Source organism: Actinoplanes campanulatus (genome assembly GCF_014647795.1).
In the GTDB taxonomy this organism is placed as follows: domain Bacteria; phylum Actinomycetota; class Actinomycetes; order Mycobacteriales; family Micromonosporaceae; genus Actinoplanes; species Actinoplanes campanulatus.
On record NZ_BMPW01000006.1, the window covers coordinates 1 to 56,350 of the forward strand.

General features: G+C 71.8%; 52 protein-coding genes, 1 tRNA gene and 1 riboswitch (1 of these 54 cut by a window edge). Of the genes, 33 read left to right on the forward strand and 20 right to left on the reverse strand.

The window, feature by feature from the left end:
- Positions 1-223: 223 nt before the first annotated feature.
- Complete coding sequence (locus IEZ13_RS12770; RefSeq protein ID WP_183222377.1) at positions 224-1,102, reverse strand: A/G-specific adenine glycosylase; 879 nt, start codon at positions 1,100-1,102, stop codon at positions 224-226.
- Between the two features lie 20 nt (positions 1,103-1,122).
- Between IEZ13_RS12770 and IEZ13_RS12775 the strand changes: the two genes are divergently transcribed.
- The 4 genes from IEZ13_RS12775 to IEZ13_RS12790 all read left to right on the forward strand — a co-directional run bounded on the left by IEZ13_RS12775 (position 1,123) and on the right by IEZ13_RS12790 (position 3,464).
- Positions 1,123-1,632: a glycine cleavage system transcriptional repressor gene (locus IEZ13_RS12775; protein ID WP_183222378.1), complete on the forward strand. Its 510-nt coding sequence runs from the start codon at positions 1,123-1,125 to the stop codon at positions 1,630-1,632.
- Complete coding sequence (locus tag IEZ13_RS12780) at positions 1,629-2,126, forward strand: peptide deformylase (RefSeq protein WP_183222379.1); 498 nt, start codon at positions 1,629-1,631, stop codon at positions 2,124-2,126. The genes IEZ13_RS12775 and IEZ13_RS12780 overlap by 4 nt, the downstream gene beginning before the upstream one ends.
- An 82-nt stretch (positions 2,127-2,208) precedes the next feature.
- Complete coding sequence (locus IEZ13_RS12785) at positions 2,209-2,949, forward strand: adhesin (RefSeq protein ID WP_183222380.1); 741 nt, start codon at positions 2,209-2,211, stop codon at positions 2,947-2,949.
- A gap of 5 nt (positions 2,950-2,954) precedes the next feature.
- Complete coding sequence (locus IEZ13_RS12790) at positions 2,955-3,464, forward strand: 2'-5' RNA ligase family protein (protein WP_183222381.1); 510 nt, start codon at positions 2,955-2,957, stop codon at positions 3,462-3,464.
- Positions 3,465-3,619: 155 nt separating this feature from the next.
- Here IEZ13_RS12790 and disA read toward each other — a convergent pair whose 3' ends face one another.
- The 4 genes from disA to IEZ13_RS12810 form a co-directional block, all read right to left on the reverse strand.
- Entirely contained in the window at positions 3,620-4,801 is a 1,182-nt protein-coding gene (gene disA, locus IEZ13_RS12795; RefSeq protein ID WP_183222382.1) for a DNA integrity scanning diadenylate cyclase DisA, read from the reverse strand.
- Between the two features lie 83 nt (positions 4,802-4,884).
- Positions 4,885-6,300 carry a DNA repair protein RadA gene (gene radA, locus IEZ13_RS12800; protein WP_183222383.1) on the reverse strand — a complete coding sequence of 472 codons (1,416 nt, stop codon included), beginning with the start codon at positions 6,298-6,300 and terminating at the stop codon, positions 4,885-4,887.
- A 35-nt stretch (positions 6,301-6,335) separates the two neighbouring features.
- The gene (locus IEZ13_RS12805; RefSeq protein WP_183222384.1) at positions 6,336-7,001 is read right to left on the reverse strand and encodes a hypothetical protein; all 666 of its coding nucleotides are present in this window, start codon (positions 6,999-7,001) and stop codon (positions 6,336-6,338) included.
- 92 nt (positions 7,002-7,093) lie between these two features.
- Entirely contained in the window at positions 7,094-7,921 is an 828-nt protein-coding gene (locus IEZ13_RS12810; RefSeq protein WP_183222385.1) for a UbiA family prenyltransferase, read from the reverse strand.
- A gap of 48 nt (positions 7,922-7,969) precedes the next feature.
- Here IEZ13_RS12810 and IEZ13_RS12815 point away from each other — a divergent pair, with 48 nt between their 5' ends.
- The 4 genes from IEZ13_RS12815 to IEZ13_RS12830 are packed head-to-tail and all read left to right on the forward strand — an operon-like array spanning position 7,970 to position 11,373.
- A complete protein-coding gene (locus IEZ13_RS12815; RefSeq protein WP_183222386.1) occupies positions 7,970-8,677 on the forward strand; it encodes a methyltransferase domain-containing protein in 708 nt (235 codons plus the stop codon).
- The gene (locus tag IEZ13_RS12820; RefSeq protein WP_183222387.1) at positions 8,667-9,821 is read left to right on the forward strand and encodes an acyl-CoA dehydrogenase family protein; all 1,155 of its coding nucleotides are present in this window, start codon (positions 8,667-8,669) and stop codon (positions 9,819-9,821) included. Before IEZ13_RS12815 ends, IEZ13_RS12820 begins: the two co-directional genes overlap by 11 nt.
- 11 nt (positions 9,822-9,832) lie before the next feature.
- On the forward strand, positions 9,833-10,924 hold the full coding sequence (locus IEZ13_RS12825) for a type III polyketide synthase (RefSeq protein WP_229794652.1): 1,092 nt from the start codon (positions 9,833-9,835) through the stop codon (positions 10,922-10,924).
- Positions 10,921-11,373 (forward strand): DUF6023 family protein, encoded by a 453-nt coding sequence (locus IEZ13_RS12830; protein ID WP_183222388.1) that lies wholly within the window; start codon positions 10,921-10,923, stop codon positions 11,371-11,373. Before IEZ13_RS12825 ends, IEZ13_RS12830 begins: the two co-directional genes overlap by 4 nt.
- Before the next feature lie 59 nt (positions 11,374-11,432).
- Here IEZ13_RS12830 and IEZ13_RS12835 read toward each other — a convergent pair whose 3' ends face one another.
- Positions 11,433-12,215, reverse strand: coding sequence for a hypothetical protein (locus IEZ13_RS12835; RefSeq protein WP_183222389.1), 783 nt, complete (start codon positions 12,213-12,215; stop codon positions 11,433-11,435).
- Positions 12,216-12,565: 350 nt separating this feature from the next.
- Between IEZ13_RS12835 and IEZ13_RS12840 the strand changes: the two genes are divergently transcribed.
- From IEZ13_RS12840 to IEZ13_RS12865, 6 genes are read left to right on the forward strand one after another with little or no spacing between them, the layout of a single operon-like run.
- Positions 12,566-13,051, forward strand: coding sequence for a CarD family transcriptional regulator (locus IEZ13_RS12840; RefSeq protein WP_183222390.1), 486 nt, complete (start codon positions 12,566-12,568; stop codon positions 13,049-13,051).
- A gap of 42 nt (positions 13,052-13,093) precedes the next feature.
- Positions 13,094-13,795 carry a 2-C-methyl-D-erythritol 4-phosphate cytidylyltransferase gene (gene ispD, locus IEZ13_RS12845; protein ID WP_183222743.1) on the forward strand — a complete coding sequence of 234 codons (702 nt, stop codon included), beginning with the start codon at positions 13,094-13,096 and terminating at the stop codon, positions 13,793-13,795.
- A gap of 9 nt (positions 13,796-13,804) precedes the next feature.
- Positions 13,805-14,293 carry a 2-C-methyl-D-erythritol 2,4-cyclodiphosphate synthase gene (gene ispF / locus IEZ13_RS12850; RefSeq protein ID WP_183222391.1) on the forward strand — a complete coding sequence of 163 codons (489 nt, stop codon included), beginning with the start codon at positions 13,805-13,807 and terminating at the stop codon, positions 14,291-14,293.
- 30 nt (positions 14,294-14,323) lie between these two features.
- Positions 14,324-15,418: a tetratricopeptide repeat protein gene (locus IEZ13_RS12855; RefSeq protein WP_183222392.1), complete on the forward strand. Its 1,095-nt coding sequence runs from the start codon at positions 14,324-14,326 to the stop codon at positions 15,416-15,418.
- Between the two features lie 39 nt (positions 15,419-15,457).
- On the forward strand, positions 15,458-16,300 hold the full coding sequence (locus IEZ13_RS12860; RefSeq protein ID WP_183222393.1) for a hypothetical protein: 843 nt from the start codon (positions 15,458-15,460) through the stop codon (positions 16,298-16,300).
- A gap of 29 nt (positions 16,301-16,329) precedes the next feature.
- On the forward strand, positions 16,330-17,481 hold the full coding sequence (locus tag IEZ13_RS12865; protein ID WP_183222394.1) for an outer membrane protein assembly factor BamB family protein: 1,152 nt from the start codon (positions 16,330-16,332) through the stop codon (positions 17,479-17,481).
- Between the two features lie 98 nt (positions 17,482-17,579).
- Here the strand turns inward: IEZ13_RS12865 and hisC are convergent, their stop codons facing one another.
- Together hisC and IEZ13_RS12875 are read right to left on the reverse strand one after the other, a co-directional pair.
- Positions 17,580-18,680, reverse strand: a complete 1,101-nt coding sequence (gene hisC / locus IEZ13_RS12870) for a histidinol-phosphate transaminase (protein ID WP_183222395.1) — start codon at positions 18,678-18,680, stop codon at positions 17,580-17,582.
- A complete protein-coding gene (locus tag IEZ13_RS12875) occupies positions 18,677-19,621 on the reverse strand; it encodes an RDD family protein (protein ID WP_183222396.1) in 945 nt (314 codons plus the stop codon). Before IEZ13_RS12875 ends, hisC begins: the two co-directional genes overlap by 4 nt.
- A gap of 222 nt (positions 19,622-19,843) precedes the next feature.
- Between IEZ13_RS12875 and IEZ13_RS12880 the strand changes: the two genes are divergently transcribed.
- The 3 genes from IEZ13_RS12880 (at position 19,844) to IEZ13_RS12890 (ending at position 23,415) form a co-directional block, all read left to right on the forward strand.
- Positions 19,844-20,338 carry an Lrp/AsnC family transcriptional regulator gene (locus IEZ13_RS12880; protein ID WP_183222397.1) on the forward strand — a complete coding sequence of 165 codons (495 nt, stop codon included), beginning with the start codon at positions 19,844-19,846 and terminating at the stop codon, positions 20,336-20,338.
- 57 nt (positions 20,339-20,395) lie between these two features.
- Positions 20,396-21,688: a PQQ-binding-like beta-propeller repeat protein gene (locus IEZ13_RS12885; protein ID WP_183222398.1), complete on the forward strand. Its 1,293-nt coding sequence runs from the start codon at positions 20,396-20,398 to the stop codon at positions 21,686-21,688.
- 62 nt (positions 21,689-21,750) lie between these two features.
- Complete coding sequence (locus IEZ13_RS12890) at positions 21,751-23,415, forward strand: fumarate hydratase (protein ID WP_183222399.1); 1,665 nt, start codon at positions 21,751-21,753, stop codon at positions 23,413-23,415.
- Positions 23,416-23,430: 15 nt separating this feature from the next.
- On the opposite strand, the gene IEZ13_RS12895 is transcribed toward IEZ13_RS12890, so the two are convergent.
- Positions 23,431-23,955, reverse strand: coding sequence for a hypothetical protein (locus IEZ13_RS12895; RefSeq protein ID WP_183222400.1), 525 nt, complete (start codon positions 23,953-23,955; stop codon positions 23,431-23,433).
- 150 nt (positions 23,956-24,105) lie between these two features.
- Here IEZ13_RS12895 and IEZ13_RS12900 point away from each other — a divergent pair, with 150 nt between their 5' ends.
- Genes IEZ13_RS12900 through rlmB form a run of 3 tightly spaced genes read left to right on the forward strand, consistent with a single transcriptional unit; the run spans position 24,106 to position 28,069 of the window.
- Complete coding sequence (locus tag IEZ13_RS12900; RefSeq protein WP_183222401.1) at positions 24,106-25,503, forward strand: class II fumarate hydratase; 1,398 nt, start codon at positions 24,106-24,108, stop codon at positions 25,501-25,503.
- Positions 25,504-25,526: 23 nt separating this feature from the next.
- Positions 25,527-26,942 (forward strand): cysteine--tRNA ligase, encoded by a 1,416-nt coding sequence (cysS, locus tag IEZ13_RS12905; protein ID WP_183222402.1) that lies wholly within the window; start codon positions 25,527-25,529, stop codon positions 26,940-26,942.
- Positions 26,942-28,069, forward strand: coding sequence for a 23S rRNA (guanosine(2251)-2'-O)-methyltransferase RlmB (rlmB, locus tag IEZ13_RS12910; RefSeq protein ID WP_183222403.1), 1,128 nt, complete (start codon positions 26,942-26,944; stop codon positions 28,067-28,069). Before cysS ends, rlmB begins: the two co-directional genes overlap by 1 nt.
- Before the next feature lie 6 nt (positions 28,070-28,075).
- Here the strand turns inward: rlmB and IEZ13_RS12915 are convergent, their stop codons facing one another.
- Positions 28,076-29,182, reverse strand: coding sequence for a PQQ-like beta-propeller repeat protein (locus tag IEZ13_RS12915; protein WP_183222404.1), 1,107 nt, complete (start codon positions 29,180-29,182; stop codon positions 28,076-28,078).
- 28 nt (positions 29,183-29,210) lie between these two features.
- Positions 29,211-29,284, reverse strand: a tRNA-Thr gene (locus tag IEZ13_RS12920).
- A 138-nt stretch (positions 29,285-29,422) separates the two neighbouring features.
- On the opposite strand from IEZ13_RS12920, the gene IEZ13_RS12925 reads away from it, so the two are divergent.
- Positions 29,423-30,511, forward strand: coding sequence for an ABC transporter ATP-binding protein (locus IEZ13_RS12925; protein WP_183222405.1), 1,089 nt, complete (start codon positions 29,423-29,425; stop codon positions 30,509-30,511).
- A 52-nt stretch (positions 30,512-30,563) separates the two neighbouring features.
- On the opposite strand, the gene IEZ13_RS12930 is transcribed toward IEZ13_RS12925, so the two are convergent.
- Positions 30,564-32,084: an outer membrane protein assembly factor BamB family protein gene (locus IEZ13_RS12930; protein ID WP_183222406.1), complete on the reverse strand. Its 1,521-nt coding sequence runs from the start codon at positions 32,082-32,084 to the stop codon at positions 30,564-30,566.
- Between the two features lie 102 nt (positions 32,085-32,186).
- Here IEZ13_RS12930 and IEZ13_RS12935 point away from each other — a divergent pair, with 102 nt between their 5' ends.
- On the forward strand, positions 32,187-32,606 hold the full coding sequence (locus tag IEZ13_RS12935) for a GNAT family N-acetyltransferase (RefSeq protein WP_183222407.1): 420 nt from the start codon (positions 32,187-32,189) through the stop codon (positions 32,604-32,606).
- Between the two features lie 58 nt (positions 32,607-32,664).
- Here the strand turns inward: IEZ13_RS12935 and IEZ13_RS12940 are convergent, their stop codons facing one another.
- Entirely contained in the window at positions 32,665-33,600 is a 936-nt protein-coding gene (locus IEZ13_RS12940; protein WP_183222408.1) for a hypothetical protein, read from the reverse strand.
- Between the two features lie 123 nt (positions 33,601-33,723).
- Between IEZ13_RS12940 and IEZ13_RS12945 the strand changes: the two genes are divergently transcribed.
- The gene (locus IEZ13_RS12945) at positions 33,724-35,487 is read left to right on the forward strand and encodes an NAD-binding protein (protein WP_229794653.1); all 1,764 of its coding nucleotides are present in this window, start codon (positions 33,724-33,726) and stop codon (positions 35,485-35,487) included.
- Here IEZ13_RS12945 and IEZ13_RS12950 read toward each other — a convergent pair.
- On the reverse strand, positions 35,467-36,687 hold the full coding sequence (locus tag IEZ13_RS12950) for a DUF4032 domain-containing protein (RefSeq protein ID WP_183222409.1): 1,221 nt from the start codon (positions 36,685-36,687) through the stop codon (positions 35,467-35,469). The two genes, IEZ13_RS12945 and IEZ13_RS12950, sit on opposite strands and share 21 nt — an antisense overlap.
- 423 nt (positions 36,688-37,110) lie before the next feature.
- Between IEZ13_RS12950 and IEZ13_RS12955 the strand changes: the two genes are divergently transcribed.
- The gene (locus tag IEZ13_RS12955) at positions 37,111-38,118 is read left to right on the forward strand and encodes a trypsin-like serine peptidase (protein WP_229794654.1); all 1,008 of its coding nucleotides are present in this window, start codon (positions 37,111-37,113) and stop codon (positions 38,116-38,118) included.
- A gap of 9 nt (positions 38,119-38,127) precedes the next feature.
- Positions 38,128-38,853, forward strand: coding sequence for a phosphatase PAP2 family protein (locus IEZ13_RS12960; RefSeq protein WP_183222411.1), 726 nt, complete (start codon positions 38,128-38,130; stop codon positions 38,851-38,853).
- Here IEZ13_RS12960 and nagA read toward each other — a convergent pair.
- Genes nagA through IEZ13_RS12975 form a run of 3 tightly spaced genes read right to left on the reverse strand, consistent with a single transcriptional unit; the run spans position 38,779 to position 41,716 of the window.
- Entirely contained in the window at positions 38,779-39,873 is a 1,095-nt protein-coding gene (nagA, locus tag IEZ13_RS12965) for an N-acetylglucosamine-6-phosphate deacetylase (RefSeq protein ID WP_183222412.1), read from the reverse strand. The two genes, IEZ13_RS12960 and nagA, sit on opposite strands and share 75 nt — an antisense overlap.
- A complete protein-coding gene (locus IEZ13_RS12970; protein ID WP_183222413.1) occupies positions 39,870-40,796 on the reverse strand; it encodes an ROK family protein in 927 nt (308 codons plus the stop codon). The genes nagA and IEZ13_RS12970 overlap by 4 nt, the downstream gene beginning before the upstream one ends.
- The gene (locus IEZ13_RS12975) at positions 40,793-41,716 is read right to left on the reverse strand and encodes an SIS domain-containing protein (RefSeq protein WP_183222414.1); all 924 of its coding nucleotides are present in this window, start codon (positions 41,714-41,716) and stop codon (positions 40,793-40,795) included. Before IEZ13_RS12975 ends, IEZ13_RS12970 begins: the two co-directional genes overlap by 4 nt.
- 190 nt (positions 41,717-41,906) lie before the next feature.
- On the opposite strand from IEZ13_RS12975, the gene IEZ13_RS12980 reads away from it, so the two are divergent.
- Together IEZ13_RS12980 and IEZ13_RS12985 are read left to right on the forward strand one after the other, a co-directional pair.
- The gene (locus tag IEZ13_RS12980; RefSeq protein ID WP_183222415.1) at positions 41,907-42,692 is read left to right on the forward strand and encodes a DeoR/GlpR family DNA-binding transcription regulator; all 786 of its coding nucleotides are present in this window, start codon (positions 41,907-41,909) and stop codon (positions 42,690-42,692) included.
- A gap of 140 nt (positions 42,693-42,832) precedes the next feature.
- Positions 42,833-43,096, forward strand: coding sequence for a DUF3263 domain-containing protein (locus IEZ13_RS12985; protein WP_229794655.1), 264 nt, complete (start codon positions 42,833-42,835; stop codon positions 43,094-43,096).
- Here IEZ13_RS12985 and IEZ13_RS12990 read toward each other — a convergent pair.
- Positions 43,093-45,330, reverse strand: coding sequence for an AAA family ATPase (locus IEZ13_RS12990; protein ID WP_183222417.1), 2,238 nt, complete (start codon positions 45,328-45,330; stop codon positions 43,093-43,095). The two genes, IEZ13_RS12985 and IEZ13_RS12990, sit on opposite strands and share 4 nt — an antisense overlap.
- A gap of 39 nt (positions 45,331-45,369) precedes the next feature.
- Here IEZ13_RS12990 and IEZ13_RS12995 point away from each other — a divergent pair, with 39 nt between their 5' ends.
- The 4 genes from IEZ13_RS12995 to thrC all read left to right on the forward strand — a co-directional run bounded on the left by IEZ13_RS12995 (position 45,370) and on the right by thrC (position 51,596).
- Complete coding sequence (locus tag IEZ13_RS12995; RefSeq protein ID WP_183222418.1) at positions 45,370-45,954, forward strand: hypothetical protein; 585 nt, start codon at positions 45,370-45,372, stop codon at positions 45,952-45,954.
- A gap of 58 nt (positions 45,955-46,012) precedes the next feature.
- Positions 46,013-48,757: an alpha/beta fold hydrolase gene (locus IEZ13_RS13000; RefSeq protein ID WP_183222419.1), complete on the forward strand. Its 2,745-nt coding sequence runs from the start codon at positions 46,013-46,015 to the stop codon at positions 48,755-48,757.
- A 73-nt stretch (positions 48,758-48,830) separates the two neighbouring features.
- Positions 48,831-49,700 (forward strand): ABC transporter permease, encoded by an 870-nt coding sequence (locus tag IEZ13_RS13005; RefSeq protein WP_183222420.1) that lies wholly within the window; start codon positions 48,831-48,833, stop codon positions 49,698-49,700.
- A 463-nt stretch (positions 49,701-50,163) separates the two neighbouring features.
- Positions 50,164-50,303: riboswitch (SAM riboswitch) on the forward strand.
- A 9-nt stretch (positions 50,304-50,312) separates the two neighbouring features.
- Positions 50,313-51,596 (forward strand): threonine synthase, encoded by a 1,284-nt coding sequence (gene thrC / locus IEZ13_RS13010; RefSeq protein WP_183222421.1) that lies wholly within the window; start codon positions 50,313-50,315, stop codon positions 51,594-51,596.
- A 177-nt stretch (positions 51,597-51,773) separates the two neighbouring features.
- Here thrC and IEZ13_RS13015 read toward each other — a convergent pair whose 3' ends face one another.
- Together IEZ13_RS13015 and IEZ13_RS13020 are read right to left on the reverse strand one after the other, a co-directional pair.
- Complete coding sequence (locus tag IEZ13_RS13015) at positions 51,774-52,250, reverse strand: hypothetical protein (protein ID WP_229794657.1); 477 nt, start codon at positions 52,248-52,250, stop codon at positions 51,774-51,776.
- Between the two features lie 20 nt (positions 52,251-52,270).
- A complete protein-coding gene (locus tag IEZ13_RS13020) occupies positions 52,271-52,774 on the reverse strand; it encodes a GNAT family N-acetyltransferase (protein WP_183222422.1) in 504 nt (167 codons plus the stop codon).
- A gap of 478 nt (positions 52,775-53,252) precedes the next feature.
- Here IEZ13_RS13020 and groL point away from each other — a divergent pair, with 478 nt between their 5' ends.
- Both groL and IEZ13_RS13030 read left to right on the forward strand, forming a co-directional pair.
- Complete coding sequence (gene groL / locus IEZ13_RS13025; protein ID WP_183222423.1) at positions 53,253-54,875, forward strand: chaperonin GroEL; 1,623 nt, start codon at positions 53,253-53,255, stop codon at positions 54,873-54,875.
- 136 nt (positions 54,876-55,011) lie between these two features.
- On the forward strand, positions 55,012-56,350 hold the 5' portion of the coding sequence (locus tag IEZ13_RS13030; RefSeq protein WP_183222424.1) for a glycerol-3-phosphate dehydrogenase/oxidase. The gene runs 461 nt beyond the window's last position; only the first 1,339 of its 1,800 coding nucleotides appear in the window; its start codon is at positions 55,012-55,014; its stop codon lies beyond the right edge, outside the window.

Sequence of the window (56,350 nt, forward strand, 5' to 3'; positions counted from 1 at the left end):
CGAGCAGATCCTCTTCAACGAGCTGCGCCCCGGCCAGATCGTCGTCGTGGACTGCGAGGGCGACCCGGCCAAGGTGGAGAAGTCCAAGCTGGTCTTCCGCGGCGCCGAGAAGGGCGTGACGGTGCCCGACGCGGTGCCGGCCGACCTCGGCACGGCGACCACCACCGAGGAGTAAGAGCCACAGACGGACGGCCCGGCTGCTTCAAGCGGCCGGGCCGTTCGCTTATTGAGGGGCGTCCCCGGCGAGCACGAAGTCCTCCCCGCCCAGCCGCTCGACCAGCCCGTCCTCGACCAGGCCGGCGAGCGCCCGGGCCCGCTGTACCTCGTCCTGCCAGACCATGTCGAGACGCTGCCGCGGCACCGGGCCGGTGGCGTGCCGAAGCACCTCCAGGAGCAGGCCGCGCACCTGGCGATCGGTCCCCGCGTACCGCTGCGGTTTGCGACTCGGGCCCTCCGGCAGCGGCTCGCCGCGCAGCCGCCACGCGCAGACGTCGTGGAACGGGCAGTCCACGCACTTCGGCGACCGGGCCGTGCAGACGATCGCGCCCAGCTCCATGAACGCGATGCTGGCCTGCGCGGCCCGCGCCTCGTCATCGGGGAGCAACTCCTCCATGGCGGTCAGGTCGGCGGCCGTCGTGGCGGGCCCGGCGTCCGGCTTGCCCTCGACCGCGCGGCAGACGACCCGCCGTACGTTGGTGTCGACCACCGGGTGCCGCTGGCCGTACGCGAACGTCGCCACCGCCCGCCCCGTGTAGGTCCCGACCCCCGGCAGCGCGAGCAGCTGATCGAGCGCGGACGGGACGGCGCCGCCGTGCCGCTCGACGATCGCCACGGCGCACGCGTGCAGCCGCATGGCCCGGCGCGGATAGCCGAGCCGCCCCCACATCCGGATCGCCTCCGACGGCGGGTCCTCGGCGAGCGCGGCCGGGGTGGGCCAGCGGGTCATCCAGGAGCGCCAGGCGGGTTCGACACGGACGACCGGCGTCTGTTGCAGCATCACCTCACTGACCAGGACTCCCCAGGGGGTGGTGTCCGGCTGCCGCCAGGGCAGATCACGGGCGTTTACGGCGTACCAGGCGATGGCTTCGTCGGCGAGAGTCATATCCCGTTTACTGTAGGCGGGTGTACGAACTCGCCATCACCGTCATCGGCCCGGACCGCACCGGCATCGTGGCGGACGTCTCCGAGGCTCTCGCGGAGGTCGGCGCCAACCTGACCGACTCGACGATGACCCGGCTGCGCGGCCATTTCGCGATGACCCTGATCTGCACCGGACCGACCGAGGCCGAGGCGGCGCGGGCCCTGGAGCGGGTCACCGGGGGCGGCCTGCTGGCCACCGTCCGCCGGGTGGAGCCGGAGGCCGACAGCGCGGCGGCCGGCGAGCCGTACCAGGTGAGTGTGCACGGCGCCGACCGGCTCGGCATCGTGGCCGCGGTGACCCGGGTGGTCGCGGCCGCCGGCGGCAACATCACCGACCTCACCACCCGGCTCACCGGGCCGCTCTATCTGCTGCTCGCCGAGGTGGACGTACCGGCCGGGGCGGGTGACGAACTGGCCGAGCGTCTCGCGGTGGCCGCCGCCGAGCTGGATGTGGACGTGACCCTGCGGCGGTCCGACACGGAGATCCTGTGAGATCGGTCGTCACCGCTCCGGCGAGCGTGCTCAGCACCCCCGGGGAGGTGGTCGACCCGACCGATCCGGAGGTCGTCCGGCTGGCGGAGGAGCTGGTCGAGGTGATGCGAGTGTCACCCGGTTGTGTCGGCCTGGCCGCACCGCAGATCGGCGTGAGCGCCCAGGTGTTCTGCGTGGACGTGACCGGGCATCCGAAGGCGGCCACCACCCACGGGACGTTCGTGCTCTGCAACGCGAGGATCGTCGAGGCGAGCCGGTGGCGTCCGGGCCGGGAGGGCTGCATGTCGGTGCCCGACCTGACCGGCGACGTGAAACGGGCCGGGCGGATCGTGGTCGAGGCGGTCCTGCCCGGCACCGGCGAGCCGTTCACGTTGACCACCGACGCGTTCGAGGCCAGGGCCGTACAACACGAGATCGATCACTGCGCCGGCAAGCTGTTCCTCGATCGGGTGGCCGGAGCGCACGCCGTCTACCAGCGCAAGGTCTATCTCTAACGAGCGTTGCGCGAGTTGGTGTCGCATAACCGGCGCGTCGTGCACATAGCGAAGGCTGTCCGGGTTTACCGTGAGCGGCATCATGCGTGCGACGGTTGGTCCCCTCCCACCCGCGGTCTACTGGCGGCGGCGTGTGGTCGTGCTGAGCGCGGTCCTGCTCGGCGTCATCGTGCTGTTCGTGTCCTGCTCGGGCGAGGACGATCCGGGCAAGAAGAAGACGTCCTCCCAGACGACGAGCTATCCGACCCCCGCCGCGGGGAAGGATGCGAGCGCGTTGCCGTCACCGTCGTTCGAGGAGACCGGTCCCGCTGTCGGCCCGGCCCTGCCCGACCCCAACGAGCTGCTGTCCCGGCAGCCCGACGACGGTGAGAAGCTGCCCCCGCCCGTGAACGGCGCCACCGCGACCGCCGCGCCCGGCTCCGGCTCCGGCGCCTGTGCCGACAGCGAGATGTCGGTGATCCCGGTCCCGGCGGACACCTCCCCGCAGCGCGGCACCCCGCTCAAGATCAAACTCAAGATCAAGAACATCGGTACGCGTACGTGCACCCGCGACCTCGGCGCCAGCGCACAGGAGCTCTACCTCGAACAGGGCGCCCAGAAGTACTGGTCCTCCGACCTGTGCACCACGTCGAAGGGCAACCAGGTCGAGACCCTGAACGCGGGGGCCGAGCGCGAGTACGAGGTCACCTGGAACGGCCGCTCCTCCACCCAGTGCGCCGACAACGTCGCGGCCGGCCCGATCCCCGAGACCGGCGCGTACGAGCTGCGCGGCCGCCTCGACACGCTCCGCAGCAACCCGGTCATCCTGACCATCGTCGCCTGACCTCGTTGGTAGCCGCTATCGAGCTGTACCTGGACGTCGACACGACGCGCCGGGTCCGCAACCTGTGGCGTGCCCTGGACGCCGAGGGCATCCCGTCCCTCGGCTCCCTGCACCAGAAGCACCGCCCGCACCTCTCCCTGGCCGCCGCCCACCGCATCGACCCGCACGCCGTAGCGGAGGCGCTGTCCGGCTTCCAGGTGGCCCGCCCACTCCCGCTGAGCATCGACTTCGTGGGCCAGTTCGTGGGCCGCGTCCTCTGGCTGGGCGTCACCGTGACCGAGGACCTGCTGTCCCACCACCGCGCCGTACACGACCGCCTCTCCGCGGCCGGAGTGGAGATCTGGGACCACTACCGCCCGGGCCGTTGGGTCCCGCACTGCACCATCTCGCTACGTGTCCCCAATCCGGTGATGGCCCCGGCCGTCCGCCGCTGCCTGGAATACCTCCCCCTCCAGGCGACCATCACCGGCGCCGCCGTAGCCGACCATGCCAACGACATCAGCCACCCCCTCTGAGCGCATCCCCTCGGACTGTCGATCTGCCTCAGCGCGGTTGAGACGGCACTGGCGACCAGCTGGAAAAGATCGACTATGCGCCTGGAAACGGACGCGCTCAGGTGGGGAAGGGGCGGCCACCGTGCCGTAGCGCCGGTCACGGTGGGCGCGGCGGGTCAGACGTAGCGTTCGAGGATGGAGGCCTCGGCCAACCGGGAGAGCCCCTCCCGCACCCCACGAGCCCGGGCATCGCCGACGCCCTCGACCGCCTGGAGATCCTCGACGGTGGCGCCGAGCAGACGCTGGAGGCTGCCGAAGTGGTCGACCAGCCGGTCGACGATCTGGGCGGGCAACCGCGGGACCTTGGCGAGCAGCCGGAACCCGCGCGGCGAGACGGCCACGTCGAGGGAGTCCGATGCGCCGGGGTAGCCGATCGCCTTGGCCACCGCCACCAGGTCGATCATCTCGGTGGCGCTCAGCAGGTCGAGTTCGACGAGCGCCTCGTCGAGGGTGCGGGCTTTGCGGCTGGTCGGCAGGTAGTCGCGGATGACCAGGGTGCGGTCGGCGTCGACGCCGGCCATCAGCTCGTCGAGCTGAAGGGCGAGGAGGCGGCCGTCGGTGCCCAGCTCGACCACGTAACCGGAGATCTCGTCGGCGATCCGGCGGACCATTTCGAGGCGCTGCACCACCGCCACGGCGTCACGCACCGTGACCAAGTCTTCGATCTCCAGGGCCGAGAGGGTGCCGGAGACCTCGTCGAGCCGGAGTTTGTACCTCTCCAGGGTGGCGAGGGCCTGGTTGGCGCGGGACAGGATGGCGGCCGAGTCGTCGAGGACGTGGCGCTGTCCGTTCACATACAGCCCGATGATGTGCATCGACTGGCTCACCGAGATCACCGGGAAGCCGGACTGCTTGGCGACCCGCTCGGCGGTGCGGTGCCGGGTGCCGGACTCCTCGGACGGGATCGACGGGTCGGGCATCAGGTGCACGGCGGCCCGGACGATGCGGGTGCCGTCGCTGGAGAGGACCACGGCGCCGTCCATCTTGCACAGCTCACGCAGCCGGGTGGCGGAGAACTCCACATCGAGCGAGAACCCGCCGGTGCAGATGGTCTCGACGACGGCGTCGTGTCCGAGGACGATGAGTGCCCCGGTGCGGCCGCGCAGGATGCGCTCGAGGCCGTCGCGCAGCGCCGTCCCGGGGGCCATCAGCGCGAGATTGGCCCGCAACGGATCACTTGCTCCGCCGGTCAGGCCGGCGCCCGCGGCCGGCGTCATCGCGCGATGCCCCACGCCGTTGACGCCGGGACGCGGCGTTGAACTGGCGGCGGGCTTGGAACCATCGCGGTCGAGCGGCACCCGGACATTCTACGGACTGTCATCCACGTCAACGAGGCGTGGCTCAATGAATGCTCCGTAGCGTGATGATTCATAACGCAGCGTTACTGTGCGGCCGCCGACGCTCGGGCCGCGCTCTGGAGTGCCGCCTGGAGGTTGCCGACCTCGACGATCTCCATGCCCTTGGGCGCGCCACCGGTGCCGTCCGGCCCGCAGCCGGGCGGGACGAGCGCCACCTTGAAGCCGAGCCGGGCCGCCTCGGAGAGCCGCCGGCCGACCGCGCCGACCCGGCGGATCTCGCCGGTCAGGCCGACCTCGCCGATCGCCACCAGGTGCGGGGCCATGGCCAGGTCGAGGCCACCGGAGGCGACCGCGAGGGCCATCGCCAGGTCGGCGGACGGCTCGGTCAGCCGGATGCCGCCCACAGTGGCCGCGAAGACCTCTCGGTTGTAGAGCTTGAGCTGCTTGGTGCGCCGCTCCAGCACGGCCAGCACCATGGCGAGCCGGGCGCTGTCGAGACCGGACACCGTGCGCCGGGGCGAGCCCTGCACCTCCGCCCCGATCAGGGCCTGCACCTCGGTGACCAGCGCCCGGCGCCCCTCCATGGCGACCGTCACGCAGGTGCCCGGCACCGGCTCCAGATAGCGGGTGAGGAACAGCCCGGACGGGTCGGGCAGGCTGGTGATGCCGCCCTCGTGCATCTCGAAGCAGCCCACCTCGTCGGCCGCGCCGAACCGGTTCTTCACCCCGCGGACCAGGCGCAGCGAGGAGTGCTTGTCGCCCTCGAAGTGGAGCACCACGTCGACCAGGTGCTCCAGCACCCGGGGGCCGGCGACCTGCCCGTCCTTGGTGACGTGACCGACCAGGACGGTGGCGATGCCGCGCTCCTTGGCGATCGCGACGAGCGCCGCGGTGACCGCCCGGACCTGGGTGACGCCGCCGGGCACGCCCTCGGTGCCGGGCGCCGAGACGGTCTGCACCGAGTCGAGCACGAGCAGGCCGGGCCGGACCGCGTCGAGGTGGCCGATGACCGTGCCCAGATCATTCTCCGAGGCGAGGTAGAGCTTCTCGTGCAGCGCGCCCAGCCGCTCGGCCCGCAGCCGCACCTGGCTGACCGACTCCTCACCGCTGACCACCAGCGACGGGGTGCCCGCGCCGGCCGCCCACTGCTGGGCGACGTCGAGCAGCAGGGTGGATTTCCCGACGCCGGGCTCACCGGCGAGCAGCACCACGGCGCCGGGCACCAGGCCGCCGCCGAGCACCCGGTCGAGCTCGCCGACGCCGGTGGCGACGGCGCGGGCCGGGGCGGCGCTGATCTGCGCGATGGGGCGGGCCGGCTCGGCCGGCATGCGGGAGCTGACCACCCGGCCCGAGACCGGGACGGTGACCGTGGACTCGATGACCGAGCCCCACTCACCGCACTCGGAGCAGCGGCCCACCCATTTCGGTGGCTGATGACCGCAGGCGTCGCAGACGTATGCCGTGCGGGGGGCCTTGGCGGAGGATCGGGAGGTCGTCACACCGACAAGCTAGCTCGCCGGTATGACAATCCCGGTCAGTGACTCTCGAGCTCCGGGGTGTCCTCGCCGACCACCGCCGGGCCGCGGGGCGCCGGGCTGAGCGGGGAGGCGACCGGCGCCTGGAGGACCAGCTTCTCCGAGCTGTTGCTGAACTCGAAGACCAGGTTGACCGAGGCGCCCGGGGTGAGCGCGCCCTGCAGGCCGATGACCTGGAGCGGAATCAGGTCGGTCGAGCGGAACGTCGCCGCCGACAGCGGGGCGATCTGGATCCGGGCCGGGCGGACCGTGGCGGCCAGCGCGGAGGCGCTCGGGGCGACCGACGGGCTGGCGGCGACCTCGCCCGGGGTGGTGACCGTGGCGGCGGCGCTCACGAAGCCGACCTGGTCCGCCCCGACGACCTGCGGGAGGTCCGGCGCGGCGCTGGTGATCGTGACGGTGACCGGCTCGGCGGTCTGGTTGAACAGGCTCAGGTCGAGCGGAGCGTTCTCGCCCTTCTCGTAGCCCTCGATGCCGTTGTACTCCACCTGCAGGTTGCGGATGAACACGCTGCCATCGGCGGTTTCCGTGTCGACGCCCGCGATGGGCGTGTCCAGGATGGCGGTCTCGGCGACCTGGCCGGCGGAGCAGCCACCCAGAGCCAGGGCGGCGACCGTGGCGGCACCCGCGACCAGAGCGGCGCGACGGGTTCCCAGGGGACGCATCACGATCCTCCAAATAGAGACACCAGGGTGTTCGATCAGCCTAATGGGCGGCGATCGGCGGTGTACGCCGACCCATCCATCACGTGGCCGGATCAGGTCAGCCGGCCACTGAACACCAGCAGCAGGACGTCGATCAGGGCGACCAGGATGACGGCCCGGAACAGCGCGACCGGCCGTCCGTCGGCGCGGCGCGCGGCGTACCAACCGAGGGGAAGGACCACGACGGCGGCCGCGCATGCCGCCAGGCCGGTCCACGACGGCGGCCCGGGCGGCCCGAGGACCAGGGTGAGCGTCGCGCCCAGCAGGAGCCCCGCGGCGGCCGACTGGGACCCGGCCGCGCCGATCCGGTGCGGCAGCCCGCGCACCCCGGTGGCCGCGTCGTCCGCCAGGTCCGGCAGCACGTTGGCGAAGTGCGCGCCGCCGCCGAGCAGCGCACCGGCCGCGACCAGCCAGACCGGCGGCGCCGGATGCCCGGGCCGGGCGAGCACCACGAAGGCCGGCAGCAGTCCGAAGGCGATCAGGTACGGCGCCACCGAGAACGCGGTGTTCTTCAGCGGCCAGTCGTAGAGCAGCGCGAACACCGTCGCCACCGAGATCGCCAGGAGAGCCGGAAGACCCAGATCAAAGGCCAGCAGGGGTACGGCCACAGCCGCCCCGATCCCGGCGGCGCCGACCGCCCGCGGCGACACCGCCCCGGCCGCCACCGGTTTGTCCCGCCGCCCGGCCCGCCGGTCGCGTTCCGCGTCCAGCCAATCGTTGACCCAGCCGACGGCGAGCTGGCTGGCCGCGACGGTGAGGGCGACGAGCACGAGCCGGGACCCGCGATGCCCGGCGCCGACGGCGAGCAGTGTGATGGCGAGGGTGACCGCGGCACCGGGTTCCGGATGGGCCGATCTGAGCAGTGCGAGCGCACGGGACATGGCTTGCAAGTGTGGCCTCCGCGCACGGACCGTGCCAGGCTCGATCACATGCTGTCGATGCAGCGCAATGATCCACGTCAGTACGACGACCTGGCCGGCGAGTGGTGGCGACCCGGCGGACCCTTCGAACTGCTGCACTGGCTGGCCGAGGCCCGGGCGGCACTGATCCCTCCGGCGGGAGCGCCCGGCCGGATCCTGGTGGACGCGGGCTGCGGCGGCGGCCTGCTCGCGCCGCACGTCCGCGGCAAGGGCTACCGGCACATCGGCGTCGACCTGCGCCGGACCGGGCTGGAGCGGGCCGTGCCGCGCGGGATGACCGCGGTGAACGGGGATGTGACCGCCCTGCCGCTGGCCGACCGCAGCGCCGACGTGGTGGTGGCCGGCGAGATCCTGGAGCACGTCACCGACCTGTCCGGCACGGTGGCCGAGTTGTGCCGGGTGCTGCGTCCCGGCGGTCTCGTGGTGCTGGACACGGTGAACGACACCCGCCTCAGCCGCTTCATCACGGTGACCCTGGGCGAGCGGCTCGGGATCGCCCCGGTGGGCCTGCACGATCCGGCGCTGTTCGTGCCACCCCGGCGCCTGGTGACCGAGTTCACACGGCACGGGGTGGAGCTGGAGATCCGGGGCGTCCGCCCGAGCCTGCCGGGACTGTTCCGCTGGCTGGTGCTGGGCCGGGCCGCGGGCGGGCGCATCGTCCCCAGCATTTCGGCGGCGATCCTCTATCAGGGCATCGGGAGACGACATGCTGGATGACGCACGACGGCTCGCCCCACGGTTCGCGGCCCGCGCGGCCGACAGCGACCGGGACGGGTCCTTCCCCGAACGGGACTTCGCCGAGCTGCGGGAGGCCGGCTTCTTCGGTCTGATGGTCCCGGCCCGGCTGGGCGGCGCGGGCGCGGGCTTCGCGGAGTACGCGGACATCGCCTACGAGCTGGCCCGCGGCAACGGCTCGACGGCCCTGGTCTTCAACATGCACGCCTCGGTGACCGGTGCGATCGCCGGCGTCACCGACGAACTGGCCGAGTTGCTGGGGCTGCCGGCGGAGGCGCTGGAGGCCCGGGACGGCTTTCTCAAGGCGGCCGCCGGCGGCGCCTGGTACGCCGTGGCGATGAGCGAACGCGGCGCCGGCTCCCGGCTGTCCGAGCTGTCCACCACCTACCGGCGGGTGGACGGCGGCTACCGGATCACCGGCGCCAAGACGTTCTGCTCGGGCGCCGGTCACGCGGACGCCTACCTGATCGCCGCCCGCAGCGCCGACGACCCCGCCCAGGTGTCGCAGTTCCTGGTCCCGGCGGGTGAGGGCCTCCGGGTCGAACCCACCTGGGACGCCCTCGGCATGCGCGCCACCGGTTCGCACGACCTGCACGTGGACGTGACGGTCCCGGCGCGGGCGCTGCTCGGCGGCGTGGAGGGGCTCGCCCTGGTGGCCGCCCAGCTGGCCCCGCACTGGATGGTGGCCAGTTACGCCGCGGTCTACGTGGGCGTGGCCCGGGCCGCGGTGGATGCCGCGGTCGAGCACGTCAACGCCCGCGGCCTGGGCCGGCTGCCCGCGGTCCGGGCCCGGATCGGCCGTGCCGACGCCGCGGTGTCGGCCGCGCACCTGGTGGTCCGGGAGGCGGCCCGCCGGGTCGACGAGGCGCCCGGCGAACCGGAGACGAACCGCTGGGTGTGGCGGGCCAAGCTGCTGGCCGGGACGACCGCGGCGGACGTGGCGGCGGCGATGCTGGAGGCGGCCGGCACCTCGGCGATGCGGCGCGGCCATCCGTTGGAGCGGCTCTACCGGGACGCCCGGGCGGGTTCGCTGCAACCGGCCACCAGCGACGTCTGTGCCGACTGGCTGGGCGTGGACGCGCTCGGCGGCGACCCGGACGCCGACGGCGTCGCCCCGCGCTGGTGACGGGCCGCGGGATGGACGAGCACGTGACGGGCCGCCGGATGGACGCGGTGATCAGCGGCATCGGGGTGGCGCTGCCGCCCGCGACCGCACAGGACGACATCTGGGACGGCTACTTCGCCCACCACTACACCGGCGCCCGGCACGGCCTGGCCCGGCGGATCTTCGCGAACGCCGGGGTCCGTACCCGGCAGGCCGTGGTGAGCCCGCTGCTGGAGGACGTCGCGAACTGGTCCACCGAGCGCCGGATGCGCCGCTATCAGGCCGAGGCGGTTCCGCTGGGCAAGGCCGCGGTGGACCGGGCGCTGGCCGACGCCGGGGTGGCGGCCGGTGATCTGGGGCTCTTCGCGGTCTGCTCGTGCACCGGCTACGCCACCCCCGGACTGGACATCCTGCTCGCCCGGGATCTGGGTATGTCACCCAACGTGCAAAGGCTCTTCGTGGGACACATGGGGTGTTACGCGGCGCTGCCGGGCCTCGGCACGGTGAGTGACTTCGTGGTGGCCCGCGGCCGTCCCGCGCTGCTCCTCTGTGCCGAGCTGACCAGCCTGCACCTGCAGCCGCCCGGCGCCCGCGCGGACATCCAGCAGATCGTCTCGCACGCTCTCTTCTCGGACGCCGCGGCCGCCGTGGTGGTCACCCCTCAGGATCAAAACCATCCGGGGTACGCCGTCCGCGAGCTCGCCGCGATCACCGACACCTCGACCGCCGACCACATGACATGGGAGGTCACCGATCTGGGGTTCCGGATGGGCCTGTCGCCGAAGGTGCCGGCGGTCCTCGCCGCGCACGTCCGCGGCTTGGTCGATCAGGTCCTGTCGACGCACGGCCGGAGCATCGCGGACGTGGACGGCTGGGCCGTGCACCCGGGCGGCCCGAAGATCCTCGACGTGGTCCAGGAGCGTCTGGGCCTGCCCGCCGCCGCGCTCGCCGAGTCCCGTGCCGTCCTCGCCGCCCACGGCAACTGCTCGTCACCGACCGTGCTCCTGGTCCTGAACGAGCTACGCCGTCGCCCGGTCCCGCCGCAGCGGATCGTGATGCTCGCCTTCGGTCCGGGGCTCACGCTCTACGTCACTCTTCTGGAGGGCTCTACTCTCGCAGCGTGAGCAGCGAACGGGGACGCGGCGTCGTGCTGCACGCGCTGGCGGCATTGATCTTGGTGATTGGACTGGTGTGGTGGTGGCGTGCCGCACCCGACGGCGCGGGTGACGGCCGGCTGGCGCACTGGCGGCTGACCGCCGAGCAGCTGCTGCCCGACATCGGCGAGCAGGAGGTGGCGAACACCCTGGTCCTGGAGCCGGGCACCGGCTACGACGAGATCGTCGAGGTGGAGCAGGGCGACTTCCTGGTGTCGGTGGTGTGCGCCGGGGACGACGGCGCCCGGGTGCGGGTCAGCCTCGGCGGCACCGACTCCGGCCGGGGCCTGCGCTGCTCCGGCGCCCGCACCCCGGACATCTTCAGCGTCGGTCTCACCCGGCAACTGCGCATGCACGTCACCATCGACGCATCCGGCCCGGTCGTCTTCCGTTATGCCCTTCAGCGCTCGTCCGGCTGACGGGAGCGCCGATTCATGCCGGTAGCGACCACCTCGTACCCCATCATGGGGTTTAGTCGTTAGAGGCGGGACAGGTCGGGCCGGAACGTCTCGACCGAGGCGGTCCGTGGATGAACCCGGACGATCTTGCCGAGCCGGTCGACGAGGACCACCGCGGCCGTCCCGTCCGGCGCCCCGAGCCCGAGTTGTCGCCGCAGCGTGTCGGTGGGGTCCTGCAACGCGGTGACCACCTTGCCGTCGGCCCGCGGGGTCCGCGCGGTCGGCAGCAGGTCCTGCCCGGCCGCGGGTGCGCTGGCGGACGCCCGCACCTTACTCACCGTGAGGATCGCGATGTCACTCCGAACCGCGGCGATCGTGTCCCGGACAAGTGCCGCGCAGTCGCAGCCGTCGGTGAGCATCAACACTGACGGAAGTCGCCCCCGAATCGAAACACTTTGCCCGTCGCTGTCGATGAGATCCAGCGCCGGCAGCTGGTCGGACCGGCTCTCGGTGGCGCCGGAGGTCCGCTGGGTGGCCGGCTGCCGGGGCGGCCCGGGCCATGCCGAGGCGAACAGGCTGGCGACCGTGACGAGGATGGCGAGGGCGATGATCAGGGCCGGGGTGTGGGTCAACAGACCGCTGAGGCGGCGCAGCCGGCGGACCGTGGGCCGGCCGGCGAGGCGCTGCCACCGGTTGAGCGGCGCGGCCGTGTGCAGCTCGGCGCGGACCGCCGCGACCTCGTCGGCGAGCTCGGAGAGGTCGTCCGGAATGACGATGACGCCCCACTCCTCGGGGAACTCCGGGAGACCGTCGGAGGGCCCGCCGCCGGGCGGCCTGTCGCCGTTGTCGCTCGCGCCAGCCATGACTCAACCTCCCCCCTGGCCGACCAGATCTTGCTTCGGTCGGGGAACTTCCGTCCAGCCTCCCGCACGTGGGGCCGCATCGCCAGTGGTGCGGCGATGCGGACCTTAGCGATAAGCTTGATCTCACAAAGCCATCAGGTCCGGAATTCCCGACTTGATTTACGCGGCCTCGTTGGCGGGGGTCGTAACAGTCTGGTCACTTTGCGTTACTTAGGCAGCTTCTCGCTTCGCTGTCAAGCGGTAGAAAGCCCCATCACAGGGCCTCTGAGCTGCACTAACAGTGACCGACAGGGCAAGACACGGCCGTCTGGGCGTGTTACCCTAGACACAGCGAAAGGGGTTTCGAACCTATGGTTTTCAGTGTCGGCGAGACCGTTGTTTACCCCCACCACGGGGCCGCACTCATCGAGGCAATCGAGACTAGGGTCATCAAGGGCGTTGAAAGGCAGTATCTCGTTCTGCGTGTCGCCCAGGGCGATCTGACTGTTCGGGTGCCCGCTGAGAATGCCGAAGAAGTCGGCGTGCGCGAAGTGGTTGGCGAGGAAGGCCTTGGAAAGGTCTTCGATGTCCTCCGTGCTCCGCACACCGAGGAGCCGACCAACTGGTCGCGGCGTTACAAGGCGAACCTCGAGAAGCTTGCTTCCGGTAACCCGCTGAAGGTTGCCGAGGTTGTTCGTGACCTCTGGCGCCGTGAGCGTGAGCGTGGCCTTTCCGCGGGTGAGAAGCGCATGCTCGCCAAGGCTCGCGACATTCTGGTCGGCGAGGTGGCCCTCGCTGAGAAGAGCAGCAAGGATGAGGCTGAGGTCCTGCTCGACAAGGTCCTCACCGAGGCCTGATCCGTCCAACGCATCCCTCACACCTTGACCGACGACCGCGACGTGACCGCGCAGCTCAATGCTCGCGGTGACGTCGCGGTCGTCGTTCCGGCCGCGGGCGCCGGTGTGCGCCTCGGCCCGGGTGCCCCCAAGGCCCTGCGCCTGCTCGAGGGGGAGCCCCTCCTGGTCCACGCGATCCGCCGGACGGCCGCCGCGCCGTCGGTCCGCATGATCGTCGTGGCCGCTCCGCCGGCCGAGGTCGAGGCCGTGCACGATCTGCTCGCTCCGGTGGCCCCGGTCATCGTGGTGGCGGGCGGCGCCGAGCGGCAGGACTCCGTCGCCGCCGCGCTCGCGGTCGTTCCCGATGACGTCGGCATCGTCCTGGTGCACGACGCGGCCCGCTGCCTTGCGCCCGCCGAGCTGTTCGAACGGGTCGCCGCCGCGGTGCGGGACGGGGCCGACGCCGTGATCCCCGCGCTTCCGGTGGTGGACACGATCAAGGAGGTCGCGGCCGACGGCACGGTCCTCGGGACGGTCGACCGGTCGGTGCTGCGGGCCGTGCAGACCCCCCAGGGCTTCCGCGCCGGCACGCTGCGTGCCGCCCATGCCGCGGCCGCCGACTCGCACACCGACGACGCCGGTGCGGTGGAGAAGCTCGGGCGGCCGGTGCTGTGCGTTCCCGGCTCGGACTTCGCTTTGAAGATCACCCGGCCCATCGACCTGGCCCTCGCCACCCACCTGCTTAAGCTCTCCGAGCCTGCTTAAGCTCTCGGAGTGATCATTCCGCGGGTCGGCATCGGTACCGACGTCCACGCCTTCGACCCCGAGCGGCCCTGCTGGGTGGCCGGGCTGCACTGGCCCGGCGAGACCGGGCTGGCCGGGCACTCCGACGCCGACGTGGCGGCCCACGCCGCCTGTGACGCGCTGCTGTCCGCGGCCGGGCTCGGTGACCTGGGCAGCAACTTCGGCACGAGCCGGCCGGAGTGGGCGGGCGCGGCCGGGATCACCCTGCTCGGCGAGACGGCCCGGCGGGTCCGGGCGGCCGGTTTCGAGATCGGGAACGTGTCGATCCAGGTGGTCGGGAACCATCCCAGGATCGGGAAGCGCCGGGCCGAGGCGGAGAAGGTGCTCTCCGAGGCGGCCGGAGCACCGGTCACGGTGGCCGGCACCACCACCGACGGGCTCGGGCTCACCGGGCGCGGCGAGGGCCTGGCCGGGATCGCCGTCGCGATGGTCTACCCCGGGTCACCCCGACTCGACTGATTCCCAGGTGGACGGCCTACGCTCGGCAGCGTGCCCGCCCCCTTGGAGCCCGACACCACCCCTGAGGAGCACCGCGAGCGTGCCCTCCTGCTGGCCGATCTCGGCCGCTACGACGAGGCCGCCGACGAGATCGCGGCCGGTCTGACCGCCGCGCCGCTGGAGGCCGGCCTCCTCGCCACCCTGGCCCGCATCCACCTGGCCGCCGATCAGCCCGCCGAGGCGCTGGCCGCCGCCGAGCGTGCCGCCGCCGCTGAGCCGGGGGACCTGGCCGTCCTCGTGGTCCGGTCGATGGCGCTCACCGACAGCCGGCGGTTCGCGGACGCCGCCGGAGTCGCCGCCGAGATCCTGACCGGGTGGCCGGACGACGCGTACGCGCAGCGCACCGGGGCCGCCCTGCTCAGCGAGTCACGCAACGGCCAGGAGGCGCTGAACGCCGCGTGGAACGGCGTCCGGATCGCACCCACCGACGCCGAGGCGCACCTGGTGCTGGCCGTGGTCGCCGCCCGGTTGCGGTTGTTCGACCTGGCGCAGCGGGCGTACGGGGAGGCGCTGGAACTGGACCCGGTGATCGGTGACGCGGGCCGGGACACCGGGATCGTCCGATTCGAGCGCCGCCGCTGGGCCCGCGCCATCGAGGACCTGGCGGAGGAGGCGTCGCTGGGCGTGCCGCCCGACGGGGACGTCCCGGCTCCCGGAGCGAGCCCGTCCCTGCCGGTCGTGGTGCCCGCCCACCCGGTTCTCGACGTGTCCGGGGAGACCGCGGACGCGGTGGGCGAGACGGCCCGGTACGGCTCCGGCGGGACCATCGTGGCGGCCGTGCTGGCGGCCGCCATGACCCTGATCAACGTCGGGATCTCCCGGGTCTGGGCGGGGCTAATCGGCGTACTGATCTTCGGTGCCGTGGTGTTCTGGTTCCGTGGCCGGTTGCCGGAGCCGGCCGGGGTGGTGATGCGCCGCCTGCGCTCCGGGGACCGGCGTCTCGCGGCGGCCGTCTACCTGACCTTCGCGGCGCCGCTGTTCCTGCTGGGGTACGCGGTCGTCGGCGGGCCGGCGCCACTGGTCGCCGGCATGGTGGCGGGCGCCGTCGCCGAGGTCCTGGTGCTGGCTGGCCGCCGCAGACGCTGAGGCTGTCCGTTTCGGGCGGCGTCTACTAGGTTCGAATTCGTGTCGACTATGGTGCCTCCGCTCTATGCCGGGCTGGTCGATGACGCGTGCCTGCTGCCCCCCAGCCCGGTCGGCCTGGACGACGCGGTGCTCAAGCACCAGGAGCACACCACTTCGTGGTACAGCGACCTGATCGGCTCGCTGCTGATGCCGGCCTCGCTCCTCGGGACCGAGCGGGTGCCCCGGCTCACCGCCGCGCTGATCGGCGACGTGCCGGCCGCGGCCCTGCCCAACACCGTGGAGAAGCTGCGCTCCTCCGGTGTCGTGGTGAGGCATCTCGAGGCGGCGGTGGCCCGCCGGGGCGAGGACCCGCAACCCGGCCTGGCCACCCTCCGCACCTTCGCGGCCGCCGGCACCGGGCTCCCGCTGTACGCCGAGATCCCGCTGAGCTGGGGCCTGCTGGCGGCGCTGGACTCGGTGGCCGAGGCCCGGGCCGACGGTGTGCCGATCGCCCCCAAGTTCCGGGTCGGCGGGCTGGCCGCGGAGCTGTTCCCGACCCCGGTCGAGCTGGCCGCGGTGATCTGCGCCTGCCGGGACCGGGAGCTGCCGTTCAAGCTGGCCGCCGGGATGCGCCACGCCACCCGGCACACCGATCCGGAGACCGGGTTCACCCACCACGGCTTCCTGAACGTGCTGGTCGCGACGGTGATCGCGGCCGGTGGCGGTGAGGTGGCCGAGGTGGCCGAGGCGCTGGCCGCGACCCACCCGGTGCCGCTGGTCGAGCCGGCCCGCACGCACCGGGACGGGCCGCGGCCGCTGTTCGTCGGATTCGGTGCGGCGAACGTGGTCGAACCGCTCACCGAACTGGTCCGGCTCGGCCTGATCAACGGCGGGTTCGAGTGACCTCGCCCTGACCTGTAATACTTTCGCCCGTGACCCGGGTGCTGCTGCGAATCCTGGCGGCCGTGCTTCTGCTGGTCGCGAGTGCGGCTATCGGGTGGCGGGTGCTGGCCCCGGCTGAGCAGGCCGCGAGCGCCATCACGCCGTACCCTCCCGAGCCGACGCCCGCCTTCGGTGTCACCGGGCGGCTCAATCAGGCGCCGCTGATCGTGGACCGGCGGCTGCGCGTCTACGCGGCGAAACACCAGGTCCGGGCGGACGGGCCGGTCACCGCGCGGACCATGTACACCGCCCGCTGGTCGTTCCGGCGCTGGCCGGCACAGGTGAGCGCGGTGGTCGCGAGCGGCGCCACGGTGGTCACCCGATGGTCCGACGGGTGGTTGATCGCGCTCGACGCCCGTACCGGAAAGGTGTCCTGGCGGGCGGACGGCCCGGAAGCGCCCGGCTATGCCGGACACCGCACCGGGGCCGCGACGGTCTGGACCCCGCCGGGTCTGCGTCTGGCCGGCGGCGCCGTCGTGGTCACGCAGGGGCAGGATCTTTCGGGGTACGCGCTGAGCACCGGCCAGCGACTGTGGAGCATCACGGTCCCGGCCGGATGCGCCGACGGGTTCACCACCGAGGGCGGCGCGTACGTGTGCGCGACCGGCGCCTACGACGCGGTGACCGGCCGTCCCGTGAGCGGCTGGCCGGCCGGGCCCTACGAGCCGGTCGGCTGCGTCTCGTTCGTCTGCCCGGCGTTCCGGGACGGCTCCGGGCACGGCTGGCTCGCCGACGGCGCCGTCCCGCGCCGAGTGGCGGCCCTGGACGCGCCCGGATCGACGTTCGCGGCCGGGGTGGTGGTCGCCACCACGGACGGCGGGATCAGCGTGGCGTCCGTGGACGGTACGCGGCTCTGGGAGCGCCCCGGGATGGTGCGGGTGCTCGGCGGCACCCCGGCGACGGTGCTGGTGCTCACACCGTCGAACACGCTCGAAGGGCTGGACGCGCGGACCGGGGTGCTGCGCTACACCTACCCGATGGCCTACGGGACCGACGACACCCACTGGAAGCCGGGGCTGTACCAGGTCTTCGACGGCTACCTGGCGATGGAGCGGCTGAGCCCCGAGGCCCCGGAGGACCCGGAGTCGCCGATCTACTACCTCACCCTCGACACCGTCCTGGTCACCGTCCTCCCGTACTGATCGGCGCCACCCGCAAAACGCCGCCGGTGACGAGGCAAGCGATTTGCCGACGCCCGCGGGGTTTGCGGGTGGCGGGAAATCGCCTGCCTCGTCACCGGTTACAAGGCGTTTTGCCCGCCGAGCGAAGCGAGGCCATCAAGCACAGCTAGGAACTTGTCGTTCTCCTCCGGGGTGCCGATGGTCACCCGGATGCCCTCGGGGTGGAAACCGCGAACGATCACGCCGCGGTTCTCGCAGGCGGCGGTGAAGGCGGCGGTCCGGTCGCCGAGCGGCAGCCAGACGAAGTTGGCCTGGCTGTCCGGCACGTCGAGGGAGAGTTTGCGCAGCGCCTCGGTCACCCGGGATCGCTCGGTGACCACCTCGGCGCACCGGCGGCGGACCTCCGCCTCCTGATCGAGGGCGGCGAGAGCGGCCGCCTGCGCGACCAGGCTGGTGGAGAACGGGGTGACCACCTTGCGGATGGTGGCGGCGATCTCCGGCTGGGCGACCAGGTAGCCCATCCGCAGACCGGCCAGGCCCCACGCCTTGCTCATGGTGCGCAGGACCACGACGTTGGGGCGGTCCCCGTACGCCTCCAGGCCGTCCGGGACGTCCGGGTCGGTGACGAACTCCCGGTAGGCCTCGTCGAGCACCACGAGCACGTCCGACGGCACCTCACCGAGGAACCGGTCCAGCTCCGCCCTGCGCAGGCTGGTGCCGGTCGGGTTGTTCGGGTTGCAGACGAAGACGAGGCGGGTCTGGTCGGTGATCGCCTCGGCGATCGCGGTCAGGTCGTGCCCGTGCGCCGCCGTGTTCGGCACCCGGACGCTGGTGGCGCCGCCGCCGGCCGCGATGATCGGGTACGCCTCGAAGGACCGCCACGAGTAGACGATCTCGTCGCCCGGCAGGCAGGTCGCCTTCACCAGGATCTCGGCCAGCGCCACCGACCCGCAGCCGGTGACCACCCGCTCCGGGGCGACGCCGAACCGCTCGCCGATCCGGTCGCGGAGCTGGACCACGCCCATGTCCGGGTACCGGTGGACGCTTCGGGCGGCGTCGGTGATCGCCTCCACGACCCCGGGCAGCGGACCGTACGGCACCTCGTTGCTGGCCAGCTTGATCGCCTCGGCGATGCCCAGCTCCCGGGCGAGGTCGGCGACGTTGCGGCCGGGCACGTAGTCGGGCAGCGCGTCCAGGTCGGCACGGGTGAGCCGGGTCATTGCGGTCCTCCGGGGTTGTCGTCGCGGGTGGCGGCGTCGATGGTCGGTGGTGCCCCGGCCGGCACGGCGACCACGACGGTGGCCGCGGCCTTGTCGTGCCACGCCTGGCGCAGCCGGGGGTCGAAGACGGGGGAGAGCGCAGCCACGAACTGGATGACCAGGCCGATGCCGCACCACCAGAAGAGGGTCCACATGCCGAGCCGGGCCCAGCGGGTGAAGGCCCGGCCGAACCCGATCGGGCCGGTCTTCTCCACCGGGACGACCTTGATCCCCAGCAGCCGCTTGCCCAGGGTCTGCCCGGTGCTGGCGATCGACGGCGCCTCGTAGAGCAGCCACAGCAGGGTGGCGATCATGACGATGGCCACCGACAGCGTCTGCATCCGCTCCGGGGGCTGCTGGGCCACCGGGGCCGCGACGCCGGACTCGATCTGGTCCATGTAGTCGTTGAGGATCGGCCGGAAGTCCTGCCAGTACATGTACACGAAGTAGCCGTTGACCAGGATGTTGAGCAGCAGCACCGCGGCGATGTCGACGAGCCGGGCGGTGAGGCGCCGGCCGAGCCCGGCCAGCACCATGCCGTGCGGCCGCACCTCGGGCAACGGGTAGAGGTAGGGGTGCATCGGCTGCGCGCCGGCCGTCTGCTGCCAACCGGGCGGCGGCTGCATGCCGGGCGGGGGCTGCCAGCCCGGTGGCGGCGGCGGTTGCGGGCCCCAGCCGGGCGGCGGACCCGGCTGCGGGCCGGGGGCCGGGGCGGGGGTCACGACGGTGGGCTCGGCCGGCGTGACCGGGGCGGGCGGCTCCGGCTCCTCCGTGGGCGGCGGGCCGTCCGGTGGCACCGCGTCCGCCGGGATGGCCTTGCCCACCCAGCCCTCACCGTCCCAGTAGCGCTGGGTGCTGGTGTCGGCGGGATCCTTGTACCAACCCGCGGGAACGGAACTCATGCGCAAACCTTTACCACGACAGCTTGACGATTCCCTGCGGGCTGACCGGTCGGCCCGGCGCGCGGGGTCTGCTCACAGTGTCACAGGTCATCATCGGCCGGTTATCAGTGCTGTCCCAGCCGCAGCCGGTTTCTCCGCTAACGGTGTCCCAGTCCGCGAGGCTGGGCAACCGGTGTGTTCATGGCTGATCAACGTGCGCAATCGGTGCGGTAGCTTCACGCCATGGGTGAGCAGACTGTCCAGCTGGATCCGCTAGACGCGCGGCTCATCTCGCTGCTCGCGGCCGAGCCGCGGATCGGTGTGCTGGAGCTCTCCCGGCGGCTCGCGGTGGCCCGCGGCACGGTCCAGGCGCGACTGGACAAGCTGATCGCGCGGGGCGCGATCAAGGGCTTCGGGCCCGAGGTGGCACCGGCCGCGATCGGCTTCGGGGTCACCAGCTTCGTGACCTTGGAGATCATTCAGCGGTACGGGCACGACGCCGTCGCCGAGCACCTGGCCGAGATCCCCGAGGTCCTGGAGGCGCACACGATCACCGGCGGCGGGGACATCCTGTGCCGGATCGTGGCCCGCTCCAACGCCGACCTGCAACGGGTGATCGACCAGATCGTCGGCTACGCGGGCATCGGCCGGGCCCACACGATCATCGCGCTCGCCGAGCTGATCCCGTACCGGACCGTGCCGCTGGTGCGGTCGGCGACAAATGCGCGGATAACCTGACGACACGGACTTTCCGTGCTGGCGGGTTCCCGGATCGAAGGTCATTACCCTGCCCGCATGGCCTCCGGAGGCGGTTCCTGGAAGGGATACACGCTGGTCGCCGCCACGGTCGTCGTCACCGTGCTGGCCGCGACCGGCGTGTGGAACCCGTTCCCGCAGCTCTGGTCGTGGATCAGCACGAGCGGGCCGATCGCGCCCGGGGCCCGCTGGCAGCAGCAGCTGGGCGGGTCGCCGCAGAGCATCGCGATCGCCGGGGACTCGGTGATCGTCGAGTACCGGACCTCGGTGGAGGCGTACGGCCTGACGGCCGCCGTCAAGCTCTGGTCCTCGGACGCCGACTGGGCCTCGATCGCAGGCAAGGGCGCCAACGCCGTCGTGGTGACCGGCCGCCTGCTGACCAAGGGCTACCAGGTCCTCGACCCGTCCACCGGCACGGTACGGCGCTCCGACAGCAGCGCCACGGCGGTCTGGACCTACCAGGACGCGATCGTCGATCTGAGCTGTTCCGGCGGCGACGACTGCCGGCTCACCGCCTGGGACCCGCGCTCCGGTGAACAGCTCTGGACGGTCGGCACCGGAAGCATCGGGTTCGTCCTGGACGCCGCCAACCCCGACCTGCCGGACACCCGGCGGCTCTCCTCCAACCGGGTGGACGACGACGTGGCCGGGCCGCCCGTCCTGCCCGGGCTGCTCGGGCTGCCGCACGACGGGCAGATCCGGGTGATCGACACGGCGAGCGGCCGGCTCGTGCAGACCGTGCGGCCCGGCCGGCAGCAGCGGGTCGCGGTGGTCGGCGGCCGGGTCCTGACGATCACCGGCACCGCCAAGGACGGCACCTGCTATTACGACGTGGTGGCCGGGAACCCGCCGGGCGGCCAGGTGGTGTGGCGGCGGGACGGGCTGAACCTGCGGACCGCCGACAACGGGTCGGCCTGCGACCAGGAGCGCGATCCGGCCGGCGGCTACAACGTGGTGCTGGGCGTCGACCCGTACGGGCGGGAGGTGCTGATCAACGGCTACGACGGGCGCACCCTGTGGTACGGCGACAAGGAGTCGACCGTGCTCACCCTCAACGACACCTACGCCGTCATCCGCAAGGGCGATCAGGTACGCGGGTACTCGTTCGCCAAGGACAAGGCGGTCTGGCGGCTGGACGGGCGGGGTGAGGTGGGTGCGGCGCTCACTCCGTACGCCGTGATCGTCGTCTCGAAGGACAGGGTGTCCGCGCTGACCCCGTCGAACGGGGCGGTTCGTGCCGATGTGCGTACCGATGCGAAGGTCTTCGCGGTCGGCCCGGACGGGATGATCGCGGCGTCCGGACGGGACATGGCCTACCTGCCGTTCTCCTGATGCGGCGAAGCTCCGGGGAGTGGTTCGCGCGGCACGGCCTCGCTGGCCTAGGCTTGCCGCTCATGAGCAGAGGCGCCGATTTCAGCTACTCGCCGCTCCTCCCGACCGGTGCGGACATGACCGAGTACCGCCTGGTCACCGACGAGGGCGTGGATGTCGTCGAGGGTCCGGGCGGCCGACGGTTCCTGACCGTCGATCCGGCGGCGCTCACCCAGCTCACCGCGGAGGCGATGCACGACATCGCGCACTACCTGCGGCCCGCCCACCTGGCCCAGCTGCGCTCGATCATCGACGACCCGAAGGCGTCGCCGAACGACCGGTTCGTCGCGCTGGACCTGCTGCGCAACGCGAACATCGCGGCCGGCGGGGTGCTGCCGATGTGCCAGGACACCGGCACCGCGATCGTGATGGGCAAGCGCGGCCGGCACGTGCTCACCGACGGCACCGACGAGGCGGCCATCGCCCTCGGCGTCTATCAGGCGTACACCCGGCTCAACCTGCGCTACTCGCAGCTCGCCCCGATCACCATGTGGGACGAGAAGAACACCGGGACCAACCTGCCGGCCCAGATCGAGCTGTACGCCGAGGACCCGGGTGGTCAGCCGGACGCGTACAAGTTCCTGTTCATGGCCAAGGGCGGCGGCTCGGCCAACAAGTCGTACCTGTACCAGGAGACGAAGGCGCTGCTGAACCCGCAGCGGATGATGCAGTTCCTGGACGAGAAGCTGCGCCTCATCGGGACGTCGGCGTGCCCGCCGTACCACCTGGCCGTGGTCGTCGGCGGCACCAGCGCCGAGCACGCGCTGAAGACCGCGAAGCTGGCCTCCGCGAAGTACCTGGACAACCTGCCCACCTCGGGCACCATGCTGGCGCACGGCTTCCGTGACCTGGAGCTGGAGGCCGCGGTCCTGGAACTGACCCGGGACTTCGGCATCGGCGCGCAGTTCGGCGGACGGTACTTCTGCCACGACGTCCGGGTGATCCGCCTGCCCCGGCACGGCGCGTCCTGCCCGGTCGCGATCGCGGTCTCCTGCTCGGCGGACCGCCAGGCGGTCGCCAAGATCACCCCGTCCGGCGTGTGGCTGGAGCGGCTGGAGACCGACCCGGCCCGCTACCTGCCCGACGTCGACCTGGACGAGTCGCCCGTCGTCAACATCGACCTGAACCGGCCGATGGCCGAGATCCGCGCGGAACTGAGCAAGTACCCGGTGAAGACCCGGCTGTCGCTGACCGGCCCGCTGGTGGTGGCCCGGGACATCGCGCACGCCAAGATCGCCGAGCGGCTCGACGCCGGCCAGCCGATGCCGGACTACATGCGCGACCACGCGGTCTACTACGCCGGCCCGGCCAAGACCCCGGAGGGGTACGCTTCCGGCTCCTTCGGGCCGACCACTGCCGGCCGGATGGACTCCTACGTCGAGAAGTTCCAGGCGGCCGGCGGGTCGATGGTGATGCTCGCCAAGGGCAACCGGTCCAAGCAGGTCACCGACGCCTGCCAGACCCACGGCGGGTTCTACCTCGGCTCGATCGGCGGCCCGGCGGCCCGCCTCGCCCAGGACTGCATCCGTCACGTCGAGGTGCTGGAGTTCCCGGAGCTCGGCATGGAAGCGGTCTGGAAGATCGAGGTCGAGGACTTCCCGGCCTTCATCGTGGTCGACGACAAGGGCAACGACTTCTTCGCCGAGGTGACGAAGCCAAAGCCGGTCCTGGACATCGGCCGGCGCTGACGGGCCGACCGGTGGTCAGCTGATCGCGCAGTAGCCGGCCACCGGGCTCAGCCACTCGGCGATCTGGGTCTTGAGGTTCTTGTCCAGATCCTTGGTGGTCTTGATCTTCTCGATGTAGTCCCGGTTCTTCGCGCTGGTCTCGATCTTCCCGACCGACACGATGGCGGACGCCTTGAGATCCGGGTTCTTCGCGGTGGCGACCTGCTTGCGGATCTCGGTGGCCACCGCCTGCAACTCGGCGGCGGCGGTCTTCTCGGCCGCGGCGGCGCCGGCCTTGTCCTTGGCCTCCTTGTAGGCGATCATCTTGCCGATCGCCTTGCCGAAGTCGCCGAACCCCGTGGTGAAGGCCTTGTCGAGGCGGCGGCACACGACGTCGTTGTCAGCCGAGTAGTCCGGCGCCGACGCCGAGGCGGCCGGGGTGGCCTCGGTCCGTGCCGAGGTGACGGGCTGCGGGGCGCTGCTCGGCTTCGGATCGCTGCCGCAGGCGGCGCTGCCGAGCAGCATGCCACCGGTGAGCACGGCCAGGATGGCGCGTCGCATCAGAGGTTCCTCTTCGTCGGGGTCATCCAAACCCGCCCGAGGTTACGTAACGAAGACAACGACCGCCAACTCTGTGTGATCACTGAATGACGAACAGCCCGCGGTGGCCGATCTGCTGCGGCCCGCCGAGGGTCGAGAGAGGATGGTCCGGTGACGACCGACGAGAGTGGTTTCCGGACCGAGCGCGACACGATGGGCGAGGTGCGTGTCCCGGCCGCGGCCCTGTGGCGTGCGCAGACCCAGCGGGCGGTGGAGAACTTCCCGATCTCCGGCCGGGGGCTGGAGGCGTCGCACATCCGGGCGCTGGCCCGGATCAAGGGCGCCGCGGCGCGGGCCAACGCGAGCCTCGGCGTGCTGGAGAAGGACCTGGCCGAGTCGATCGCGACCGCCGCGGCGCACGTGGCCGACGGGGGCTACGACGACCAGTTCCCGGTCGACGTCTTCCAGACCGGTTCGGGCACCTCGTCCAACATGAACGCGAACGAGGTGATCGCCACCCTGGCCAGCCGTGACCTGGGCCGTCCGGTGCACCCGAACGACCACGTCAACGCCTCCCAGTCGTCCAACGACGTCTTCCCCTCGTCGATCCACCTGGCCGCGACCGAGGCGATCAGCCAGGAGCTGATCCCCGCGCTCGCGCATCTCGCGACCGCGTTGACCGCGAAATCCGCGGATTTCGCGCAGATCGTCAAGAGCGGCCGCACGCATCTCATGGACGCCACCCCGGTCACCCTGGGGCAGGAGTTCTCCGGGTACGCGCGACAGGTCACCAACGGCGTCGAGCGTCTCCAGGCCACCCTGCCCCGGCTCGGTGAGCTACCGCTCGGCGGCACCGCGGTGGGCACCGGGGTGAACACGCCGCCCGGGTTCGCGCAGGCGGTGATCCGGCTGCTCGCCGACGAGACCGGCCTGCCGCTGACCGAGACCCGCGACCACTTCGAGGCACAGGGCGCCCGGGACGCGCTGGTCGAGGCGTCCGGCCAGCTGCGCGTGGTGGCGGCCGGCCTCTACAAGATCGCCAACGACATCCGCTGGATGGGCTCCGGGCCCCGGGCCGGGCTGCGCGAGCTGCGCCTGCCCGACCTCCAGCCCGGCTCGTCGATCATGCCGGGCAAGGTGAACCCGGTGGTTCCCGAGGCGGTCCGCCAGGTCGCCGCCCAGGTGATCGGCAACGACGCGACGGTCGCCTTCGCCGGCACCCAGGGCGACTTCGAGCTCAACGTGATGCTGCCGGTGATGGCCCGCAACCTGCTGGAGTCGATCCGGCTGCTGGCCGCCGTGTCCCGCCTCTTCGCCGACCGCTGCGTGGAGGGCCTGGAGGCGAACGAGGAGATCGCCCGGGGGTACGCGGAGGGTTCGCCGTCGATCGTCACGCCGCTCAACCGGTACCTCGGCTACGACGAGGCGGCCGCGATCGCCAAGGAGGCGCTCGCCACCGGGCGGACCATCCGCGAGGTGGTGATCGGGCGCGGCCACGTCGGGGCGGGCCGGCTCACCGAGGCGCAGCTCGACGAAGCGCTCGACGTGCTCCGGATGACGCGTCCCTGACGTCCGGCCGGTACCCTTGTACGGTGACTCTGCGCTTGTATGACACCGCGACCCGATCGGTCCGGGACTTCGTCCCGTTGACGCCCGGTCAGGCGGGGATCTATCTGTGTGGTGTCACCGTGCAGTCCTCGCCCCACATCGGCCATCTGCGCTCCGCCGTCAACTACGACGTGCTGCGGCGATGGCTGCTGCACGAAGGGCTGGAGGTCACCTTCGTCCGCAACGTCACCGACGTGGACGACAAGATTCTCCAGAAGTCGCTGGAGCACGAGCGGCCGTGGTGGGCCATCGCCTACGAGAACCGGCTGCTGCTGGAGCGCGACTACCGCGCCCTCAACGTGCTGCCGCCGACGTACGAGCCGTTGGCCACCGGGCACATCACCGAGATGCACGATCTGATCGGGACACTGATCGAGCGTGGACACGCCTACCCGGGTGGTGGCGCCTGCGCCGACGTCTACTTCGACGTGCTCTCCTACCGCGAGTACGGCGCACTCTCCGGTCAGCGGCCGGACGACATGCGCGACGCCGGCGACGCCCCGGTACGCGACAAGCGCGACCACCGTGACTTCGCCCTGTGGAAGGGCGTGAAGGCGGACGAGCCGCAGGACGCGTACTGGCCGTCGCCCTGGGGCCGCGGCCGGCCCGGCTGGCACATCGAGTGCTCGGCCATGGCCCAGCGCTACCTCGGTGACGAGTTCGACATCCACGGCGGCGGTCTCGACCTCACCTTCCCGCACCACGAGAACGAGGTGGCCCAGTCCAAGGCGGCCGGTCTCGGCTTCGCCCGCTACTGGGTGCACCACGCGCTGCTCAACCTCGGTGACTCCAAGATGAGCAAGTCGCTGGGCAACGTGATCGATCTGAACTCGGTGGCCGAGGCCGGCATCCGCCCGGTCGAGCTGCGCTACTACCTGGGCAGCCCGCACTACCGCTCGCGGATCGACTACTCCGACGAGGCGCTGCGCGAGGCCGCGGTCGCCTACCGGCGGATCGAGGGCTTCGTGCAGCGCGCGGCCGAGGTGGTCGGCAACGGGCGGCCCAAGGCGGTGCCGCCGGCCTTCGCCGACGCGATGAACGACGACCTGAACACCTCGGCGGCGCTCGCCGTCGTGCACGACACCATCCGGGAGGGCAACACCGCCCTGGCCGCCGGGGACGAGCCGGCCATCCGCGGCGCGCTGACCGCGGTCCGGGCCATGCTCGGGGTGCTCGGCCTCGACCCGTTCGACGGCGCCTGGAGTGGCGGCGAGGGCGGCAACGATCTCAAGCCGGTGGTCGACTCCCTGGTCGCCCTGGCATTGGAACAGCGGGCCCAGGCCCGCACACGTAAGGACTGGGCGGCCGCCGACTCGGTGCGGGACCAGCTCAAGAACGCGGGTATTCAGGTGGAGGACACTCCGACCGGGCCGCGCTGGACGGTAGGAGAACAGCACTGATGGCCGGCAATTCGTTCAATGCGAGCAAGCGCTCCACCTCGAAGAAGGGGGCGAGCATGGGGTCCGGCGGCAAGAACCGCGCCGGGCTCAAGGGCCGGGGCAAGACCCTGCCGGCCGACGAGCGCCCCTGGCACAAGGGCTACTCGGGCACCGAGAAGCTGCCCGAGAAGACCGCCCGTAAGCAGGACAAGGAGCGCCGGGCAGCGGCCGCCGAGGGCCGGGCGCCCAAGGTCGGCGTCCCCGGCACCAAGGACACCACCTGGGGCCGCGGCGGTGGCCGGGCGACCGGGATCACCCGGACCCAGTCGTCCCGCGGCGGCGTGCGTGGCGGCGGTCCGCGGGGGCCGCGGATCGCTCCGGGGCGCCGGTCCAACCCGACCAAGGAAGGTCCCGAGCTGCTGCTCGGCCGCAACCCGGTGGTCGAGGCGCTGCGGGCCCTGGTGCCCGCCACCGCGCTGTACGTGGCGCAGGGCATCGACATCGACGAGCGGGTCACCGAGATCGTCCGGACCTCCGGCGACCGGGGCATCCCGATCCTGGAGATCAGCCGCAACGAGCTGGACCGGATGACCGGCGGCGTGCTGCACCAGGGCGTCGGGCTCCAGGTGCCGCCGTTCGCGTACGAGGACTTCGACGACCTGGTCAACGCGGCGCTGGAGCAGACCGCCCCGCTGTTGGTGGCCCTGGACGGCATCACCGACCCGCGCAACGTGGGCGCCGTGATCCGGTCGGTGGCCGCCTTCGGTGGGCACGGCGTCTTCATGACCGAGCGGCGGGCCGCCGGCATCACCGCGACCGCCTGGCGCACCAGCGCCGGGGCGGCCGCACGGGTGCCGGTGTCGCAGGTGGTCAACCTGACCCGGGCGATCAAGTCGGCCCAGAAGGCCGGTTTCACCGCCATCGGGCTGGACGCGGACGGCGAGACCGACCTCTACCAGTTGGAGGCCGCGGTCGGGCCGCTGCTCGTGGTGGTCGGCTCCGAGGGCCGCGGTCTGTCCCGCCTGGTCGGCGAGACCTGTGACCTGAGGGTGAGCATCCCGATGGCCTCCGACGTGGAGTCGCTCAACGCCAGCGTGGCGGCGGCCGTGACCCTCGCCGAGGTGAGCCGCCGCCGATCCCAGGGCTGAGTCCGGCTAGAAGTAGGCGCGCAGGCGGTTGCCATCCGTGAGGAAGAGGCGGCCGTCTGCGACGACCGGCGGGTGGCTCTCGTCGCTCGGCATGCCGCCCTTGCGCGGCTTGCCGGTCTCCGCCTCGACGATCGACAGCTTCGCGCCGATGCCGGCCGGGCTGTAGAGCAACGCGCCGGCTCGGACCGGCTGCCCGGCCGCGTCGTCCAGAGGCACCGACCAGAGCTTCCGGCCGTTGCGGGCGTCCACGCAGTAGATGCTGTGGTTCCGCGGGAAGTAGAGGTGCCGCTCGTCGGCGGTCACCGCGGACGGGTGCCAGGCCGACTCCCAGATCTTCCGGCCGTCGGCGGCGTCGACCGCGGTCAGGCCGACGTCGCTGCCGGAGACGTAGAACCGGGTGCCGGCCGGGTCGCTGCCCACGGCGTACCAGCTCTCCTTGGTCTCCCAGAGGGTCGCGCCCGTGGTGATCGAGACGGCGCGGGAACCCCCGCCCTCGGTCCGCAGCAGCAGCCGTCCGCCGGCCGAGAGCAGCCCGTCGGCCCGGGTTCCGCCGAGTTTCCACAGGCGGGCGCCGGTGGTCAGCCGGTGTGCGATGGTGGCGGCGCCGAAATCCGGCCGGGCGTCCACCACGACCACGCCCTGGTCGACGATCATGTCCTGGCTGGGGGCGCCCAGGGGAAGCTCCCAGAGCCGGGTCCCGGACGAGGCGCGATAGGCGTTCAGGAAGTTGCGCTGGCCGGTGCAGGCGTAGTTGAGAACGGCCAGGATCCCGTCCGACATGGCTATCCGCGTGACGCCCCGGCCGTGCAGGTCGGCGTGCCAGCGGCGTTTCCCGGAGGCCGGGTCGTACGCCCCGACCCCGCCCGGATCGCTGGTGTAGAGGAGACCGCCCCCGGCGAGCGGCTCCCGGCCGATCTCGCATTCCGGGTCGGCGTGCGTGGGAATGTCCCATCGACGGCGGATGTCGTCCACCGATGCCGGGGTGAGCCGGCGCTCATGCGGGTTGTAGTAGGTGGCGCCTGGGCCGTACCCGGTCTGGGACCACTCCGAAGGCGGTGTGGCCCAGGCGGCTGGGCTGGGCAGACTCAGTGCCGCAGCGAGTGCGGCAACCATGACGGAACTCATACAAGATCAACGAAAGAGCCCCCGGTCGGGATCGAACCGACGACCTCCCGTTTACAAGACGGGTGCTCTGGCCATCTGAGCTACAGGGGCGAACGGCCTCAGCATAACGTCCTGTGATGCGAACGCCATCTTGGCAGGTCGCAAGAAAACAAATACGGTGGCGCTCGCAGTTCCTTCTACTCGGATCGTCCGGCACGTTCCTGCCGGTGGAAAGGAAGTCGATTCACCATGGCTACCGTCACCTATGACAAGGCCTCCCGGATCTACCCGGGTACCGAGCGCCCCGCCGTCAACGAGCTGAACCTCGAGATCGGCGACGGAGAGTTCCTCGTTCTGGTCGGCCCCTCCGGTTGTGGCAAGTCCACCAGCCTGCGCATGCTCGCCGGCCTGGAGGACGTGGACCGCGGCCGCATCCTCATCAACGACCGGGACGTCACGCACCTCCCGCCGAAGTCCCGTGACATCGCGATGGTGTTCCAGAACTACGCGCTCTACCCGCACATGACGGTGTACGAGAACATGGCGTTCGCCCTGAAGCTGCGCAAGACCCCGAAGGCGGAGATCGACCGCGCCGTCAAGGAGGCCGCCGCGCTGCTCCAGCTCGAGGAGTACCTGTCGCGTAAGCCGAAGGCGCTCTCCGGTGGTCAGCGTCAGCGTGTCGCCATGGGCCGCGCCATCGTGCGCCAGCCGCAGGTGTTCCTCATGGACGAGCCGCTGTCGAACCTCGACGCCAAGCTCCGCGTCCAGACCCGTTCGCAGATCGCCACGCTCCAGGCCAAGCTCGGCGTCACCACCGTCTACGTCACCCACGACCAGGTCGAGGCCATGACCATGGGTCACCGGGTCGCGGTCATGCTGGACGGCGTGCTCCAGCAGGTGGACACCCCGCGGGCGCTCTACGACACCCCCGGCAACGTCTTCGTCGCCGGCTTCATGGGCTCCCCGGCCATGAACATCAAGACCGTTCCGCTGACCGAGGCCGGCGCCACCTTCGGCTCGCTGTCCATCCCGCTGACCCGCGAGCAGGTCGCCGCGGCCCAGCAGGGTGGCGAGGGCAAGGTCACCATCGGCTTCCGTCCCGAGGCCGCCGACGTGGTCGGCGAGTCGGCCGGCGCGCTGCCGATCGTGGTCGACCTGGTCGAGGACCTCGGCTCGGACGCCAACGTCTACGGTCACGCCGACCTGGCCCACGGCTCGGAGCGGTTCGTCGTCCGGACCGAGCGCCGCAACATGCCGCACATGGGTGAGACGGTCTTCATCCAGCCGCACACCAACGCGCTGCACGTCTTCAACGCCGGCTCGGGCATCCGCATCTGACGCACGGATCCACGGAGAAGGGCGGTTCCCCTCGGGGAGCCGCCCTTTCCCGTCAGTCGGTGAACCGGTAGACGACGTAATCCTCCTCGGCGGCGCAGGCGATCACCGAGGTGTTCCAGGAGCAGCTCGCCGACCGTACGTCCGCGAGCTGCCCCAATGGCACGGCGCTCTCGCCGAGCGGGATGCCCCAGACCGCCCGGTCGCTCACCGAGGTGGTCAGGGTGTCGGAGAAGCGCAGCATGTTGCCGGCGTCCAGGCGTACCGTGACGCCCTGCTCGGTCTGGCTCTTCCGGCCGGACGCGTCGATCAGGGTGGTGGTCTCGTCGCCGACCGCCAGCACCGCGTCGCCGACCGGGACCAGGGCCTCCACCTCCGGCACGTCCACCGGCTCCGACCAGCCGTCCTTGCCGAGCGCGAAGACCCGGTCCTTCGTCCGGTCGTAGCTCTCGGTCTGCACGAAGCAGAGCCGCTCACCGCACGGGGCCAGCTTGCTGAGCGAGGAGTTCGGCGGGGCGGTGTGCACGATGACCGGGTTCTCGGCGAGCCGGCCCAGGTCGTACGAGAGGATCCGCTGCGGGGCGGCGGAACCCCGTACGTACAGCCGGCCGTTGTGCGCCACGATCTCGTCGCTGGTCGACGCGACGCTGGGCAGTGGGTCGCCGACGACCTTCCCGGTGTTCAGGTCGCGGACCGTGGCCGTCTGGTCGGCGTCGATCTGGACGAACCGTTCGTCGTCGGTGAAGTCGGGGGAGAAGGGCCGCCCGGCAGTGCCCGCCGGACCGGCGAGGTCCTCGATCGTCGTGGCCGGGTGGATCGCCGACGAGTCCGGGTCGGCCTGCGTCCACTTCTCGGCACCGTCGGACAGCCCGATCCCGACGAGCCGTTTCGTCTCCCGGTCCGTCCACAGCGCGGTCTTCGAGCCGGGGTGGACCTCGTCGTACGAGCCGATCCGCTTGTCCCAGAGACGCTTGCCGTCCTCGGCGTCGAGCGCCACTACCCGGCTCGTGCTGGTCGCCGAGTCCGGACCGGAGTAGAGCAGCACCACGCCGGGCCGCGCGAGCATCGATTTCCACGTGGTGGCCTGACCGGCGCCGTCGCTCTCCCACAGCTTCGACCCGTCCGTGGTGTCGGCGGCCACCACTCGCAGCGTGCCGTCGTCGTCGGCGCTCGCGAGATAGGCCCGGTCCCCGAGCACCTCGGTGTCGGCGAACGCCGAGGTGACCGGCACGCTCGGGGTCACCCGCCGGGGTTCCGCCAGCGGGACGAAGTCGATCGGGGACACGCCCGGCCAGAGGATCACCGCGGCGGCGGTGGCGGCGGTGGCCACGACGACCGTCGCGCCACCGGCCCACAGCCAGGTGCGCCGCCGCTTCCACGCCGGTTCCTCCTCCGCGGTCGCCTCGACCGCGCCCGGGATGGTCCAGGTGCCGCCGGGGTACGGGTGTGGCGTGTAACCGCCCGGCTGTCCACCGGCGGCGATCGCGGCGGCCTCGGCGGTCGCCCACGGGTCGACCGGATCGGAGTACTCGATCTCCGGAGCCGTCGGTCGATCCTCGTCCCCCGGACCCGCCATGTCCCCGCCCTTCTCGGTCACCCCCGTCGGCCCGTCATGCTACCGAGTCGACCATCGATGACCATCCTGTCGACCTTTCGGCCGGCTGGTTATCGTGGCGGCATGCGCATCGAACGGGTCACCGCCGAGGCCGAGGTCCATCGCGCGGCCGATCTCTTCGACGCGCCGCCGATCGAGGCCGCCACCCGCCGCTTCCTCACCGACCCCACTCACCACCTGCTGCTGGCCTACGACGACGCCGACCGGCCGGTCGGCATGATCACCGGGGTCGAGACCACCCATCCGGACAAGGGCACCGAGATGCTCGTCTACGAGCTCGGGGTGGCGCCGGTGGCCCGCCTCCAGGGGATCGGCGCGGCGCTCGTCGACGCGCTGGCCGGACTGGCCCGCGACCGGGGTTGCTACGGCATGTGGGTGGCCACCGAGAACGACAACAAGGCGGCCCTGGCCACCTACCGCCGGGCCGGTGCGCTCGAGGAGATGACGTTCACCCTGCTCAGCTGGGATCTGAATCAGGACTGAAGGCGCGAGAGCGCGCGCCGCTGGACGTTGGCGGCGCGCGCTCTCGCTGGAGTGACGTCTAGTCGGTGCCGCGGTCGACGAAGCCGTCGACCGGCTCCTCGTGCAGGCGGGGGTCGTCGATGGCCGGGTCGCCGGGGATCGCCTTCGGGCGGCTGGGCGCCTCGTTCGATCCGGCGGCCGGCTCGGATCCGGCGCCGGGGGCCTCGGGGGCGGACTTCGGGTCGTCCGCCTTCGGGTCACCGGCCTTCGAGACGCCGACCTTCGAGACGCCGGCCTTCTTGTCGGCCGGGTTCGGTTCGGTCAGCTCGCCGCCGAGGGGCAGGCCGGCCACGTCGTGGGGGAGGTCGGTGATGTCGCGGTCGAGCATCCTCACCGGGTTCGCGCCGGCCAGGCCGCCGAGCAGCGAGTAGTCGGCCTTGTCGTGCTCCAGGCGCGGCGCGAACGGGCGCTCGTCGGGGGCGGGCCTACGGACCCTGGTGTTCGGGGGCGGCGCGGACGGCGACACCCCGGCGGGGCCGAGCCCGCCGATCGAGGGGAAGTTCTGGGACAGGAGCCCGCTGAGGGTCACCGGAATCGGGAGGCTCGAGGACGGGGAGCCGCTGTACCGCCGGGTCGCCGCCGGCACGGTGCCGCGGATGACGTCCGCGGCGGGCAGGAGCCGCCGGCCACTCCTGGCGTTCTTGGCGTTCCTGCGGCCGTCCGGGTGGTCCTCGAGGGCGGGCGCGACACGGGCCGTGCCGGGCTCCACCTGAACCAGGGGCTGGCCGCTGAGCGGGTCGGCGGCGAACCGCCAGGCGTTGGTGGGGTCCAGCGCGTAGCCGAGGGCGTTACGCAGTGAGGTCCGGGCGGCTCCGAGACCGGCCGCGGGATCCTGTCCGATCGCCGGGGCGGCGCCGGCGTCGGCTGCGGGGGCGAGAGTGTCGTCGGCCCACGCGGGGGTCGCCCCGAGCAGGATTCCACCGGCGAGGGCGCCGGCACACCACAACTTGCGCACTGATCTTCTCCTGGCCACATCGGACGATGGGTTCGGTCGATACCCACCAACTCGGACATAAGGTGTCGGATGGGGCAACGACCGGCCCCGCGGGCAGGTTCCGGCTGACTACGATTCGTGAACGTGAGTGCCGTGCCGCCGATAAAGATCCACAAGCATCCGGAGTCCGATGAGGACACGCGCCCCCACCTGGTGCTGTGCGGCGCGGACGCGCTGGTCTTCACCCTGGCCGAGGAACTCGCCAACTCCCGGCACCGGATCCGGATCACGGTGGTCACGCCGCACCGGATCCGGGCCGACGTCCCCGACCTCGCCTCGCTCGCCGACCGCGGGGTGGAGTGGCACAAGGCCGACCGGCTGGACGAGCGGACCTTCCGCGAGGCCGGGCTCACCGGCGCCACCGGGCTCGCCCTGGTCATGCCGGACGACATGGTCAACCTGCACGCCGCGCTGTGCGCCCGCGAGGTCGAGGAGGACCTGCGGGTCGTCGTGCGGATGTTCAACCGGGAGCTGGGGCACAGCGTGCTCCGGCTCTTCCCGGACTGCGCGGTGCTGTCCGACGCCGAGATGGCCGCGCCGGCCTTCGTGGCGGCGGCGCTGGGCGAGGTGGCTCCGACACATTTCCGGCACTCCGGGCGTACCCTCTATGTCGCTCACCGGGAGGACGTCGCGGAGCGACAGGTGATCCTCACCCTGACCACCGCCGGCGACCGGGGTGAGGTGAGCGTCCTGCCGGAGGACCCGCCGCCCGGTTCGGCGCGGCCGGGAGACCTGGTGCTGGCCGAGGCGCTCGGCCGCCCGGCCGGGGAGGACGTGACCCGCCGCCTGCTCACCCGGGCCGGTCGCCGCCGTCGCCCGCTGCGTGCCGTCGGCCGGGTGCTGCGCGCCGCGCTCAGCCGCAAGCTCGGCATCGCGGTCCTGATCACGCTGGCCACCACGGTGGTGGCCGGTCTGGTCCTGGCCAATTTCGACAAGGGCGGGCACGGGCTGTGGGAGTCGGTCTACGTGACCCTGCTGACCGCGGTCGGATCATCCGATGTGGAGGTCGATCGCAATCCGGTGGCGCAGGCCGCGCAGCTCGTGCTGACCATCGCCGGGCTCGCGCTGATCCCGCTGATCACCGCGGCCGTGGTCGACGGCATGGTCAACGCCCGGCTCGCGCTGGCCCAGGGCCGGGTGGCCGGGCAGCTGCGGGACCACATCGTCCTGGTCGGGCTCGGCAACGTCGGCACGCAGGTGCTGCGCCAGCTCGCCGACCTGGGGGTCCGGGTGGTCGCGATCGACCGCACCGCCGACCCCCGGGGTGCGAAGAGCGCGCAGCGGCGCGGGGTGCCGGTGATCGTGGGCGACGCGTCCGCCGAGGCCACGCTGCGGGCCGCCTCGATCGACACGTGCCGGGCCCTGGTCGTGCTCTCCACCGACGACGTGGTGAACCTCCAGGCCGCGTTGCAGTCCCGGTCGGCCCGGCCGGACCTGCGGGTGGTGCTGCGGCTCTTCGACGACGACTTCGCGCAGCGGGTCGAGTCGGCCTTCCAGATCAACACGTCCCGCAGCGTCTCCCGGCTGTGCGCCCCGGTCTTCGCGGCCGCGCTGCTGGAACGGGACGTGCACGCGACCATCCCGGTCGACCGGCACGCCGTGATGGTCGCGACGGTGACCGTGTCGGGCGGGTCCCTTCTGGACGGCGCCCCGCTGGACCATGCCGACCATCCCGGTGAGGCGCGGGTGATCGGCATGTCGGCGGCCGGCCAGGGCTGGGTCGACTGGGTGCCGGACCGGCGCCGGGTGCTGGCCGAGGGCGACGAGATCCTGGTGGTGGCCCGCCGGGGCGGGCTGCGTGCGCTCGCCGAGCTGGCCGGCCCGCCGCTACAGGGTGCCGCTCAGTGAGTCCGCCTCGACACCCAGCACGGCCTGCTCGTCCGGCTTGTTGACCAGCACGTCGGTCAGGTAGCCCTGCACCGCCGGGCCCATGCCGACGTCCCGCCCGGCCTTCTCGGAGAGCAGCCACTTGTGCTGGATGATCTGCGAGAAGATCTCCTGCGGCTCCAGTTTGCGGCGCAGGTGGGCGGGGACCGCGCGGACCACCGGCTCGAACACCTCGGTGAGCCAGCGGTGCGCGGCCTGCTGCTCGTCGGTGAGGTGGCTCTCCGCCCGGTAGGCGTCCAGGTCGTTGAGCAGCTGACGGGCCTGGTTCTCCTCGGCGTCCAGGCCGGTCAGGCGCATCAGCCGCCGGGTGTGGTAGCCGGCGTCGACGACCTTGGGGCGGACCAGATAGCCGCCGTCGTCCGACGTGGACATGGATACCTCGGCGACGTCGAAGCCCATCTCGTTGAGCCGCCGGATGCGCCGCTCGATGTGGTGCCGGGAGTCCTTCGACACCTCCTGCTCGTACGTCACCTCGTGCCACAACCGCTCGTAGCGCGCCACGATGTCGTCGACCACCTTCTCCGGGTCGATCGACTCGTGCAGCAGCTCGGCGGCCTCCAGGTCGAGGCACTCGCCGAAGATGTTGAGCCGGAGGATCTCGATGTCCTCGCTGCGCTGCCCCTCGGACAGTTTCGGGTACAGATTGCCGGTCTCGGCGTCCACCAGGTAGGCGGCGAAGGCCCCCGCGTCCCGCCGGAACAGCGTGTTGGACAGCGAGCAGTCACCCCAGGAGAAGCCGGTCAGGTGCATCCGCACGACGAGGGCGGCCAGCGCGTCGAGCAGGCGGTTCATGGTGTCCGGCCGCAGCACCCGGGAGAACAGCGCACGGTACGGCAGCGAGAACTGGAGATGCCGGGTGACCAGCACTGTCTCCAGCGGCTCGCCCTCCAAGGTCTGCCGGTCGGTGGCGATGGCGACCGCCTGCACGGCCGGGAAGTCGATCCGCTCCAGGGCGCGGAGCAGGTCGTACTCCTTCTCGGCGATTCGTTCCCGGGTCTCCTTCATGGCGTAGACCACGCCGTTCAGCTTCACGAACCGGACGATGTGCCGCGAGATGCCCTGTGGCAGCGCGACCAGGTGATCGGCCGGCCAGTCCTCGAGCGGAATGTGCCACGGCAGATCCAGCAGCGCGGGGTCGATGAGGGCGGAGGTGATGCGCACGATCACAAGTGTGCCGGGTCGCGCGGCGCGTCGTGCTTGCACGTGGCTCGTTACACAGGTGCGAAACCGCCGACGACGTACGGGAGTGGCATGCGACGTAGGACTGGAATCGTCATCGGGACGTGCACCGCGCTGGCCCTGATCGGCACGGCCGGGTCGGTCGTGTCCGCGGGCGCCGGCGAGCGGCCGTCCGAACCCCGGCTCTCCGCGGCCCGGCCCTCCGCGGTCGAACGCACCCCGGCCGCGGTGGGGAGGCGGGCTATTCCACAGGTTACACCGACAACAGCGACTCACGGTATTAAACCGGACAATTCGTTTGGGGTTAAACCGGACGTTTCATCTTCCGCTTCGGCTGGCGCCCGCCGCCTGGAATCGACCACCGCCCGGTCCGCCGGCCGTCAGCGAATCGGCGAACTGCTCCGGGTGGACCGCCTGATCGGCAACGTGGGCGGCCCGAAGCGGGAGGAGTTCGCCTATCCCGGCGCCTCCTACGTCAAGGTGCACTTCGACCGCCTGACCATGCTGCCCGGCGACTACGTGACCGTGTCGAACCCGGAGCGCACCGAGTCCTACCGGTACGACGAGAGCGACCCGGACGGCCGCTGGGCCATGTCGATCACCGGGGACACCGCGGTCGTCGAGGTGCACCGGGAGATCAACCCGCTCGGGCTCCGTGACATCACCGGTGACCTCGGGATCGGCATCGACCGGGTGGCCCGCGGCGACTCCCGCCCGGCGCCCGCACGGCCGGGCCGGGAGGAGTCGGTCTGCGGCACCGACACCTCCAGCGACGCGGTCTGCTACGAGTCGAAGGACCCGGTGGCCTACACCAAGTCGAAGGCGACCGCCCGGCTGCTGATCAACGGCACCGAGCTGTGCACCGGCTGGCGGGTCGGCCCCAAGAACCGCATGATCACCAACAACCACTGCCTCACCACGTCCGGGGAGGCGTACGACACCGAGGTCTGGTTCAACTACCAGTGCGCCAAGTGCGGCGGCTACGACGTGTTCAAGCCGACCAAGGTGTGGGGCGATCAGGTGCTCGCCACCGACAAGACGTACGACTACACGCTCTTCACGGTCGACGGCTTCCCGTCGATCGAGAAGTTCGGCTACCTCACCCTGGACACCGTCCGGCCCGGCAAGGGCCAGGAGCTGTACGTGCCACAGCATCCGTCCGGTGAGCCTGCCAAGATTGCCGGCACCAAGGGCGAGGCGGTCGGCAACTGCGAGGTCGACAATCCCGACTACACCGGGTACGCGGCACATTCGGACGTCTCGTACTTCTGCGACACGGCCGGCGGCTCGTCCGGCAGCCCGGTCATCTCCCGCGCCACCAACCGGGTGGTGGCGCTGCACCACTTCGGCGGCTGCCCGAACTCCGGCGTGCGGGGCGATCTGCTGGCCGGGAGGTTGCGCACGTACCTCTAGTTTGTAGAGGTGAGCGAGAAGATCGGTAAGACCTGGTGGCCCGAGGTGGCGGCGCTGGTGGCGTTCGCCGCGCTGACCCTGGCGCTGGTCCGCGGTCACCTGCTGGACCTGGACCAGTGGGTGGCCGACTGGGCGTTCGCCCACCAGCCCGCGCCGGTGTACTGGACCGCACGCGTGTTCAACTACCTGGGCCAGGGTGGTCAGGTGCTGATGCCGGTCACGCTGATCCTGACCGGGGTGCTGTTCTGGCGTACCCGATCGGTCCGTGCCCTGTTGCCGTTCGTGGTCACCTTCGCGCTCACCTACTGCACCATCGGCCCGGCGAAGATCTTCTTCGACCGGGCCGCCCCTCGCTTCACCGGCCCGGACGCGGTGATGCTGTTCAACCCGAGCGCGGCCGGCGACAAGGCGATGAGCTACCCGTCCGGGCACGTCGCCAACACGCTGGTCTGGTTCGGGGTGATCGCCCTGCTCCTGACCGTTCTGATGAAGCGGGACCTGTCCCGGCGGGAGTGGTTGCTGCTGCGGGTGGCCCCGGTCGTGATCGTCTTCGTGACCACGGTCTACACCGGGTTCCACTGGCTCACCGACTCGATCGCGGCGCTCTTCCTGGGCTTCGTCCTGGTCCGCCTGCTGGGCCGGATCCCGTGGGGACTCCGGTCAGATCCAGGCGCCGGAGCGCATCACCCGGCGCGGCGTCAGGTCGGCGGAGAGGACCACCAGGTCGGCGCGTAGGCCCGGGACCAGGGCGCCCAGCGTCTCGGACAGGCCGAGCAGCCGGGCCGGGGTGGTGGCGGCCATCGCGGCGGCGTCCACCAGCGGCAGGCCGGCGGCCACCGCGTTGCGCAGCGCCACGTCCATGGTCAGGGTGCTGCCGGCGATCGAGCCGTTGTGGGCCAGCCGGGCCACCCGGTCGGCGACCAGGACCTCCTGGCCGCCCAGCTCGTACCGGCCGTCCGGCATGCCGGTGGCGTCCATCGCGTCGGTGACCAGCACGGCCCGTTCGGGGCCGGCGCTGCGGGCCGCGAACGCCAGCATCCCCGGGTGCAGGTGGATGTTGTCGGCGATCAGCTCGCACGCCGTGGTCGAGGAGAGCAGACCGACCACCGGGCCCGGCTCGCGGTGGTGCGGCGGCCGCATCCCGTTGAACAGGTGGGTGGCGACGGTCGCGCCGGCGGCCACTCCGGCGTGCGTCTGGTCGTACGTGGCGTCGGTGTGCCCGATCGCCGCGAGGACACCGGACGACCGCAGCAGGCCGATCGCCTCGCACGCGCCGGGCAGTTCCGGGGCGACGGTCATCATGCGTACCGCGCCGTCGCCCACCTCGATCAGCTCGGCGATCTCGGACAGTGACGGATCCCGCAGGAAAGCCGGGTTCTGCGCCCCGCAGCGGGCGTGCGACAGGTACGGCCCCTCGAAGTGGATCCCGGCGAGCACCCCCTCGGCGACCAGCGGCCGGTAGTCGACCGTGGCCGACCGCATCAGCTCGAACGGCGAGCTGACCAGGCTGGCCAGGATCGTGGTGGTGCCGTGTCCCAGGTGGAAGGCGGCCGCCTTGCGGGCCGCCCCCGCGTCACCGGTGGTGAACGTGTGCCCACCGCCGCCGTGACAGTGCAGGTCCACGAAGCCGGGCACGATCACGTCGTCGCCCACCGCGTCGTCCGGGACGATCGCCGCGATCGCCTCGCCGTCCAGGTCGAGATGGCCGGGGACGACCGCGCCGGGGGTGACGATCCGGCCGGAGATGCGGGTCACGGTGTCTCTTTCAGTGAGTCGAGGGCCAGCAGGGCGGAACCCAGGCAGCCGGCGGCGTCGCCGAGTTCGGCGCGGACGATCTCGGGGGAGCGGTGGAAGGTGACCCGCTGGGCGACCGCGGCGCGGACCGGGTCGAGCAACTCGTCACCGGCCTCGGCCAGCCCGCCGCCCAGGACGACGATGCCGACGTCGTAGAGCGCCTGAGCGGTGATCAGGCCATCCGCCAGGGCTTCCACGGCGTCCTGCCACACCCGGCGGGCCAGTTCCTCGCCGCGGGCCGCCCGGGTGGCGACGTCGAAGGCGGTGGCGGTGGGTTCGCCGGACAGTTCCGCGTACCGTCGCCCGACCGCCTTGGCCGACGCCTCGGCCTCCAGGCAGCCGCGCAGCCCGCAGCCGCAGGGGGTGCCGCCCGGCCGGACCACGACGTGCCCCAGCTCGCCGGCCGCGCCGTGCGCTCCCGGGTAGCCGGCGCCGTCGATCACCAGGCCGCCGGCGATGCCGGTGCCGATCGCCACGAACAGCACGTGCCGCCGCCCGCGCCCGGCGCCGAGGCGCGCCTCGGCGAGAGCGCCCACCCGCACGTCGTGGCCGAGCGCCGCGGGCATCCCCAGCCGTTGCACGGCCAGATCCCTCAGCGGTACGTCCCGGAAGCCCACATTCGCCGACCAGACCGCGACGCCGTTGTGCTCGTCGACCACGCCGGGCACCGCGATGCCGGTCGCGACCGGGGTGAGCCCGTCGGCGCGGGCCTTCCCGGCCAGCGCCCCGGCCACGCCCAGGATCGTCTCGGTGACCGCCTCCGGGCCGCGCTCGGCCCGGGTCGGGTGCCGCTCCTCGTGGTGGACCGTGCCGTCTGGCCGGACCAGGGCGCACTTCATCCCGGTGCCGCCCACGTCCAGGGCGACTACGACGCTGTCGTTCACGCCAGGACTACGGAACGGGTGAGGTTGGGAGGGTTGTCCGGGTCGAGGCCCTGGGTGGTGGCCAGCGCCAGGGCCACCCGCTGGGCCAGGATCAGGTCGGCCATCGGGTCCAGCGGGGCCCGGCCGCCGACCCAGCGGCCGATCGAGCCGTACCCGCCGTGGTGGCGGCTGTGCACGAAGGCGGCGCCGGTGGCCTCGACCTCCCCGGCGAGGCCCTCCGGCACGTCACCGAACGCCCACACCACCCGGCGCGGCCCGGCGATCGCGATCGGCCCGTGCCGGTAGTCCATGGCCGGGTACGACTCGGTCCAGAAGCCGGCGGTCTCCCGGCACTTGAGGGCGGCCTCCTCGGCCAGTCCGACGGTCCAGCCCCGGCCCAGGAAGGTGATCTGGTCGAAGAGGGCCGGGTGCACCGGGAGCGGGAGGCGGATCGCGACCTCGGCGTCCGAGGCGGCCGTCTCGATGTCGTGGCCCAGGTGCGCCCGTAGGACGGCCAGCACACTGGTGGCGAAGCGGGTCTGCACCACCGACTTCTCGTCGGCGAAGTCGAGGACCACGGTCTCGTTCGCGATCTCCGCGGCCGGCTGCGCGGCGTCGGCGGTGAAAACGGTCACCGGGGTGCGCTCACCGACAGTGCGCATCACGTCGAGGGTCTCGGTCGTGGTGCCGGAGCGGGTGATCGCCACGAGACGGTCGTAGTGGCGGCCGTACGGGAAATCGGACGCCTGGAACGCGTCGGTCTCGCCGTGGCCGGCCTGTTCCCGCAGAACCGCGTACGACTTGGCCATGAACCACGAGGTTCCGCACCCGACGACGGCGACCCGCTCGTCACGGCGGGGCAGCCCCGGCGCCCCGGCTAGTTTCGCCGCCTGCCGCCAGCACTCCGGTTGTGTGGCGATTTCCGCTTTGACATGGCTCATGTCTGTTCCTCACCGGTTGATGCTGCGCATTAGCGCTCGGTTCCCGGGACTTTCGCGCGTTATTGTGCTCACGAGGCCGTCGTCGGGGCAAGCGCCTAAGGTCCTTCGCGCAACGAATGTCTTTGCTTCCAGGGCTTTCGCGCACTAATGTGCACACACTTATCATGGAACGTGCATCGGGGAGTGGTGGGTGGACCGGTACGCGCGGTGGAATGCCCTGCTCGAATTACTCACGGAGAGCGGCCGGGTAACCGTCGAAGAGGCCTCCGAGCGTCTCGACGTCTCCCAGGCCACCATCCGGCGTGACTTCGACCAGCTCGCCCAGCAGCAGATGATCACTCGAACCCGGGGCGGTGCGGTCGCCAACGGTGTCTCCTACGACCTGCCGCTGCGTTACAAGAGCGCCAAGCACTCCGCCGAGAAACAGCGTATCGGCGAGGCCGCGGCCCGTCTCGTCACTCCCGGAACGGTGGTCGGCCTCAACGGCGGCACCACGATCACCGAGGTGGCCCGGGCGCTGGCGGTCCGGCCCGACCTCAACGCCGGCGGTGAGGGTTCCCAGCTCACCGTGGTCACCAATGCCCTGAACATCGCCAACGAGCTGCTGCTCCGCTCGCGCATGAAGATCGTCGTGGCCGGCGGTGTGGTCCGTCCGCAGTCCTTCGAGGTGGTCGGCCCCCTGGGCGGCGCCCTCCTGCGGGAGGTCACCCTGGACATCGTGCTGCTCGGCGTCGACGCCCTGGACGTCGAGCTGGGCGCCGCCTCCCACCACGAGGGGGAGGCGTCGATGAACAGCCTCATGGTGGCCCGAGCCAAGCGGGTCGTCGTGATCGCCGACTCGTCCAAGCTGGGTGGCCATGCCTTCGCCCGGATCTGCCCGATCACCAAGGTCGAGACCCTGGTCACCGACTCCGGCGCCCCGCCGTCGGTGCTGGCCGCCTTCCGGGAGGCGGGCGTCGACGTCATCACCGCCTGAAAGCCGCCTATGGGTGTCAGCGGATCGGACGTTGCGTAGTCGTTTGGTCGCTTGAGGTAGCGTCTGCGGGGATCTTCGGTCCGACCTATGCTGAGGATCCCTCGTGAAATCCGTGGTCACCGATGCCGTCTGGGAGCGCCATGCAGCCCGCCGCCGAACCGACCGGGGAGCAGCCCGCTCTCACTGATCGGGAGCTGGAGATCCTCGCCTTCGAGGGCCAGTGGTGGAAACACGCGGGCGCCAAGGAGCAGGCCATCCGGGACACCTTCGGCCTCTCCTCGACCCGCTACTACCAGATCCTCAACGGCCTGCTCGACAACCCGGCCGCTCTCGAGCACGACCCGGTCCTGGTCGGACGGCTGCGCCGGCTCCGCTCGGCCCGGGCCCGCGGCCGCCGCCGCTAGGCCTGGCGGCTCTCGGCGTAGTTGGCGAGCCAGGCCACCTGATCCGGGTCCAGTGAGGCCCGCACCCGGGCGCGGGCCGTGGCCACGTTGCCGGCGGTGACCGTGGACGCCTCCAGGGAGTCGCGCATCGCGGCCAGCGCCGACTCCCGGATCAGCGCCGAACAGTCGGCCGCCGAGAAACCCTCCAGCTCCGCGCCCAGCTCGTCCAGATCGACCGCGTCGTCCAGCGGCACCGCCCTGGCCGAGGCCCGCAGGATCGCGGCCCGCGCCGCGGCGTCCGGCGGCGGCACGTAGACCAGGCGCTCCAGCCGGCCGGGCCGCAGCAGCGCCGGGTCGATCAGGTCGGGCCGGTTGGTGGCCCCGATCACCACGACGTTGCGCAGGTCCTCGACACCGTCCAGTTCGGTCAGCAGGGCCGCCACCACCCGGTCGGTGACCCCGCCGTCGCTGCCCTGACCGCGGGCCGGCGCCAGCGCGTCCACCTCGTCCAGGAAGACCAGGGTCGGCGCCGCCTCCCGGGCCCGGCGGAACAGCTCCCGCACCGCCCGCTCGCTGTCGCCCACCCACTTGCTGAGCAGCTCGGCGCCCTTCACCGACAGCACGTTCGCCTTCCCGGTCCCGGCGATCGCCTTGACCAGGTACGTCTTCCCGCACCCGGGCGGCCCGTAGAGCAGCACCCCGCGCGGCGGCGAGACACCGAGCCGGGCGAACGTGTCCGGGTAGGTCAGCGGCCACAGCACCGACTCGGTGAGCACCTGCTTCACCTCGACCATGTCCCCGACGTCGTCGAGGGTCACGGCCGCCACCTCCAGGGTGGACTCGGCCATCGAGGTGGGCCGGACCACGTCGAGCGCGGCCTCGAAGTCGGCCATCGCCACGGTCGGCGACTCGGCGTCCTTCTGCCGCAGCGCGGCGCGGACCCCGGCCTCCCGGGTCAGCGCGCCCAGGTCGGCGGCCACGAAACCGGGGGTGCGCCCGGCGACCTCGTCCAACCGCACGTCCTCGGCCAGCGGCATCCCCCGGGTCAGGACGCCCAGCTGCTCCCGCCGCATGGCCGAGTCCGGCAGCGGCACGGTCAACTGGACGGCCAGCAGGTCCGGGGCGCGCAGGACCGGATCGACCGACTCGGGCTTGCTGGTGGTGCAGACCACCGCCGTCCCCTGCGCCACGGTCTCGGCCAGGACCTGCCGGAAGATCGTGGAGATCGGTCCCGGCTCCTCGCGCGGGGCCAGCGCCTCCACGTCGACGAACAGCAGCATGGCGGGGCTGTCCGTCCGCACCTCGGCGGCCAGCTCACGCAGCCGGGCCGCCGCCGCGTTGTTGGTGAGCGCGGCCAGCTCCGGCGCCCACACCGTGCGCACCTTCGCGCCGACCGCGCCGCCGACCGCCCGGACCAGCGTGGACTTGCCCGACCCGGCGGGTCCGGAGATCAGGACACCGAGTGTCACCCGGGTGCCCAACCGGGTCAGCACCTCCCGGTGGTGGAAGCCCAGGTCGAGCAGCTCCTCCAACTCCTTGGCCTGGGTGCGGAGGCCGGGCAGGTCGTCCAGGTTCGGCGGAGGCGCCGCCGGGACGGCCGGTGCGGGCGTCCCGGCGCTGATCGGCGCGGCCGGACCGGCCGAAGCGGTGCCCGGGCCGTCCTGCCAGGTGACCACGGTCTTCATGGTGACCAGGGAGGCATCCGCGCCGGCCACCGCCGTCACCCGCAGCAGGGCACTGGTCCAGCCGTAGCCGACCCGGTTGGCCAGGCTGCGCCGGGCGGCTTCGAGATGCGGACGGTTCCCGGCCTCCGGCACCACGTCCTGCGGCAGCAGCGAGACGTCGTCGCCGGCGCTGACCACCTTGCCGAGCAGGGCCAGGCGCAGCATCTCCGGGGAAACCGCGGCGACCACCTCCGGCGGCCCGGACAGGGTCACCCGGTCGGCGTGCACCACCGGGATCGGGGTGACGGTCACCTCGCCGCCGTCCCGCATCCGGAGGTTGCCCAGGATCAGATCGTCGGCGTACAGCAGGCCTCCGCCGGAAGCCGCCTCGGCCCTGGCGACGAGGCAGGCGGTGGTCCGCTTGCCGGTGAGGCGCACCGGATCACCGGTACGCAGGTCCAGCCCTGCCATCACCTCCGGATGCAACCGCACCACTCCACGCCGCGCATCCAGCGCAGCGGGGCGCAGGGTCACCGTCAGCGTGAGATCATCAGCCACCGCGCGTGCCTCCGATGGAATGTCTGGGGCCATCTGGTTCGTCCACGCTATCCGCCGAGGGGTAGTCCATTGATGAGGCGTAGACCGCTTGTCGTCCTGACGGTGGCGCTGGCCGTGCTGTCCGGGTGCACCGACGACCCGCCCACGCCGTCGGCACCACCCCCGGCGTCCCCGGCCACCTCGCCCGGGACCACCCTGGACATGCCGCCGGACAGCTTCGGCCCGCCCCCGCCGGCACCCACCCCCACCGGCCGGATGGAGATGAGCCCCGCCGGGTACGGCCCGTTCCGGATCGGCATGACCCAGCAGGAGGTCACCGACGCCGGGCTGGTCGCCGAGCTGTCATCGGACGGCTGCGGCAGCGCGAGCGACTTCCCCGGTACGCCGGAGGTCGACTTCTGGGGCGGCGAACTGGTCCGGGTACGGCTCACCAGTCCCACCGCCGATACCGTCCCGATCGGGTCCACCCTCGCCGAGGTGCGGGCCGCGTACCCGGCCGGCCGCTCGGTCACCGGCGCGGGCGGTGTCACCGGCTGGCTCGTCGTGGACGGCGCCAACGCCATGCTCGTCGAGTTCACCGCCGGTACGGCGACCGCCGTGACCGCCGGCGTGACCACCACCGTCGAGGAGGTCTTCGCCGGCACCCGGGGATGCTGAGAGTTTTCCCAGAGAACCCTCAGCCCCACCTCAGGGGTCTCCTACTAGCGTGTGCGCCATGTCTGCCCTGACCACCGGGTTGCGCCGCGCGCTTCCCCGGCTCAACCGGCGCCGGGTCGTCCCGGCGGTGGCCGCCCTCGTGGTGCTCGCCGCCGTGGCCGTCTGGGCCGTCCGCCCCGCGCCGGACGCCTGGACGACCGAGGATCTCCGGCTGGCCGGTGACGGCGTCGAACTGGACGCCCGCTTCTACCTGCCGGCCGACCGGGACGCCGATGTGCCCGCGGTCCTGCTGGCGCACGGTTTCGGCGGCTCCAAGGACACCGTCCGCAGCGACGCCGAGGCGCTCGCCGGGCAGGGCTACGCCGTGCTGGCCTACACCGCCCGCGGGTTCGGCCGCAGCACCGGCGAGATCCACCTGGACAGCCCGGACCACGAGGTCAAGGACGCTCAGCGGCTGCTCGACTGGCTGGCCACCCGGCCCGAGGTGACCACCGACGGCGCCGGGGACCCGAAGGTCGCGGTGGTCGGCGGCTCGTACGGCGGGGCCCTCGCCCTGCTGCTCGCCGGCCAGGACGGCCGGGTCGACGCGATCGTCCCGTCGATCACCTGGAACGACCTGGGCACCGCCCTGGTCCCGCAGTCGGCGGACACCGGCGCGGCCGGCGTCTTCAAGAAGAGCTGGGCCGGCTACTTCTTCGGCAACGGGACGGCCTCTGTGGAAAGGGGCGGCCCACCGCAGCGGCAGGAGCCGCAGGATCCCGCGTGCGGCCGGTTCGCGAAGGACGTCTGCGCCGCCTACCTCCAGATGGCCACCAGCGGCATCCCGGACGAGAACACCCTGGCCCTGCTGCGGAAGTCCAGCCCGGCCACGGTCCTCGACAAGATCAAGGCGCCGACGCTGCTGATCCAGGGCGCGGTCGACACGCTCTTCCCGCTCTCCGAGGCGGACGCCAACGCGAAGGGCATCGCGGCGGCCGGCACCCCGGTCCGGGTGGCCTGGTTCACCGGCGGCCACGACGGCGGCGAGGGGCCCACCTCCGACTCCGACCGGCTCAAGTACCTGACGGTGCAGTGGCTCAACCACTACCTCAAGGGCGAGGGCGAGGCGCCCGGCGACGACTTCACCTGGTCCAGGGTGGCCGGGTTCAGCGCGCTCGACCGCGGGCTGGTCACCAACGGCTACTCCGCGGACGCGTACCCCGGATTGGCCGGAACCGGAAGCACCCGGGTGACCCTCACCGGATCGGCGCAGCCGATCGCCAACCCGCCGAACGGCAACCCCGGCGCCATCTCCTCGATGCCCGGCCTCACCGGCCGGCTCAGCTCGCTGCTCAGCGGCAACGTGGCCCTGGACGTGGCCGGTCAGCACGCGATGTTCGACTCGGCGCCGCTCACCGCGGCCGCCGACGTGGCCGGCTCGCCCACGGTCCGGCTGCGGGTCGCGTCGCCGACCGGCGAGGCGGTCGTCTTCGTGAAGCTCTACGACATGGACGCCAACGGCACGGCCACGCTCAGCGCCGGCCTGGTCGCGCCGGTCCGGCTCACCGGCCTGCCGGCCGACATCGCCCAGGCGCAACCGGTCACCGTCACGCTGCCGGCGATCGTCCGGCAGATCGAGGCGGGCCATACCGTACGCGTCACCGTCGCCACCTCCGACCAGGCGTTCCTCACTCCCGCCCAGCCCGCCACCTACACCGTCGCGGTGGAGCCGGAGCTGACCCTGCCGACGCTGACCGGCAAACCGATCGCCGATCCCGGCAGCCTGTGGTGGATCGTCCTGGCCGGTGTGGTCGCGGCCATCCTGCTCGGCCTGGTCCTGCTGCTCGTGGTGAGCCGGATCCGGCACCGGCGGCGGGACGTGGCGGTGGTCGCCGAGCACGCCGGCACCCCGCTCGTGGTGCGCGGGCTGCGCAAGGCGTACGGGGACGGCTTCGTGGCGGTCCAGGAGATCGGCTTCACCGTGGAGCGCGGGCAGGTCGTCGGCCTGCTCGGCCCGAACGGCGCCGGCAAGACCACCACGCTGCGGGTGCTGATGGGCCTCACCCAGCCGACCGAGGGCGAGATCTTCGTCTTCGGGCACCGGCTGGTCCCGGGCGCGCCGATCCTGTCCCGGGTGGGCGCGCTGGTCGAGGGCCCCGGTTTCCTGCCGCATCTGAGCGGTTACCAGAACCTCCAGGCGTACTGGCAGGCCACCGGCCGGCCGTGGGAGGACGCCCGGTTCGAGGAGGCGCTGGAGATCGCCGGACTGGGCGACTCGGTGCACCGCAAGACCCGCAAGTACAGCCACGGCATGCGGCAGCGGCTCGCCATCGCGCAGGCCATGCTCGGGCTGCCCGAGCTGCTGGTGCTCGACGAGCCGACGGACGGGCTCGACCCGCCGCAGATCGCCGAGATGCGCCGCGTCCTCCAGCGGTACGCCACCGACGGCCGGGCCGTGCTCGTCTCCAGCCACCTGCTCGCCGAGGTGGAGCAGACCTGCACCCACGCGGTCGTCGTCAACAAGGGCCGGATCGTGGCGTCCGGCCCGGTCGGTGACATCGTCGGCGAGTCGCCGTCGGTGCAGTTGGAGGTCTCCGACGTGCCGGCCGCCACCCGGATCCTCGAGGACCTGGGCGTGCACTCGGTCAAGACGGAGGGCGCGAACGGCCTGATCGTCGACATGAACGGGACGGCCCGCTCGGAGATCGTCGCGTCGCTGGTCGGCGCCGGCATCGGGGTGGAGCGGCTGGTGCCGCGCCGCCGCCTGGAGGACGCGTTCCTGTCCCTGGTCGGCGACAACTCGCGAGGAAGTGGAGACCGATGAGCGAGCTTGCGAGCGAATCCATGGGCACAGTTGAAAGCTCGTCGGGACGCCGGAGCGCAGCGGAGGTGGCACGATGAGCTCGTTGGAGGCCGCGACCGGTTACCGGCCGTCGCGCACCCTGCCGATCTGGGCCGAGGTGCGCCGCCAGGCGTCCCGCCGGCGCACCCAGCTGGCGCTCGGCTTCATGGTGCTGCTGCCGCTGATCATCCTGGCCGCCTTCGAGTTCGGCGGCGGGGGCGGCCCGGACGAGGACGGCGACGGTGGCGGCGCGTTCAGCAGCATGGCCGACCTGGCCACCTCCGGCGGTCTGAACTTCGCCCTCTTCGGGCTGGCGGTCTCGGCCGGGTTCCTGCTGGTCGTGGTGGTGGCGCTGTTCTTCGGCGACACGGTGGCCAGCGAGGCGAGCTGGGGCAGCCTGCGCTATCTGCTGGCCGTTCCGGTCCCGCGGGCCCGGTTGCTCGGCGTCAAGCTGACCGTCGCGGCCGCCTACTCGCTCGTCGCGTTGCTGCTGCTCACCGGCACCGGGCTGCTGATCGGGACGCTGCGTTACGGCTGGTCCCCGCTGGGCAGCACGATCGCCGCGGAGATCCCGCCGGCCGAGGGTGTGCTCCGGCTGCTCGGCATCCTCGCCTATCTGGCGACCACCCTGCTGGTGGTGGCCGGCCTGGCCTTCCTGCTCTCGGTGCTGACCGACGCGGCTCTGGGCGCGGTCGGCGGCGCCGTGCTCCTGTGGATCCTGTCCAGCATCCTGGACCAGATCGAGGCCCTCGGCAGCATCCGCAACGCCCTGCCCACCCACTACACGGACGCCTGGATGGGCCTGCTCTCCACCCCCGTCCAGACCGAGGACCTGGCCAAGGGCGCGATCTCCGCGGTCGTCTACGCCACGCTGTTCTGGGGGATTGCCTTCTACCGCTTCACCCGAAAAGACATAACTTCCTAAACCCCTTTTCTCGTACGGAAGTGCCGGGTCCCGTGACCCGCGGCGGCTACTCCAGGCGCTCCTCCAGGCCGTCCCCCGCCGCCCGCTCATGAGAGCCGGGCGGCGGGCTCCGCCCGCCACACGAGGCAGCTTCGTGTGCGCCCACCGCTGTCATAGGGCTGGTGGTCGCACGCGCAGGCCCGTGCGTGTGGTGGGGTGGCGGTGGGGGCAGGGTTGGGCGCAACCGCTCACGCACGTCGCACGGTGGGGCTCGCGTTCTGGACGCGCCAGCGGCCAGCGAGGCCAGCCGGGCCCTCGGCGGGAGCAGCGGTCTGTACCCACCACCCCGCTGCGACCTCGAGGTTTTGATCTTGGAGGTGGGGGCGACCGAGGCAGGGTGGCCGCGGAAGGAGGTGGCTCACACCTCGGGAACTCCGTGTGGTGTTGGCGGGATCTCGTCGTAAGGTGTTGGAAACAACTGAATACCTCATCCAGAGGGGCAGAGGGATACGGCCCGACGAAGCCCCGGCAACCACCGCGCATGACTCTCGATGACGAGGCAGCGACGTGGCAGGTGCTAATTCCGTCCCCGTTCCGGCAGGTCGCCGCGGGGAAAGATGAGAGGAAACTCTAATGACGTCTGTCGTCGACGCACCCTCTGCCACCTCCGCTTCGCCCGCTCGTGGGCTGATCTGTCGCGCTTGCGGCGCCGAGTACCCGCTGGCCGCGCAGCACGCCTGTTACGAGTGTTTCGGCCCGCTCGAGGTCGCCTACGACGAGGCGGCGCTCGCGCGGGTGACCCGGGCCCAGATCGAGGCGGGCCCGCAGAACATCTGGCGCTACGCGGCCCTGCTCCCGGCCGGCCAGGACCCGGCGGCCCGGGTGACGCTCGACCCGGGCATGACCCCGCTGGTCGCCGCCCCGCAGCTGGCCGCCGCGCTCGGGCTGACGGCGCCGCTGTGGGTGAAGGACGACTCGCAGAACCCGACCCACTCGTTCAAGGACCGGGTCGTCTCGGTGGCGCTGACCGCCGCCAAGGAGCTGGGCTTCCAGCGGTTCTCCTGCGCCTCGACCGGCAACCTGGCCAACTCGGTGGCCGCCCACGCGGCCCGGGCCGGCGTGCCGAGCATCGTCTTCATCCCCTCCGACCTGGAGCAGGGCAAGATCATCACCACTGCGGTGTACGGCGGCGAGCTGGTGGCCATCGAGGGCTCCTACGACGACGTGAACCGGCTGTGCAGCGAGCTGGTGGAGACCGACGATTTCGAGGACACCGCGTTCGTGAATGTGAACGTGCGGCCGTTCTACGCCGAGGGCTCCAAGACGCTGGGCTACGAGGTGGCCGAGCAGCTGGGCTGGCGCATCCCGGCCCAGGTGGTCATCCCGATGGCCTCCGGTGAGCTGCTCACCAAGGTGGACAAGGCGTTCTCCGAGCTGGTCGAGATCGGACTGGTCGAGGCCCCGGAGGGCGGCTGGACCGTCTTCGGCGCCCAGTCCGAGGGCTGCAACCCGATCGCCGTGGCGCTGCACGCCGACACCGACGTGATCACCCCGGTGAAGCCGACCGGCATCGCCAAGTCGCTGAACATCGGCGACCCGGCCGCCGGGCCGTACGCGATCGAGGCGGTCCGCCGCACCGGTGGCTGGATGGACTACGCCAACGACGACGAGATCCGGGCCGGCATCCGGCTGCTCGCCGAGACCACCGGCGTCTTCGCCGAGACCGCCGGCGGCACCACGGTGGCCGTGCTGAAGAAGCTGGTGGAGAGCGGCAAGCTGGACCCCACCAAGGAGACGGTCGTCTACAACACCGGCGAGGGCCTGAAGACCCTCGACGCGGTCGCCGGACAGGTTGGACCGACCCACACGATCAAGCCGTCGCTGCGTGGTGCTCGCGAAGCCGGCCTGCTCGGATAACACTGGGTAATCGGCGATCAGCCGGTTGTCGAGATTTCCCTCCTCCGAGGACTTGCACTCCGATCTCCGGATGGGCAGGATGCTCTCTGCGGGAGGACGCGACGCCGTACGAGGCCCCTCACCTGAGCTTGGCGACAATCTCCGAGGGTCCCAACGATCCAGCGCTGACCCATACGGCTACGTGCCCGGAGGCGTTGTGCGTCCGTCCTCCCGACCAAACATCCGCACTGCCCACCGCCTTCGCACTGCCCACGGCCGCAGTGGCAGGTCCTCCGGGTAGTGCCCGTCGGCCAGTCCCGCGTCCCGCTCGAACCAGTTGCGCACCCCGTAGGACGTGGTGAGCGCGATCGACCAGGCGCAGGCCAGCCAGTAGGCGGGCCAGAACAGCGGTCCGAGGACGGCGTACTGGCCGGCGTGCCGGCTCTCGTGGGCGAGCAGCCGGGCCCGCTCCTCGGCGAGCAGCCACTCGGCGGTGCGCTTCGTGATGATCACCGAGCCGACCGTGAAGCAGGTCGCGGGCGGCACCCGGAGCCGGTAGTTCTCGGCGATCAGCACGCCGTGCCGGCCGCGCCGGACCCGCGCCCCGGTGGACAGCGCGATCAGCAGACCGATGACGGTCGTCCCGTTCACGGCGGTGAGGACCGTGCGCGTCACGTGCCACCCCCGCCCGGCCATCAGACCCGCCGTCGCATCTGGAGCTCGGTGAGGGCCGGGATGGTCGGATGCCGCAGGCGCACCCCGGTGTCGGCGAAACCCAGCTTCTCGTACGCCCGGACGGCCCGCCCGTTGCCGCACACCACCTCGAGCATCAGCTCGTCCCGCCCGGCCGCGGCCGACCAGTCGGCGACCGCCTCGATCAACTGCCCGAGGATCTTGCCGCCCCGGTACGCCGGAGTCAGGTACACCGCGAAGATCACCGTGCAGTGCGGCTCGTCCGGCAGCACGATCCCCCCGGCGTGTCCGGCCAGCGGCCCACCCGGGTCGGCGATGAACTGGGCCGTCTCGAAACCCTCGGACGACTGCCGGATCCGCTGCCGGTAGCTCTCGTGCGGCCGGGCCGCCGCCTGCGCGAGGGTCTCCAGGAACGCGAGGGGACTGTCCGCCAGCATCTCCAGCCGGAGCGCCCGCATGCGCCCGGCATCCTCCGGGGTGACCCGGCGTACGTCCCAGTTCTCCATGGGTAATCCCTACCGCCGTGGCCCCCGGTCGGCAACCGGGTTGTCGCGAAGCCGAGTGGCAGCCGGTGCCGGCGGGACTCCTCTACGTGGTCTGGGCGGTTGCGGTGCTCGTCACGTCCCGCCGGAAGGCGTCCGAGTGGTCCGGCAACCCCGCTGAGCTGGGACGTCAAGATCCTTAGCGGAAACCTGGGCTCCCCCGGGGGTTTCGCGGGAAGATGGGGTTTCTTGCACTCGCCATCGGAGAGTGCTAAACAAGTGATTGGCACTCGCGCATGCTGAGTGCCAGCAGGTCGGGACGGTGGGGTTCCGGTCACGATGCTGCCATCGGCATCGGGGCACGGAGCCGGTCGTCGCGGGCTATCCGGCTCGGCCTGAGGACGTCACATCGCCAGGTGGTGACGTCCACAGACTTCCTCAAAGTGCGGAGAGCGGGGCTGATGAGGCCCGGCGCCGCGGATGTCCGGGAGGACAACGCCGTATGGCCAAGATCATCGCATTCGACGAGGAGGCTCGCCGGGGCCTCGAGCGCGGTATGAACCAGCTCGCCGACGCGGTCAAGGTGACCCTCGGCCCCAAGGGCCGCAACGTGGTTCTCGAGAAGAAGTGGGGCGCCCCCACGATCACCAACGATGGTGTATCCATCGCCAAGGAGATCGAGCTCGAGGACACCTTCGAGAAGATCGGCGCCGAGCTGGTCAAGGAGGTCGCCAAGAAGACCGACGACGTCGCCGGTGACGGCACGACGACGGCGACCGTCCTGGCCCAGGCTCTGGTCCGTGAGGGTCTGCGCAACGTCGCCGCGGGCGCGAACCCGATGGCCCTGAAGCGGGGCATCGAGGCCGCCGTGGCCAGCGTCTCCGAGGGCCTCTCGCAGCTCGCGAAGGACGTGGAGACCAAGGAGCAGATCGCCTCCACCGCCTCCATCTCCGCCGGTGACTCCACGGTCGGCGAGATCATCGCCGAGGCCATGGACAAGGTCGGCAAGGAAGGCGTCATCACCGTCGAGGAGAGCAACACCTTCGGTCTCGAGCTGGAGCTCACCGAGGGTATGCGCTTCGACAAGGGCTACATCTCGGCGTACTTCATGACCGACGCCGAGCGCATGGAGGCCGTCTTCGACGACCCCTACATCCTCATCGCGAACAGCAAGATCTCCGCGGTCAAGGACCTGCTCCCGGTCCTCGAGAAGGTCATGCAGTCCGGCAAGCCGCTGGTCATCATCGCCGAGGACGTCGAGGGCGAGGCCCTGGCCACCCTGGTCGTCAACAAGGTCCGCGGCACCTTCAAGTCGGTCGCCGTCAAGGCCCCCGGCTTCGGTGACCGTCGCAAGGCCATGCTCGAGGACATCGCCATCCTCACCGGTGGCGCGGTCATCAGCGAGGAGGTCGGCCTCAAGCTCGACGCCGCCGACCTGTCGCTGCTGGGCCAGGCCCGCAAGGTCGTCATCACCAAGGACGAGACCACCATCGTCGACGGTGCCGGCAACGCCGAGCAGATCCAGGGCCGGGTCAACCAGATCCGTGCCGAGATCGAGCGCTCGGACTCCGACTACGACCGTGAGAAGCTGCAGGAGCGCCTGGCCAAGCTGGCCGGCGGTGTTGCGGTGATCAAGGTCGGCGCGGCCACCGAGGTCGAGCTCAAGGAGCGCAAGCACCGCATCGAGGACGCCGTTCGCAACGCGAAGGCGGCCGTCGAGGAGGGCATCGTGCCCGGTGGTGGTGTCGCGCTGGTGCAGGCCGGCAAGACCGCCTTCGACAAGCTGGACCTGTCGGGCGACGAGGCCACCGGTGCCAACATCGTCAAGGTCGCGCTCGACGCCCCGCTGCGTCAGATCGCCGTGAACGCCGGCCTCGAGGGCGGCGTCGTGGTGGAGAAGGTGCGCAACCTCGAGGCGGGCCACGGCCTCAACGCCGCGAACGGTGAGTACGTGGACCTGCTGGCCGCGGGCATCATCGACCCGGCCAAGGTGACCCGCTCGGCGCTCCAGAACGCCGCGTCGATCGCCGCGCTGTTCCTCACCACCGAGGCCGTCGTGGCCGACAAGCCCGAGAAGACCCCGGCTCCGGCCGGCGCCCCGGGCGGCGGTGACATGGACTTCTGAGTCCATCGGTTCCCAACCGGAAGGCGGTCCGCTTCGGCGGGCCGCCTTCCGGCCTTCTGCGCGACGCTTCCCCCCGGGGTGTGCCGGCAAATATTCCCTCGCCTGGGCGACGCCTGTGGGGGCTAACCTGGGACGGATGCGTGATCCCTCCGTTTCCCGCTATTCGGCCGGCCGTCTGTCCCCGATCCGGCGCGCGGCCGACCTGCGCCGGCTGCGCGACGAGCAGTTCGACGTCCTGGTGATCGGTGGCGGGGCCACCGGCGCCGGCGCCGCGCTCGACGCCGCCTCCCGTGGCCTCAAGGTCGCCCTGGTGGAGGCGCGGGACCTGGCCGCCGGCACGTCCAGCCGCTCCAGCAAGCTGATCCACGGTGGTCTGCGATATCTGGAGCAGCTCGAGCTGCATCTGGTCCACGAGGCGCTGACCGAGCGCGGCCTGCTGGCCACCCGGCTCGCGCCGCACCTGGTGCGCCCGGTCCCGATCCTGGTCCCGCTGCCCAGCGCCGGCCTGCCCCGGCGTGCCTGGCAGCGTGGCTACTACGGGCTCGGCGTGGCCGCCTACGACGCGTTCGCCGGGATCTTCGGCACCGGCCGGGGCATGCCGCTGCACCGGCACCTCACCCGCGACGGCGCCCGGCACCTGTTCCCCAGCCTGCGGGCCGACCGGATCGCCGGGGCCATCCGCTACTACGACGGCCAGGTCGACGACGCCCGGCTGGTGGTCAACCTGGCGCGGACCGCGGCCAGCCTGGGCGCCGCCGTGGTGACCAGCGCCCGGGTCACCGGCTTCGTGCGTGAGGCCCGCCAGGTGGTCGGCGTGAAGGTGCGTGACCTGGAGGCCCCGGGCTCGGAGGAGTTCGAGGTCCGGGCGCGCACGGTGGTCGCCGCCACCGGCGTGTGGAGCGACGACATGTCGCAGATGCTCAACGACGTGGGCGTCCGGCCGGGGCTGCGGGTCCGCGCCTCCAAGGGGGTGCACCTCGTGGTGCCCCGCTCGGCGATCACCGGTGAGTCCGGCCTGATCCTGCGGACCGCGACGTCGGTGCTGTTCGTGCTGCCCTGGGGCGGTCACTGGATCATCGGCACCACGGACACCGACTGGCAGCTCGACCGGGCCCACCCGGCCGCCTCCGCCCGCGACATCCGCTACCTGCTCGACCAGGTCAACGCGGTGCTGGACCGGCCGCTCACCACCGACGACATCGAGGGCGTCTACGCCGGTCTGCGGCCGCTGCTCTCCGGCGAGGCCGACTCCACCTCGAAACTGTCCCGCGAGCACGCCGTGGTCGAGCCGATGCTGGGGCTGCTGCTGGTGGCCGGCGGCAAGTACACGACGTACCGGGTGATGGCGGCCGACGTCATCGACCGGGCGGTGCGCCGGCTGGGCGGTCCGGCCCGGCCGTCGCGGACCGCCGAGCTGCCGCTGCTCGGCGCGGACGGCTATGCCGCCGCGTGGCGGGACCGGCACGACACGGCCC

Bases quoted from the DNA above. Each gene is read 5' to 3' on its own strand.
- IEZ13_RS12770 (WP_183222377.1), bottom strand. From the start codon at position 1,102: ATGACTCTCGCCGACGAAGCCATCGCCTGGTACGCCGTAAACGCCCGT.
- IEZ13_RS12785 (WP_183222380.1), top strand. From the start codon at position 2,209: ATGCGTGCGACGGTTGGTCCCCTCCCACCCGCGGTCTACTGGCGGCGG.
- IEZ13_RS12805 (WP_183222384.1), bottom strand. From the start codon at position 7,001: ATGCGTCCCCTGGGAACCCGTCGCGCCGCTCTGGTCGCGGGTGCCGCC.
- IEZ13_RS12810 (WP_183222385.1), bottom strand. From the start codon at position 7,921: ATGTCCCGTGCGCTCGCACTGCTCAGATCGGCCCATCCGGAACCCGGT.
- IEZ13_RS12815 (WP_183222386.1), top strand. From the start codon at position 7,970: ATGCTGTCGATGCAGCGCAATGATCCACGTCAGTACGACGACCTGGCC.
- IEZ13_RS12820 (WP_183222387.1), top strand. From the start codon at position 8,667: ATGCTGGATGACGCACGACGGCTCGCCCCACGGTTCGCGGCCCGCGCG.
- IEZ13_RS12825 (WP_229794652.1), top strand. From the start codon at position 9,833: ATGGACGAGCACGTGACGGGCCGCCGGATGGACGCGGTGATCAGCGGC.
- IEZ13_RS12835 (WP_183222389.1), bottom strand. From the start codon at position 12,215: ATGGCTGGCGCGAGCGACAACGGCGACAGGCCGCCCGGCGGCGGGCCC.
- IEZ13_RS12840 (WP_183222390.1), top strand. From the start codon at position 12,566: ATGGTTTTCAGTGTCGGCGAGACCGTTGTTTACCCCCACCACGGGGCC.
- hisC (WP_183222395.1), bottom strand. From the start codon at position 18,680: ATGACCCGGCTCACCCGTGCCGACCTGGACGCGCTGCCCGACTACGTG.
- IEZ13_RS12875 (WP_183222396.1), bottom strand. From the start codon at position 19,621: ATGAGTTCCGTTCCCGCGGGTTGGTACAAGGATCCCGCCGACACCAGC.
- IEZ13_RS12880 (WP_183222397.1), top strand. From the start codon at position 19,844: ATGGGTGAGCAGACTGTCCAGCTGGATCCGCTAGACGCGCGGCTCATC.
- IEZ13_RS12885 (WP_183222398.1), top strand. From the start codon at position 20,396: ATGGCCTCCGGAGGCGGTTCCTGGAAGGGATACACGCTGGTCGCCGCC.
- IEZ13_RS12890 (WP_183222399.1), top strand. From the start codon at position 21,751: ATGAGCAGAGGCGCCGATTTCAGCTACTCGCCGCTCCTCCCGACCGGT.
- IEZ13_RS12895 (WP_183222400.1), bottom strand. From the start codon at position 23,955: ATGCGACGCGCCATCCTGGCCGTGCTCACCGGTGGCATGCTGCTCGGC.
- rlmB (WP_183222403.1), top strand. From the start codon at position 26,942: ATGGCCGGCAATTCGTTCAATGCGAGCAAGCGCTCCACCTCGAAGAAG.
- IEZ13_RS12915 (WP_183222404.1), bottom strand. From the start codon at position 29,182: ATGGTTGCCGCACTCGCTGCGGCACTGAGTCTGCCCAGCCCAGCCGCC.
- IEZ13_RS12925 (WP_183222405.1), top strand. From the start codon at position 29,423: ATGGCTACCGTCACCTATGACAAGGCCTCCCGGATCTACCCGGGTACC.
- IEZ13_RS12930 (WP_183222406.1), bottom strand. From the start codon at position 32,084: ATGGCGGGTCCGGGGGACGAGGATCGACCGACGGCTCCGGAGATCGAG.
- IEZ13_RS12935 (WP_183222407.1), top strand. From the start codon at position 32,187: ATGCGCATCGAACGGGTCACCGCCGAGGCCGAGGTCCATCGCGCGGCC.
- IEZ13_RS12975 (WP_183222414.1), bottom strand. From the start codon at position 41,716: ATGAGCCATGTCAAAGCGGAAATCGCCACACAACCGGAGTGCTGGCGG.
- IEZ13_RS12985 (WP_229794655.1), top strand. From the start codon at position 42,833: ATGCAGCCCGCCGCCGAACCGACCGGGGAGCAGCCCGCTCTCACTGAT.
- IEZ13_RS12990 (WP_183222417.1), bottom strand. From the start codon at position 45,330: ATGGCCCCAGACATTCCATCGGAGGCACGCGCGGTGGCTGATGATCTC.
- IEZ13_RS12995 (WP_183222418.1), top strand. From the start codon at position 45,370: ATGAGGCGTAGACCGCTTGTCGTCCTGACGGTGGCGCTGGCCGTGCTG.
- IEZ13_RS13000 (WP_183222419.1), top strand. From the start codon at position 46,013: ATGTCTGCCCTGACCACCGGGTTGCGCCGCGCGCTTCCCCGGCTCAAC.
- IEZ13_RS13005 (WP_183222420.1), top strand. From the start codon at position 48,831: ATGAGCTCGTTGGAGGCCGCGACCGGTTACCGGCCGTCGCGCACCCTG.
- thrC (WP_183222421.1), top strand. From the start codon at position 50,313: ATGACGTCTGTCGTCGACGCACCCTCTGCCACCTCCGCTTCGCCCGCT.
- IEZ13_RS13020 (WP_183222422.1), bottom strand. From the start codon at position 52,774: ATGGAGAACTGGGACGTACGCCGGGTCACCCCGGAGGATGCCGGGCGC.
- groL (WP_183222423.1), top strand. From the start codon at position 53,253: ATGGCCAAGATCATCGCATTCGACGAGGAGGCTCGCCGGGGCCTCGAG.